Annotated in this window: 59 protein-coding genes, 1 tRNA gene and 1 pseudogene (1 of these 61 running past the window's edge); 42 read left to right on the top strand and 19 right to left on the bottom strand. The window is 64.2% G+C overall.

What is annotated here, in order from left to right:
• Both KAK09_RS08935 and KAK09_RS08930 read left to right on the top strand, forming a co-directional pair.
• Positions 1-220, top strand: the final stretch of a protein-coding gene (locus KAK09_RS08935; RefSeq protein WP_210878593.1) for an OmpA family protein. The gene continues 1,694 nt to the left of window position 1, outside the view; only the last 220 of its 1,914 coding nucleotides appear in the window; its start codon lies off the left edge, out of view; it ends in the stop codon at positions 218-220.
• Positions 207-542: a hypothetical protein gene (locus KAK09_RS08930; RefSeq protein WP_210878592.1), complete on the top strand. Its 336-nt coding sequence runs from the start codon at positions 207-209 to the stop codon at positions 540-542. The genes KAK09_RS08935 and KAK09_RS08930 overlap by 14 nt, the downstream gene beginning before the upstream one ends.
• A gap of 7 nt (positions 543-549) precedes the next feature.
• On the opposite strand, the gene cuyB is transcribed toward KAK09_RS08930, so the two are convergent.
• The 3 genes from cuyB to KAK09_RS08915 all read right to left on the bottom strand — a co-directional run bounded on the left by cuyB (position 550) and on the right by KAK09_RS08915 (position 3,178).
• Complete coding sequence (cuyB, locus tag KAK09_RS08925; protein WP_210878591.1) at positions 550-1,230, bottom strand: cysteate racemase; 681 nt, start codon at positions 1,228-1,230, stop codon at positions 550-552.
• Positions 1,231-1,239: 9 nt separating this feature from the next.
• A complete protein-coding gene (gene hisD, locus KAK09_RS08920) occupies positions 1,240-2,535 on the bottom strand; it encodes a histidinol dehydrogenase (protein ID WP_210878590.1) in 1,296 nt (431 codons plus the stop codon).
• Between the two features lie 199 nt (positions 2,536-2,734).
• Positions 2,735-3,178, bottom strand: a complete 444-nt coding sequence (locus tag KAK09_RS08915; RefSeq protein WP_210878589.1) for a low molecular weight protein-tyrosine-phosphatase — start codon at positions 3,176-3,178, stop codon at positions 2,735-2,737.
• Between the two features lie 39 nt (positions 3,179-3,217).
• On the opposite strand from KAK09_RS08915, the gene KAK09_RS08910 reads away from it, so the two are divergent.
• A complete protein-coding gene (locus KAK09_RS08910; protein WP_210878588.1) occupies positions 3,218-3,919 on the top strand; it encodes an NAD-dependent deacylase in 702 nt (233 codons plus the stop codon).
• Between the two features lie 90 nt (positions 3,920-4,009).
• Here KAK09_RS08910 and pnp read toward each other — a convergent pair whose 3' ends face one another.
• Together pnp and KAK09_RS08900 are read right to left on the bottom strand one after the other, a co-directional pair.
• Entirely contained in the window at positions 4,010-6,142 is a 2,133-nt protein-coding gene (gene pnp, locus KAK09_RS08905) for a polyribonucleotide nucleotidyltransferase (RefSeq protein ID WP_210878721.1), read from the bottom strand.
• Positions 6,143-6,251: 109 nt separating this feature from the next.
• Positions 6,252-6,815 carry a substrate-binding domain-containing protein gene (locus tag KAK09_RS08900; protein WP_247651140.1) on the bottom strand — a complete coding sequence of 188 codons (564 nt, stop codon included), beginning with the start codon at positions 6,813-6,815 and terminating at the stop codon, positions 6,252-6,254.
• Between KAK09_RS08900 and KAK09_RS08895 the strand changes: the two genes are divergently transcribed.
• Positions 6,802-6,918 carry a sodium-dependent bicarbonate transport family permease gene (locus KAK09_RS08895; protein ID WP_336244441.1) on the top strand — a complete coding sequence of 39 codons (117 nt, stop codon included), beginning with the start codon at positions 6,802-6,804 and terminating at the stop codon, positions 6,916-6,918. The genes KAK09_RS08900 and KAK09_RS08895 overlap by 14 nt on opposite strands.
• 65 nt (positions 6,919-6,983) lie before the next feature.
• On the opposite strand, the gene rpsO is transcribed toward KAK09_RS08895, so the two are convergent.
• From rpsO to KAK09_RS08880, 3 genes are all read right to left on the bottom strand, one after another.
• Positions 6,984-7,253, bottom strand: coding sequence for a 30S ribosomal protein S15 (rpsO, locus tag KAK09_RS08890; protein WP_210878586.1), 270 nt, complete (start codon positions 7,251-7,253; stop codon positions 6,984-6,986).
• Between the two features lie 138 nt (positions 7,254-7,391).
• Positions 7,392-8,444, bottom strand: a complete 1,053-nt coding sequence (locus KAK09_RS19010; protein WP_210878585.1) for a calcium-binding protein — start codon at positions 8,442-8,444, stop codon at positions 7,392-7,394.
• Between the two features lie 120 nt (positions 8,445-8,564).
• A tRNA-Thr gene (locus KAK09_RS08880) sits at positions 8,565-8,639 on the bottom strand.
• Positions 8,640-8,726: 87 nt separating this feature from the next.
• On the opposite strand from KAK09_RS08880, the gene KAK09_RS08875 reads away from it, so the two are divergent.
• From KAK09_RS08875 to KAK09_RS08830, 10 genes are all read left to right on the top strand, one after another.
• Complete coding sequence (locus KAK09_RS08875; protein ID WP_210878584.1) at positions 8,727-8,891, top strand: hypothetical protein; 165 nt, start codon at positions 8,727-8,729, stop codon at positions 8,889-8,891.
• A 6-nt stretch (positions 8,892-8,897) separates the two neighbouring features.
• Entirely contained in the window at positions 8,898-10,166 is a 1,269-nt protein-coding gene (gene murA, locus KAK09_RS08870; RefSeq protein ID WP_210878583.1) for a UDP-N-acetylglucosamine 1-carboxyvinyltransferase, read from the top strand.
• The gene (locus KAK09_RS08865; protein ID WP_210878582.1) at positions 10,163-10,633 is read left to right on the top strand and encodes a DUF2948 family protein; all 471 of its coding nucleotides are present in this window, start codon (positions 10,163-10,165) and stop codon (positions 10,631-10,633) included. Before murA ends, KAK09_RS08865 begins: the two co-directional genes overlap by 4 nt.
• Positions 10,634-10,694: 61 nt before the next feature.
• The gene (gene hisD / locus KAK09_RS08860) at positions 10,695-11,996 is read left to right on the top strand and encodes a histidinol dehydrogenase (RefSeq protein WP_210878581.1); all 1,302 of its coding nucleotides are present in this window, start codon (positions 10,695-10,697) and stop codon (positions 11,994-11,996) included.
• A 163-nt stretch (positions 11,997-12,159) separates the two neighbouring features.
• Entirely contained in the window at positions 12,160-13,206 is a 1,047-nt protein-coding gene (locus KAK09_RS08855) for a rod shape-determining protein (protein WP_210878580.1), read from the top strand.
• 32 nt (positions 13,207-13,238) lie between these two features.
• Positions 13,239-14,144 (top strand): rod shape-determining protein MreC, encoded by a 906-nt coding sequence (gene mreC, locus KAK09_RS08850; protein ID WP_210878579.1) that lies wholly within the window; start codon positions 13,239-13,241, stop codon positions 14,142-14,144.
• On the top strand, positions 14,137-14,676 hold the full coding sequence (locus KAK09_RS08845; RefSeq protein WP_210878578.1) for a rod shape-determining protein MreD: 540 nt from the start codon (positions 14,137-14,139) through the stop codon (positions 14,674-14,676). Before mreC ends, KAK09_RS08845 begins: the two co-directional genes overlap by 8 nt.
• Complete coding sequence (gene mrdA, locus KAK09_RS08840; RefSeq protein WP_210878577.1) at positions 14,673-16,616, top strand: penicillin-binding protein 2; 1,944 nt, start codon at positions 14,673-14,675, stop codon at positions 16,614-16,616. The genes KAK09_RS08845 and mrdA overlap by 4 nt, the downstream gene beginning before the upstream one ends.
• A complete protein-coding gene (gene rodA / locus KAK09_RS08835) occupies positions 16,613-17,752 on the top strand; it encodes a rod shape-determining protein RodA (protein ID WP_210878576.1) in 1,140 nt (379 codons plus the stop codon). Before mrdA ends, rodA begins: the two co-directional genes overlap by 4 nt.
• Positions 17,753-17,755: 3 nt before the next feature.
• Positions 17,756-18,688 carry a 2-hydroxyacid dehydrogenase gene (locus tag KAK09_RS08830; RefSeq protein WP_210878575.1) on the top strand — a complete coding sequence of 311 codons (933 nt, stop codon included), beginning with the start codon at positions 17,756-17,758 and terminating at the stop codon, positions 18,686-18,688.
• Between the two features lie 84 nt (positions 18,689-18,772).
• Here KAK09_RS08830 and KAK09_RS08825 read toward each other — a convergent pair whose 3' ends face one another.
• Genes KAK09_RS08825 through pncA form a run of 3 tightly spaced genes read right to left on the bottom strand, consistent with a single transcriptional unit; the run spans position 18,773 to position 20,733 of the window.
• Positions 18,773-19,555: an SseB family protein gene (locus KAK09_RS08825; protein WP_210878574.1), complete on the bottom strand. Its 783-nt coding sequence runs from the start codon at positions 19,553-19,555 to the stop codon at positions 18,773-18,775.
• Entirely contained in the window at positions 19,533-20,144 is a 612-nt protein-coding gene (locus KAK09_RS08820; RefSeq protein ID WP_210878573.1) for a uracil-DNA glycosylase family protein, read from the bottom strand. The genes KAK09_RS08825 and KAK09_RS08820 overlap by 23 nt, the downstream gene beginning before the upstream one ends.
• Positions 20,137-20,733 (bottom strand): bifunctional nicotinamidase/pyrazinamidase, encoded by a 597-nt coding sequence (gene pncA, locus KAK09_RS08815; protein WP_210878572.1) that lies wholly within the window; start codon positions 20,731-20,733, stop codon positions 20,137-20,139. Before pncA ends, KAK09_RS08820 begins: the two co-directional genes overlap by 8 nt.
• Positions 20,734-20,814: 81 nt before the next feature.
• On the opposite strand from pncA, the gene trhO reads away from it, so the two are divergent.
• Entirely contained in the window at positions 20,815-21,729 is a 915-nt protein-coding gene (gene trhO, locus KAK09_RS08810; protein ID WP_210878571.1) for an oxygen-dependent tRNA uridine(34) hydroxylase TrhO, read from the top strand.
• 6 nt (positions 21,730-21,735) lie between these two features.
• Here trhO and KAK09_RS08805 read toward each other — a convergent pair whose 3' ends face one another.
• The 3 genes from KAK09_RS08805 to trxB form a co-directional block, all read right to left on the bottom strand.
• On the bottom strand, positions 21,736-21,984 hold the full coding sequence (locus KAK09_RS08805) for a DUF167 domain-containing protein (protein WP_210878570.1): 249 nt from the start codon (positions 21,982-21,984) through the stop codon (positions 21,736-21,738).
• Between the two features lie 139 nt (positions 21,985-22,123).
• A complete protein-coding gene (locus tag KAK09_RS08800) occupies positions 22,124-23,188 on the bottom strand; it encodes a flagellar motor switch protein FliG (RefSeq protein WP_210878569.1) in 1,065 nt (354 codons plus the stop codon).
• A 145-nt stretch (positions 23,189-23,333) separates the two neighbouring features.
• Positions 23,334-24,278, bottom strand: a complete 945-nt coding sequence (gene trxB / locus KAK09_RS08795; protein ID WP_210878568.1) for a thioredoxin-disulfide reductase — start codon at positions 24,276-24,278, stop codon at positions 23,334-23,336.
• Positions 24,279-24,451: 173 nt separating this feature from the next.
• On the opposite strand from trxB, the gene KAK09_RS08790 reads away from it, so the two are divergent.
• Entirely contained in the window at positions 24,452-24,952 is a 501-nt protein-coding gene (locus KAK09_RS08790; RefSeq protein ID WP_210878567.1) for an Lrp/AsnC family transcriptional regulator, read from the top strand.
• A 9-nt stretch (positions 24,953-24,961) separates the two neighbouring features.
• Here the strand turns inward: KAK09_RS08790 and KAK09_RS08785 are convergent, their stop codons facing one another.
• Positions 24,962-25,699, bottom strand: a complete 738-nt coding sequence (locus KAK09_RS08785) for a Hint domain-containing protein (RefSeq protein WP_210878566.1) — start codon at positions 25,697-25,699, stop codon at positions 24,962-24,964.
• Here KAK09_RS08785 and KAK09_RS08780 point away from each other — a divergent pair.
• Positions 25,698-25,991 carry a hypothetical protein gene (locus KAK09_RS08780; RefSeq protein ID WP_210878565.1) on the top strand — a complete coding sequence of 98 codons (294 nt, stop codon included), beginning with the start codon at positions 25,698-25,700 and terminating at the stop codon, positions 25,989-25,991. The genes KAK09_RS08785 and KAK09_RS08780 overlap by 2 nt on opposite strands.
• Here KAK09_RS08780 and rpsD read toward each other — a convergent pair.
• The gene (gene rpsD / locus KAK09_RS08775) at positions 25,976-26,596 is read right to left on the bottom strand and encodes a 30S ribosomal protein S4 (RefSeq protein ID WP_210878564.1); all 621 of its coding nucleotides are present in this window, start codon (positions 26,594-26,596) and stop codon (positions 25,976-25,978) included. The two genes, KAK09_RS08780 and rpsD, sit on opposite strands and share 16 nt — an antisense overlap.
• Positions 26,597-27,173: 577 nt before the next feature.
• Positions 27,174-27,842, bottom strand: coding sequence for an ArsR/SmtB family transcription factor (locus KAK09_RS08770; RefSeq protein WP_210878563.1), 669 nt, complete (start codon positions 27,840-27,842; stop codon positions 27,174-27,176).
• 84 nt (positions 27,843-27,926) lie between these two features.
• Between KAK09_RS08770 and KAK09_RS08765 the strand changes: the two genes are divergently transcribed.
• The 4 genes from KAK09_RS08765 (at position 27,927) to KAK09_RS08750 (ending at position 30,369) form a co-directional block, all read left to right on the top strand.
• A complete protein-coding gene (locus tag KAK09_RS08765) occupies positions 27,927-28,778 on the top strand; it encodes a sterol desaturase family protein (RefSeq protein ID WP_210878562.1) in 852 nt (283 codons plus the stop codon).
• Positions 28,775-29,128, top strand: coding sequence for a DsrE/DsrF/TusD sulfur relay family protein (locus tag KAK09_RS08760; RefSeq protein WP_210878561.1), 354 nt, complete (start codon positions 28,775-28,777; stop codon positions 29,126-29,128). The genes KAK09_RS08765 and KAK09_RS08760 overlap by 4 nt, the downstream gene beginning before the upstream one ends.
• 102 nt (positions 29,129-29,230) lie before the next feature.
• Entirely contained in the window at positions 29,231-29,584 is a 354-nt protein-coding gene (locus KAK09_RS08755) for a MerC family mercury resistance protein (RefSeq protein ID WP_210878560.1), read from the top strand.
• On the top strand, positions 29,581-30,369 hold the full coding sequence (locus KAK09_RS08750; protein WP_210878559.1) for a nucleoside phosphorylase: 789 nt from the start codon (positions 29,581-29,583) through the stop codon (positions 30,367-30,369). Before KAK09_RS08755 ends, KAK09_RS08750 begins: the two co-directional genes overlap by 4 nt.
• A gap of 442 nt (positions 30,370-30,811) precedes the next feature.
• On the opposite strand, the gene KAK09_RS08745 is transcribed toward KAK09_RS08750, so the two are convergent.
• On the bottom strand, positions 30,812-31,528 hold the full coding sequence (locus tag KAK09_RS08745) for a response regulator transcription factor (protein ID WP_210878558.1): 717 nt from the start codon (positions 31,526-31,528) through the stop codon (positions 30,812-30,814).
• A 77-nt stretch (positions 31,529-31,605) separates the two neighbouring features.
• Here KAK09_RS08745 and KAK09_RS08740 point away from each other — a divergent pair, with 77 nt between their 5' ends.
• The 6 genes from KAK09_RS08740 (at position 31,606) to KAK09_RS08715 (ending at position 40,080) form a co-directional block, all read left to right on the top strand.
• Positions 31,606-33,804, top strand: coding sequence for a hybrid sensor histidine kinase/response regulator (locus KAK09_RS08740; protein ID WP_210878557.1), 2,199 nt, complete (start codon positions 31,606-31,608; stop codon positions 33,802-33,804).
• Positions 33,805-33,975: 171 nt separating this feature from the next.
• Positions 33,976-35,136, top strand: coding sequence for a cytochrome-c peroxidase (locus tag KAK09_RS08735; protein ID WP_210878556.1), 1,161 nt, complete (start codon positions 33,976-33,978; stop codon positions 35,134-35,136).
• Positions 35,137-35,149: 13 nt separating this feature from the next.
• The gene (locus KAK09_RS08730; RefSeq protein WP_210878555.1) at positions 35,150-36,271 is read left to right on the top strand and encodes a cytochrome-c peroxidase; all 1,122 of its coding nucleotides are present in this window, start codon (positions 35,150-35,152) and stop codon (positions 36,269-36,271) included.
• Entirely contained in the window at positions 36,268-36,813 is a 546-nt protein-coding gene (locus KAK09_RS08725) for a Rieske 2Fe-2S domain-containing protein (protein ID WP_210878554.1), read from the top strand. Before KAK09_RS08730 ends, KAK09_RS08725 begins: the two co-directional genes overlap by 4 nt.
• A gap of 16 nt (positions 36,814-36,829) precedes the next feature.
• Complete coding sequence (locus KAK09_RS08720) at positions 36,830-39,496, top strand: arsenate reductase (azurin) large subunit (RefSeq protein ID WP_210878553.1); 2,667 nt, start codon at positions 36,830-36,832, stop codon at positions 39,494-39,496.
• A 59-nt stretch (positions 39,497-39,555) separates the two neighbouring features.
• Positions 39,556-40,080: a DUF2478 domain-containing protein gene (locus tag KAK09_RS08715; protein WP_210878552.1), complete on the top strand. Its 525-nt coding sequence runs from the start codon at positions 39,556-39,558 to the stop codon at positions 40,078-40,080.
• Positions 40,081-40,201: 121 nt separating this feature from the next.
• Here the strand turns inward: KAK09_RS08715 and KAK09_RS08710 are convergent, their stop codons facing one another.
• Positions 40,202-42,022, bottom strand: coding sequence for an ABC transporter ATP-binding protein (locus tag KAK09_RS08710; protein WP_210878551.1), 1,821 nt, complete (start codon positions 42,020-42,022; stop codon positions 40,202-40,204).
• 243 nt (positions 42,023-42,265) lie between these two features.
• Here KAK09_RS08710 and KAK09_RS08705 point away from each other — a divergent pair, with 243 nt between their 5' ends.
• From KAK09_RS08705 to KAK09_RS08635, 15 genes and pseudogenes are all read left to right on the top strand, one after another.
• Complete coding sequence (locus KAK09_RS08705) at positions 42,266-43,966, top strand: peptide ABC transporter substrate-binding protein (RefSeq protein ID WP_210878550.1); 1,701 nt, start codon at positions 42,266-42,268, stop codon at positions 43,964-43,966.
• Between the two features lie 89 nt (positions 43,967-44,055).
• A complete protein-coding gene (locus tag KAK09_RS08700) occupies positions 44,056-45,063 on the top strand; it encodes an ABC transporter permease (RefSeq protein WP_210878549.1) in 1,008 nt (335 codons plus the stop codon).
• A complete protein-coding gene (locus KAK09_RS08695) occupies positions 45,056-45,988 on the top strand; it encodes an ABC transporter permease (protein WP_210878548.1) in 933 nt (310 codons plus the stop codon). Before KAK09_RS08700 ends, KAK09_RS08695 begins: the two co-directional genes overlap by 8 nt.
• 97 nt (positions 45,989-46,085) lie before the next feature.
• Complete coding sequence (locus KAK09_RS08690; protein ID WP_210878547.1) at positions 46,086-46,883, top strand: S49 family peptidase; 798 nt, start codon at positions 46,086-46,088, stop codon at positions 46,881-46,883.
• Between the two features lies 1 nt (position 46,884).
• Positions 46,885-47,055, top strand: a complete 171-nt coding sequence (locus KAK09_RS08685; RefSeq protein WP_210878546.1) for a hypothetical protein — start codon at positions 46,885-46,887, stop codon at positions 47,053-47,055.
• Entirely contained in the window at positions 47,052-48,011 is a 960-nt protein-coding gene (locus tag KAK09_RS08680) for a calcium/sodium antiporter (protein ID WP_210878545.1), read from the top strand. Before KAK09_RS08685 ends, KAK09_RS08680 begins: the two co-directional genes overlap by 4 nt.
• Positions 48,012-48,024: 13 nt before the next feature.
• On the top strand, positions 48,025-48,804 hold the full coding sequence (locus tag KAK09_RS08675; protein WP_210878544.1) for an SDR family oxidoreductase: 780 nt from the start codon (positions 48,025-48,027) through the stop codon (positions 48,802-48,804).
• A 295-nt stretch (positions 48,805-49,099) separates the two neighbouring features.
• Entirely contained in the window at positions 49,100-50,965 is a 1,866-nt protein-coding gene (uvrC, locus tag KAK09_RS08670; protein WP_210878543.1) for an excinuclease ABC subunit UvrC, read from the top strand.
• 77 nt (positions 50,966-51,042) lie between these two features.
• A complete protein-coding gene (locus KAK09_RS08665) occupies positions 51,043-51,699 on the top strand; it encodes a TetR/AcrR family transcriptional regulator (protein ID WP_210878542.1) in 657 nt (218 codons plus the stop codon).
• 6 nt (positions 51,700-51,705) lie between these two features.
• Complete coding sequence (locus KAK09_RS18700) at positions 51,706-51,996, top strand: hypothetical protein (RefSeq protein WP_247651139.1); 291 nt, start codon at positions 51,706-51,708, stop codon at positions 51,994-51,996.
• Between the two features lie 49 nt (positions 51,997-52,045).
• The gene (gene pgsA, locus KAK09_RS08655; protein WP_210878541.1) at positions 52,046-52,711 is read left to right on the top strand and encodes a CDP-diacylglycerol--glycerol-3-phosphate 3-phosphatidyltransferase; all 666 of its coding nucleotides are present in this window, start codon (positions 52,046-52,048) and stop codon (positions 52,709-52,711) included.
• Entirely contained in the window at positions 52,711-52,956 is a 246-nt protein-coding gene (gene moaD / locus KAK09_RS08650) for a molybdopterin converting factor subunit 1 (protein WP_210878540.1), read from the top strand. The genes pgsA and moaD overlap by 1 nt, the downstream gene beginning before the upstream one ends.
• 3 nt (positions 52,957-52,959) lie before the next feature.
• The gene (locus tag KAK09_RS08645; protein ID WP_210878539.1) at positions 52,960-53,400 is read left to right on the top strand and encodes a molybdenum cofactor biosynthesis protein MoaE; all 441 of its coding nucleotides are present in this window, start codon (positions 52,960-52,962) and stop codon (positions 53,398-53,400) included.
• A 62-nt stretch (positions 53,401-53,462) separates the two neighbouring features.
• Positions 53,463-55,145, top strand: a complete 1,683-nt coding sequence (locus KAK09_RS08640) for a thiamine pyrophosphate-dependent enzyme (protein WP_210878538.1) — start codon at positions 53,463-53,465, stop codon at positions 55,143-55,145.
• A 58-nt stretch (positions 55,146-55,203) separates the two neighbouring features.
• A pseudogene (locus KAK09_RS08635) lies at positions 55,204-55,418 on the top strand (hypothetical protein); the annotation flags it as partial.

Raw genomic sequence — 55,418 nt, 5'->3', positions numbered from 1 at the left:
GACCTCGGCGCTGGAGGCGAAGGGCTATGGCGAGAGCCGCCCGATCGCCGACAACGCCACCGAAGAGGGGCGCGAGATCAACCGGCGGATCGAATTCCGGGTGATTCGTCCCGAGCCTGTGGCCGAGGTGCAGACAGGGCTTGAAAGCCTTGAGCATAAGGGGGAAGAAGGTGGTAGCGTCGCGGCCAGCCAGGATCCTCCATCGGATGAACAGAACTGAATTCATTATCGCCACAGCCATCGTGCTTTTCGTGGCGTTCTGCATGGGGTGGTTCGCCAACTGGTTGGTGCACCGCTTTGTGCGGGTAAAGTCCTCGGATGTCGGAGAACTCGAGCGATTGGCGCAGGAATTGCACGAGGCCGAGGAGACCCGCGATCAGGCGATCACCTATCTGCAACAGCGCGAGGCCGAGCTGACCAATCAGCTTAGCCAGACCGAGGCAGAGCTTTCCGCCACCATGGAGGGTCTGCGCGAGGCGCGCTATGAGGCAGAGCATCTGCGGATGCATCTTGAGCGGGTTGCGGAGCGCACGGCCGAATAGGCGGAACTCAGGCGCGGGCAAAAGCCACAATCGCGCGCGTCAGGCAATCGAGACTGTCGGTTCGGGCCGCGCTTTGTGGCAGCGCATCGGTCATCAGTGACAGTTCGGTGCAGGCCACGAGCAGGTGATCGGCGCCTTGAGACAGCAGGGTCTCGGCCTCGCTCCGAAGGCGGGGCTTCAGGATGATCGGGCCTTCGCTCGCCTTGACTGCGCGGATGATCGCCAGCAGGCTCGTGTCATCGTCGAGAAACACCGGCGTGAGGCCGTGCGCGGCAAAAGGCGCGTCGAATACCCCCGCAAGCCGCGTGGCGGGCGAGGCGAGCATTCCGACGCGCCGCGCGCCGACCATCGACAGATGCTCGGCGGTTAACTCCAGCATGTCGAGAAAGGGCAGGTCGGTCGCGTTTTGGATCGCGGGCGCATAGTGATGTGCGGTGTTGCAGGGCATGGCGAGCGCCTTTGCCCCGGCTGCGCGCAGATCGCGCGCCATGCGCGCCAGCACCGGGCCGGGATCTGTGCCGCCGCCCTCGATCAACGCCTTGATGCGGCTTGGAACCTGTGGGTTCTGATGGACAAGGAGCGGCACATGATCGGCGTCGTCGCGCGCGGGAACGGCGGCAAGCACCTTCTGCATCAGCAGGATGGTGGCCTCTGGTCCCATCCCTCCGAGAATCCCGACGGTTTTCATGGTCTTGCCTTACCCTGCCGAGCTGAGGACGCGTGTTCCCGCGCCCATGCGGATATCTGCGCTGCGCGCGTGACCTTCCATTCCCTCGGCGCGGCTGAGCCGCGCCGTCACACCGGCCAGTTGGTCGAGCGCCTGCGGCGCGACCTTCTGCCAGGTGACAGTTTTCAGAAACTTGTGCACCGACAGCCCCCCTGTGTAGCGCGCGGCCCCGGAGGTGGGCAAGACATGGTTCGGCCCCGCCGCCTTGTCGCCGAAGGCCACGGTCGTCGCCTCGCCAAGGAAAAGCGAGCCATAGGCGGTGAGGCGCGCAAGCCACCAGTCGAGATCACGGACCTGCACATGAAGATGCTCGGGCGCGCGGGTGTCGGCATGGGCGGCCATCTCCTCGGCATTGTCGCAAAGCACCACCTCGGCCAGATCGCGCCAGGCCGCGCTCGCGGCGCTGCGGTTGGGTTCGGGCAGGGCGGCGATGACGGCGGGCGCGCGGGCGATCACCGCTTCGGCCAGCGGGCGATGGGTGGTGGCAAGCCAGACTGGAGAATTGCCTCCATGCTCGGCCTGCCCGACCAGATCGGCGGCGACCACATCAGGGTCAGCGGTCTCGTCGGCGAGGATCAGGCTGTCGGTGGGGCCGGCCACCATGTCGATGCCCACGGGGCCGAAAAGCTGGCGCTTGGCCTCGGCCACATAGGCGTTGCCCGGACCGACAAGGATATCTGCCCCTGGAGCGCCGAAAAGGCCAAAGGCCATGGCGGCAATCGCCTGCACCCCGCCGAGACAGAGGATACGCGAGGCCCCCGCGCGGTCCATCGTGTAGAGCAGCGCGTCGGGGATGCCCGCCCCGCCCGAGGGAGGAGAACAGGCGGTGATGTCATGCACCCCCGCCGCGCGCGCCGTGGCGATGGACATGAGCGCCGAGGCGATGTGGGAATAGCGCCCACCCGGCACGTAACAGCCCGCCGCTTGCACGGGGATCTGCTTTTGCCCCGCCATGAGACCGGGGCGCAGTTCGATCTCCATGTCCTGCGCGGTGGCGCGCTGCGCTTCGGCAAAGCGGCGGATATTGTCGTGCGCCCAGGCAATATCGTCCTTGAGTGCTTGCGGGACGCGCGCCGAGGCGGCCTCGATCTCGGCCCGGCTGACAGCAATCGGCCCCTGCCAGCGGTCGAGATCGCGGGCATATTCCAGTGCCACCTGCGCGCCCCCGGCCCGCAGTCGCGCCAGCATGATGCGCACGGTGTCTGTAATATCCGCCGTGGTTTCGGGTGGGGTGTCGGTGGCGGTCTTGAGATACGTGACGGGCATGGCGCGGGCTCCTCTGCCTTATGGATGGGAGGGCGATGGTCGCGCGGCAAGGGGGTTACGGCACCCGTGACAGGGTTTTTGCAAGCTGCGAAGCGGGGTTTCGGAAAATCCGAAATCAGCGTCGTGCCGGAGAGGAGGACAAGAAAATTCGCGAATTTTCTTGAAAGGAATTTCTGCGAAATTCCTTCGCACCCCACGATTAGCGGCGCAGATCGGCCAGAAGCCCGCGTGCGCAGGCCTCGATCAGGTCGAGCGCACCCTCGAAATCGCGCGTGTAATAGGGATCGGGCACATGGTTTGCCCCCCGATCTGGCGCGTAGTCGGTAAAAACCCGCAAAGGCGTGGTGTTTCCCTCGGGGCGCAGCGCCTCGGTATCGGCCATGGTCGCGCCGTCCATTGCAAGGATCAGGTCGAAGTGCTCGAAATCCCCGGGCCATATGCGGCGCGCGCGCAGGTCAGAGAGGTCGAGACCCCGCGCCCGTGCCGCGGCCTGCATCGGGCCATAGGGGGGCTCTCCCACGTGCCAGCCCGAGGTGCCTGCGCTGTCGGTCCTGGCCCAGGGGGCGAGCATGCGAAACACGCCTTCGGCGGCGGGTGAGCGGCAGATATTGCCAAGGCAGACAAAGAGAATGCGGGTGGTCATGGCTCCTCCGGTGGGGCACAGATAGGGCAGGAGGGCGCGATGGAAAAGATCGTCATTCTCACCGGTGCGGGCATTTCCGCCGAGAGCGGGCTGGGCACGTTCCGCGATGCGGGTGGCCTCTGGGCCGAGCACCGCATCGAGGATGTGGCGACGCCCGACGGCTTTGCCCGCAACCCCGCGCTGGTGCATTGCTTCTACAACGCGCGCCGTGTGCAGGCGGCGCAGGCGCGACCCAATGCGGCGCATATGGCGCTGGCGCGGTTGCAGGCCGAGGCGCGCGCCGAGGTGGTGATCGTCACGCAGAACGTGGACGGCTTGCACGAGGCAGCCGGGAGCCGCGATGCGATCCACATGCACGGGGAGTTGTCCCGCGCTCTTTGCGCCGCGTGCGGGCATCGCTGGCAGGCGGCGCTTTCCATGTCCGAACGCGATACCTGTCCGCGTTGCAGCGCGCACGCCTGTCGCCCCGATGTGGTCTGGTTCGGCGAGCTTCCCTACCGGATGGAGGAGATCCTAGACCATCTGGCGGGGGCGTCGATCTTTGCAGCCATCGGGACCTCGGGGCAGGTCTGGCCCGCCGCCGGTTTCGCGCAGGAGGCGGCCTGCGCGGGCGCGCGGTGCGTCGAGATCAACCTTGAGCCTTCCGCTGTCTCTGACGATTTCCACAAAGTGTTGCGGGGCCGCGCTTCTGATGTGGTGCCTGGCTGGGTTGCGGGGGTTTTGTCGGGCAACGGAAGCTGATAGCGGCACTTCCGGCCTGACTGTATCCATGGGGCAAGCAAAAAGCCCCGGCACATGGCCGGGGCTTTGCAGGGTGCGGGGAACGGCGGATCAGTCTGCGGCTTCCTCGGCCTTGACCTCATCGCCGGTCTCCTGATCGACCATCTTCATCGACAGGCGCACCTTGCCGCGATCGTCAAAGCCCAGAAGCTTGACCCAGACCTCTTGTCCCTCTTTCAGAACGTCGGAGGGATGGTTCAGGCGACGGTTCTCGATCTGGCTGACATGCACCAGCCCGTCGCGCTTGCCGAAGAAGTTCACGAAGGCGCCGAAATCGACGATCTTGACGACCTTGCCCTTGTAGACGCCGCCCTCTTCGGGCTCAGCCACGATTGACCAGATCATGTCATAGGCCTTCTTGATCGACTCGCCGTTGGGCGAGGCGATCTTGATGATGCCTTCGTCGTTGATATCGACCTTGGCGCCCGAAACCTCGACAATCTCGCGGATCACCTTGCCGCCAGAGCCGATCACTTCACGAATCTTGTCGGTCGGGATCTGCATGGTCTCGATGCGCGGGGCGTGGACCGAGAAATCATTGGCCCCCGAGAGCGCCTTGTCCATCTCGCCCAGGATGTGCATCCGGCCTTCGCGGGCCTGCGCCAGCGCCTGCTTCATGATCTCGGGGGTGATTCCCGCGACCTTGATATCCATTTGCAGCGAGGTGATGCCGTCGGCCGTGCCCGCCACCTTGAAGTCCATGTCGCCGAGGTGATCCTCGTCGCCAAGAATATCCGACAGGATGGCAAACTCGCCGTCTTCCTCGAGCACAAGGCCCATGGCCACACCGGCCACGGATGTCTTGAGCGGAACGCCTGCATCCATCATCGACAGCGATCCGCCACAGACCGTGGCCATGGAGGAAGAACCATTCGATTCGGTGATCTCCGATACCAGACGGATCGTGTAGGGGAAATCGGTCGCCGGCGGCAACACCGCCTGAAGCGCGCGCCATGCGAGCTTGCCGTGGCCGATTTCACGTCGTCCCGGAGGGCCGACGCGCCCGGCTTCGCCGACCGAATAGGGCGGGAAGTTGTAATGCAGCAGGAAGTTCGATTTGAAATTCCCGTGCAGCGCATCGACGAACTGTTCGTCATCGCCGGTGCCGAGCGTGGTCACGACCAGGCTTTGCGTCTCGCCACGGGTGAAGAGCGCCGATCCGTGCGTGCGCGGCAGAAGGCCGGTTTCGCATACGATGGGCCGGATCTCATCCAGACGGCGACCGTCGATCCGGTTGCCGTTCTTGACCACATCGCCGCGCAGCACCACCGATTCGAGCTTTTTCAGTGCCGAACCGAGATTGGCATCGGCAAGCTGTTCTTCGGTCAGTTGCGCCTTGATCGCCTCTTTCGCGGCGGAAATGGCGTGGGTGCGCTCCTGCTTGTCGCGGATGGCAAAAGCGGCGCGCATCTGTTCTTCACCGGTAGCCTTCACGGCGGCATAAAGCTCCGAATAATCCGGTGGGGTGAAATCGAACGGCTCTTTCGCGCATTCTTCGGCGAATTCGATGATCAGGTCGCAGACCGGTTTGATCTGCTCATGTGCGAAGGTCACCGCACCCAGCATCTCGTCCTCCGACAGCTCGTAGGCTTCGGATTCGACCATCATCACCGCGTCGCGGGTGGCCGCAACCACCAGATCAAGCCGTTGCTCGGGGTTGTTGCGCAGATCGTGCATGTCGTCGATTTCGGGGTTGAGGATGTATTCGCCATCCACATAGCCCACACGGCAGCCGCCAATCGGCCCTCGGAAGGGCGCGCCCGAGATGGTCAACGCGGCGGAAGTGGCGATCATCGCCACCATATCCGGGTCATTGACCAGATCGTGCGACAGAACCGTGCACATCACCAGCGTCTCGTTCTTGAAGCCGGGCACGAAAAGCGGGCGGATCGGACGGTCGATCAGGCGCGCGGTCAGCGTTTCCTTTTCCGAGGGTCGCGCCTCGCGCTTGAAAAAGCCGCCGGGCACCTTGCCAGCAGCATAGTATTTTTCCTGATAATGGACCGTCAGCGGAAAGAAATCCATTCCCGGCTTCGGTTCCTTGGCAAAGGTCACGTTGGCCATGACCGAGGTCTCGCCAAGCGTGGCGATCACGGAGCCGTCGGCCTGACGGGCGATCTTGCCGGTTTCCAGCGTGAGCGTTTCTTCGCCCCACTGCATCGTCTTTTTCGTTTCGTTGAACATCATGTATCCTCTTGGAGGCGCTCCCGGGCGTATCCCGGGTCCCCCGTTGCCATGGCGGCCCCATTGCCGCCGACCCCTTTCAACCATACCATGCGCCGGGGTCATTGCGTCACGTCTCAGATGTGGGGGCCAAATACATGTTTTTTGCCGGTTTGGAAAGGGCGGACGATGCGGGGCCCGCCGCCGCCGCAAGCAGCGACTCCAGCGCCGGATGGGGAAAGGCGCGCGGCATGGCGATGGCATAGAACCGTTCTGAAAGGCCGAGCGCGAAGGGCGCGCGTTTGAGCCGCCCAGAGGCCAGTTCGTCAGCCACGACCACATCGGGCGCAAGCGCCACGCCCGCCCCTTCGCGCGCCAGAAGGCGGATCATCGCCATGTCCTCGACCTTGGCCACGACGCGCGGCGTAATCCCGCGCGCGTCGGTGATGGCCAGGAATTCGGCCCGGATGGCCGAGCCAGAGGGCAGGATGATCTCCTCGACAGTCAGGAGTGTATCGAGGCTGTCATGGGCCACGCGGTCGGGTCGCCCGTGCAGCGATACCGGCTGTTCGGCGATGCGATGCGCGCGGAACGCGCCGCCTTCGGCATCCTGCGGCGGATCGGTGGTCAGCACCACATCGACCACTTGCGCCGCCAATGCGTCGAGCAGCGTCCTGGCCGTGCCCGAAGCCAATCCCTCGGTCTATGTCGGCACATCGACCGGGCTGGGCACGCCAGTGGCAATCCTTTCGATCCCGCTGTACATGGCGCTGGCCGATGCGCTGATCGGGGTCTGAGGCCGCAAACGGCAAAAGGGGCCCGATGGGGGGCCCCTTTTTCTCCTCAGAACGATGAAGTGCGCTCAGCGGCGGATGCCAAGGCGCTTGATGAGGTCGGTATAGCGCGCCTCTTCCTTGCGCTTGAGGTAATCGAGCAGCTTGCGGCGCTGCGCGACCATCATCAGAAGGCCACGGCGACCGTGGTTGTCCTTCTTGTGGGTTTTGAAATGCTCGGTGAGCGTGGTGATCCGCGAGGTGAGGATCGCAACCTGAACCTCGGGAGAACCGGTGTCGCCCTCCTTGGTCGCGAATTCCTTGATGACGCGGGCCTTTTCTTCGGCAGTGATCGACATCGGGGTCTCCTTTTATCAGAATGTGACGGGCGCAAGCCGGGATGTCGTCCAGCAAGGTCCGGGTCGCAACAGGCACGGTGGCCCGAAGGATACGCGCGTATAGGGGAATTCCGTCTGGATTGAAAGCGGGAATCTGGGTCAGAGCCGCGCGAGCGCCAACAGTTCCGATTGCGAAACCAGCGCGACATGATCCAGCGTCAAGCCCTCGGCGTTGGCGATTCGCGCGATCTCGACCCCGTTGAGAAGAAGCCGCATGTCGCTGGCGGCTTCCGCGTCCGGGGCAAGGGCGATGTCCGGTTCTGGCCCGGTCTTGTCATAGACCACCATCAGTAAGTCGTGTTCGGCCGAGAAATCGAGGATCTCCACCTGATGCGCCGCATCCAGCCAGTCGCCGAGAACCACGCGGTCCGCGCCGCTACCGGTGGTGACGATATCGCTCCGCCCAGCAAGGATCACGTCATCGCCGGCACCGCCATTGAGAAAATCCCGCCCGTCGTCGAGATCGTCGAGACGTGCCGTCGCGGGATTGTCCACAATCCCGATCAACGTGTCATTGCCGTGCCCGCCAAAGAGCGTATCCGACCCCATCCCGCCGTGCAGCCAGTCATCGTCGAGCGCGCCATGAAGCGCATCATCGCCATCACCGCCAAAGAGCATGTCGTTTCCGGCGCTGCCGACAAGACTGTCATTGCCCTCGCCGCCAAACAACGTGTCATTGCCGTTATGCCCGAAAAGCCGGTCATCGCCCGGTCCACCGTCGAGCACGTCCCGCCCGTCACCGCCGTGCAGCGTGTCCGGGCCCGCACCACCCCGGATCAGATCGTCACCCGCGCCACTCCGCACCTCGTCAGGCCCGCCGCCCGCGTCGATCAGGTCATCGCCGTCGCGGCCGAGGATCATCTCGGGGGCATCCGTTCCGGAGATCGCATCCATCCCGGTGCCGCCCTCGACGATCTGCCATCCGGCTTCGACCAGGGCGGGCTCAACCCCAATGCCCGCGCCCGGTTCTGCCGCTGCCGCAACCTGCGCCGGAGCCAGCAAGGCGTTCAGCAGATCCGGGCCTTCGGATTGTTCGTGAGGGGTGGCGGGTGGTTCTGCTTCGGTCTCGTCGCTGTCGGTCTCGTTGTCGAAACCGACAAGAGCCGACGCCGAGACGGCGACCAGACCCAGAAGACTCGCAAACAGAAGCATCGTGATATCCCGACAGTCACAACCCACGGTTGCCACAGACGCCAGCAACCGGTCAACGGCAAGCCGCAAAACAGGTTAATGCGCATAGCGCCGTTCCGGTGCGTCGAGTTTGAAGGGCGCTGGTGCTGCTGGGGAGGATTGAACTCCCGACCTCACCCTTACCAAGGGTGCGCTCTACCACTGAGCTACAGCAGCAGCGTGTGGCGGGGTCATTAGACGCTTCTCGCTCGTGGTGCAAGGGGTAACTGGACGCATTTTGGTGCCTCCTGTAAGAGAGACCGCATGACCAAGAAACCCACTCCCGAACCCCGCGAGAAACCAGCCGAAAGCCGCGAGGACCGGCTCAGATCCGCACTCAAGGCCAATCTGGCAAGGCGCAAGGCGCAGGCGCGCGCGCGCGGCGCGGACAAGGGCGATACCGGGGCAAAAACAGAAAGCAAGGACTAGAGCAGCATGGATTCCATCATCGTCACGGGCAACGGGCCCCTTTCCGGGCAGATCCCGATTGCCGGGGCCAAAAATGCCTGTCTCACGCTCATGCCGGCAACGCTTCTGAGCGAGGAACCGCTCACGCTTACCAACGCGCCGCGTCTGTCGGACATCCGCACCATGAGCGTTCTGCTGCAATCGCTCGGGGCGGAAGTGGCGCAGATGCAGGGCGGGCAGGTTCTGGCGCTCTCATCGCACGCGATCACCAACCACAAGGCCGAGTACGACATCGTGCGCAAGATGCGCGCCTCGATCCTTGTGCTTGGGCCGATGCTCGCGCGCGAGGGTCACGCGGTCGTGTCGCTGCCCGGCGGCTGCGCCATCGGCGCGCGGCCCGTCGATCTGCACCTCAAGGCGCTCGAAGCGATGGGGGCGGACCTGGAGTTGAGGGATGGCTATGTGCATGCCAAGGCCCCCGGTGGGCTGCGTGGCGGCACGGTGGAGTTTCCCTTCGTGTCGGTGGGGGCCACGGAAAACGCGCTGATGGCGGCGACGCTGGCCAAGGGCACGACGATCCTGAAGAACGCCGCGCGCGAGCCGGAGATCGTCGATCTGGCCCAATGCCTGCGCAAGATGGGCGCACAGATCGAGGGGGAAGGCACGGGCACGATCACGGTGCAGGGCGTGGACCGGCTCGGCGGCGCGACCCATGCGGTTGTCCCTGACCGGATCGAGCTTGGCACCTACATGCTGGCCCCCGCGATCTGCGGCGGCGAGGTGGAATGCCTCGGCGGGCGGATCGACCTTGTTGCCGCTTTCTGCGAGAGGCTCGACGCGGCGGGCATTTCCGTCGAAGAGACGGCGTCCGGTCTCAAGGTCGCCCGCAGGAATGGCCGCGTGCGCGCTGTCGACGTGGTGACAGAGCCGTTCCCCGGCTTCCCGACCGACCTTCAGGCGCAGATGATGGCGCTCCTGACCACAGCCGAAGGCACATCGGTGCTCGAGGAACGCATCTTCGAGAACCGGTTCATGCACGCGCCGGAACTGATGCGCATGGGGGCGCGCATCGACGTGCATGGCGGCACCGCCACCGTGACCGGGGTCGATCACCTCAAGGGCGCGCCGGTGATGGCGACCGATCTGCGCGCCTCCGTCTCGCTCATCCTTGCGGGGCTGGCGGCAGAGGGCGAGACCATCGTCAACCGCGTCTATCACCTTGACCGCGGCTACGAACGGGTCGAGGAAAAGCTGGGCGCCGTCGGCGCGAAAATCGAAAGGATCAGCGGCCAATGACACGCGATGCCACCTTCGAGGACGGGCGCGAGACGCCGCTCAATCTGGGCGCGCTCGACCCGGACGATCTGCAAGTGATATCAACCCTCGCGCAGGACGCGGTGTTTCCCATTACCGAGATGACCTGGGCGGCGAAGGCCCGACGCTTTGTGCTGTTGCTCAACCGCTTTCGCTGGGAGGATGCCGCGCGCGCGCGGCATGCGCCGGAGCGCGTGCAATCGCTGCTCGTGGTGGACAACGTGCTGCGCATCTCAAGCCACGGCATTGACCGCGACGATCGCGACACCATCCTGTCTCTGCTCTCGCTTTCCTTCGAACCGGGGGAGGACAGCGCGGGCCATCTGATCCTGACGCTGGCGGGCGATGGCGCGATCCGGCTCGCTGTCGAGGCGCTCGAGGTCACGCTTCGTGACGTCACCCGCCCCTATCGCGCCCCCTCGGGCAAGATCCCGCAGCACGACACCTGAGGAGCGGCGGGGCTTGAGCCTCGCCCCCGCCCCGGCTATCCCGCTGCCAAAGGAGCCGCCCATGCCGATCACCCTTGACGCGTCCCAGCCCGATTTCGAGACCCGCTTTGCCGCGCTTCTGTCCGCCAAGCGCGAAGACAGCCCTGACGTGGACGACACCGTGGCCGCGATCATCGCCGATGTGCGCGCGCGCGGCGACGCGGCGGTGATCGAACTTACGGAACGCTTTGACCGGCTCACCCTCACGCCCGAGACGCTGCGCTTTTCGGAAGAAGAGATTGACGCCCTCATCGCGCGGGTGCCGCAGTCCGAGCGCGATGCGCTCGATCTGGCCGCCGCGCGCATCCGTGCCTATCACGCGCGCCAGATCCCCGAGGATGCAAGCTGGACCGAGGAGAGCGGCGCGATGCTGGGCTGGCGCTGGTCGCCGGTGTCGGCGGCGGGGCTCTATGTGCCGGGCGGTCTTGCCTCTTACCCTTCATCCGTGCTGATGAACGCCATTCCCGCCAAGGTGGCCGGGGTCGAGCGGCTGGCTGTCGTGGTGCCCACCCCCGATGGCAAGGCAAACCCGCTGGTTCTCTTGGCGGCGGAAATCGCAGGCGTGGACGAAATCTATCGCATCGGTGGCGCGCAGGCGATTGCGGCGCTGGCCTATGGCACCGAAACGATTGCCCCGGTGGACAAGATCACCGGGCCGGGCAACGCCTTTGTTGCGGCGGCGAAACGGCGGGTCTTTGGCAAGGTGGGCATCGACATGATCGCGGGGCCATCCGAGATCCTTGTCATCGCCGACAAGGGCCAGAACCCCGACTGGATCGCGCTCGACATGCTCAGCCAGGCGGAACATGACGAGAGCGCGCAGGCCATTCTCATCACTGATGATGCGGGGTTGGCGCGCGACGTGGCCACCGCCATCGCGGCGCGGCTGGAAACGCTGGAGCGGCGCGCCATCGCGGGGGCAAGCTGGCGCGACTATGGCGCCATCATCACCGTGCCCGACCTCGCCACCGCCGCCGCGCTGTCGAACCGCATCGCACCCGAGCACCTTGAGCTTTGCGTGGCCGATCCCGACGCGCTCTCGGCGCGGATCACCCATGCCGGCGCGATCTTTCTGGGGGCATGGACGCCCGAGGCCATAGGGGATTATGTGGGCGGGCCGAACCATGTTCTGCCTACCGCGCGCTCGGCGCGATTCTCCTCGGGCCTCTCGGTCATGGATTTCCTCAAACGCACCACGCTGGCCAGGATGACCCCCGAGGCGCTGACCGCCATCGGCCCCGCCGCCGAGACGCTCGCCCGCGCCGAGAGTCTGGAAGCGCATGGCCTGTCGGTGCGGGCGCGGCTGGATCATTTGAACCGGTGAGCCCCTCGCCTTGCCGGTGAACTCTTACACCCCCGGCGGTTTGACGCCTGTCGTTCTGAAACATTTCCTTTCGCCCGCGCGGCGCCGCCCCTATAACCACAGACGCCCCGGACCGCGAGTCGCGGGGCTCATCGCGATAATGGACGACAGGGCACAGGCGCATATGTCTATATTTGATAGGATTCCGAGCCTCTTTTCCTCGGACATGGCGATTGATCTCGGCACCGCCAACACGCTTGTCTACGTCAAGGGGCGCGGCATCATCCTGAGCGAGCCCTCGGTGGTGGCGTATCACGTCAAGGACGGGGTCAAGAAGGTGCTCGCCGTGGGCGAGGACGCCAAGCTCATGCTGGGCCGCACGCCCGGCAGCATCGAGGCGATCCGCCCCATGCGAGAGGGGGTTATCGCCGATTTCGATACCGCCGAAGCGATGATCAAGCATTTCATCCGCAAGGTGCACAAGCGTTCGACCTTCTCCAAGCCAAAGATCATCGTCTGCGTGCCCCATGGCGCGACCCCGGTGGAGAAACGCGCCATCCGTCAATCGGTGCTTTCGGCGGGCGCGCGGCGCGCGGGCCTCATCGCGGAACCTATCGCCGCGGCCATCGGTGCGGGCATGCCGATCACCGATCCCACCGGCAACATGGTCGTCGATATCGGCGGCGGCACGACCGAGGTGGCCGTGCTGTCGCTTGGCGATATCGTCTATGCCCGATCGGTCCGGGTGGGCGGCGACCGGATGGACGAGGCGATCATCAATTACCTGCGTCGGCAGCAGAACCTGCTTGTGGGCGACGCCACCGCCGAACGCATCAAGACCACCATCGGCACCGCACGGATGCCCGATGACGGGCGTGGCACCTCGATCCGCGTGCGCGGACGCGACCTGCTGAACGGCGTGCCCAAGGAAATCGAGGTAAGCCAGGCACAGATCGCCGAGGCGCTGGCCGAACCGGTGCAGCAGATCACCGAGGCGGTAATGACCGCGCTCGAGGCGACGCCGCCGGACCTTGCCGCCGATATTGTCGATCGCGGCGTGATGCTGACCGGGGGGGGCGCGCTTCTGGGCGATCTTGACCTTGCGTTGCGCGAGCAGACGGGCCTTGCCGTTTCGATCGCCGAGGACAGCCTCAACTGCGTGGCGCTCGGCACCGGCAAGGCGCTCGAATTCGAATCGCGGCTGCGGCATGCGATTGACTATGACAGTTGAGGCGCCCACCTTTTCCGTAAAAGGGAGAGATATTGGCCAGCGAGCGCGGACAGAGCGAGGATTATAGCGGCCCGCTGAAGCGATTGCTTCTCGGGGTTCTCTTGCTTTGCCTGCTTGGCCTGTTCCTTGTCTGGCGAATCGATAGCCCACGCGTGGAACGGTTTCGCGCACAGGTGGTGGATCGCGTCGTTCCGCCCATGGATTGGGCCATGGCGCCCGTGACCGGCGCGGTTAAGGTGCTGCGCGATTTTCAGTCTTACCAGAGGATGTATCAGCAGAATCAGGATCTGCGCCGCGAGTTGCAGCAGATGAAGGCGTGGAAAGAGGCGGCGCTTCAGCTTGAGCAAGAGAACGCGCGCCTGCTTGACCTCAACAACGTGCAGCTTGATCCACGCCTGACCTATGTCACCGGCGTGGTGATGGCCGATAGCGGTTCGCCCTTCCGGCAATCGGTGCTGATCAACGTGGGTGCCCGCGATGGCATCATGGAAGGCTGGGCGGCGATGGACGGGCTGGGGCTGGTCGGGCGCATCTCGGGGCTGGGGCAGAACACCGCCCGTGTGATCCTGCTCACCGACACGTCGAGCCGCATTCCGGTGGCGGTGCAGCCCTCGGGTCAGCGCGCGCTTCTCATTGGTGACAACTCGATCGCGCCGCTTCTCGATTTCGTCGAGGCACCCGATCAGGTGCGCCCCGGCGACCGGGTGCTGACCTCGGGTGATGGCGGGGTGTTCCCGGCCGGTCTGGTGGTGGGGCAGGTGTTTGTCGATCCGGGCGGGCGGATGCGTCTGCGCATCGCCGCCGACTACGAACGGCTCGAATTCCTGCGGGTGCTGCGCAGCTTTGTCCACGAGCAGATTGACGATCCGGGCCACCTTATCGTTCCCCCGGTCGATGAGTCCGCGGCAGAGGAGACGGCGGAGGCGGGCAATGGCTGAGGAAAGCGCCTTCCACCTCTGGCTCATGCGCGCGCTCTTTTCGGGGCTGGCTGGCCTTCTGGTGTTTCTGCACCTCCTGCCACTTGATACCGTGCCGCCGGGATGGGCGGGACCGGATCTCTTTGTCGCGCTCACCTTCGCCTGGGCGGTGCGGCGGCCCGACTTTGTGCCGCCGCTGCTGGTGGCGGGGCTGGCGCTGATGATGGATCTGCTTTTTCACCGCCCTCCGGGGCTGTGGGCGGCGCTGACGCTCGTCGGCACCGAGGCGCTGCGTCGGCGGGCGCCGGCGCTGCGAGACATGACCTTTGCCGCCGACTGGGCCGCGGTGGCGGGAACGCTGGTGGCGATCACGCTTGGCTATCGGCTGGTTCTGTCGGTGTTTCTCGTGCCACAGCCGCCGATTGGCCTCAGTCTGATGCAACTTCTCTCGACCCTTCTGGCCTATCCGCTTGTGGCGCTGGTCTCGCATCTCTTTCTTGGCGTGCGCAAGGCCGCGCCCGGCGATCTGGCCGGCACAAGGCGGCTGCCATGAGACGCCCAACCCGCGACACCGCCGAAAGCCACCGCCGCATCACCCGGCGCGGTCTGGTCGTGGGCGGCCTGCAAGTGGCGACGCTTGGCGCGCTGCTGTTCCGGATGCGGCACCTTCAGGTCGAGCAGGCCGATGAGTTCCGTCTTCTGGCCGATGAGAACCGCATCAATCTTCAGCTTCTCGCGCCCGCGCGCGGACGGATATTTGACCGGGAAGGCCGTGTCATCGCCGAGAACGTGCCCGCGTATCGCATTACCGTCACCCGCGAACAGGCGGGTGATGTCGATGAGGTGCTGGCCCGGCTTGCGCGACTGGTGAAGCTCGATCCGGGCGAGCTTGAAAAGGCCCGCCGCGATTTGCGCGAGTTGCGTGGTGATACGCCGGTGACGGTGGCCGATCGCGTAGACTGGGAGGCGATCAGCCGCGTTGCCGTAAACGCCCCTGCCCTGCCCGGCGTCACGCCCGAGGTAGGGCTGTCGCGCCGCTATCCTCTGGGAGAGGTCTATGCCCATGCCATCGGCTATGTTGGTGCCGTGAGTGCGCGCGACATCGAACGCATCGACGCGCCCGAGGCGCTGTTGCGCCTGCCGCGCTTTCAGATCGGCAAGCTGGGCCTTGAGGCGCACAAGGAAGAGGTGCTGCGCGGCAATGCGGGCACGCGCCGGGTCGAGGTCAACGCCTCGGGCCGCATCATGCGCGAACTGGACCGTCAGGAGGGCCGTCCCGGTGCCGATCTTCAGGTCACGCTTGACAACGAACTTCAGGCCTATGCGCAGGCTCGCCTCGCGGGCGAGGGCGCAGCCGCGGTGATGATAGACTGTGACAGCGGGGATATTCTCGTCTGCGCGTCCAGCCCCAGCTACGATCCCAACCTTTTCGTACATGGCATATCGTCAGCCGATTACCGCGCGCTTCTGGAAAACCCCTATCGTCCGTTGCCCAACAAGGCGGTTCAGGGGGTCTATCCGCCCGGCTCGACCTTCAAGATGATCACGGCGCTGGCTGCGCTCGATGCGGGCCTCATGGATTTCAATGAAACTGTCTATTGCCCCGGCTTCAAGGAAATCAGCGGGCGACGCTTTCACTGCTGGAAGCGGGGTGGTCACGGCAATGTCAACCTGCACGCCTCGTTGCGCGACAGTTGCGACATATTTTACTACGAACTTGCCCTGCGCGCCGGGATCGAACGCATCTCGGCCATGGCGGAACGGTTCGGACTTGGGGTGCAGTTCGATCTGCCGATGACCAGCGTGGCCAAGGGCCTGACCCCAACGCGCGAATGGAAACTGGCCAATCGCGATCAGCCCTGGGTCGTGGGCGACAGCGTCAACGCTTCGATCGGGCAGGGATTCGTGCTGGCCTCGCCGCTGCAACTGGCGGTGATGACGGCGCGGCTTGCGACCTCGCGCGCAGTGATGCCGCGGCTGGTGAAATCCATCGACGGCGTCGAACAGCCCTCGGGCCATGGCGAACCGCTTGGCCTAAACGAGAACCACATGCGCGAGATCCGCCGGGGCATGTTCGCCGTCAGCAACAACAATCGCGGCACCGCCTTTCGCAGCCGGATCGCCGAGGACACGCTGCGCCTTGCCGGCAAGACCGGCACCAGCCAGGTGCGCAACATCTCGGTCGGTGAGCGCGCGACCGGCGTGATCAGCAACCAGAACCTGCCTCGTGAACAGCGCGACCACGCGCTTTTCGTCAGTTTTGCGCCTCATGATGCGCCGCGTTATGCCATAGCAGTGGTGGTCGAACATGGCGGCGGGGGCTCTACGGCGGCGGCGCCGATTGCGCGTGACATCACGCTTCAGGCGTTCTACCGTGGCGATCCGCCTCTCGAAGCCTATCCCGAGGCCGACCGCCCGCGCATCCGTGCCCAACAGGAAGAACTGCGCCGCCTGATCGCGCGTCCCGCCCCGGACCGGAGCGATCGGGCATGAGCTATCTTGAGTATACCGTCAAATCCGTTCCCTCCGGGCCGCGCAAGATCCTCTATCTCAACTGGCCGCTCGCGCTCCTGCTGACGACGGTTGCCGCAGTCGGGTTCCTGATGCTCTACTCGGTTGCTGGCGGCAACCTCTCGATCTGGGCCGAGCCGCAGATGAAACGCTTTGCCCTCGGTTTCGGGGTGATGCTGGTGGTCGCCCTGGTCCCGATCTGGTTCTGGCGCAACATGTCGCTTCTGGCCTATCTGGTCTCGCTTGCGCTGCTGTTGGCCGTGGCCCTTGTCGGCATCGAGGGCAAAGGCGCGCAACGCTGGATAGATATCGGTTTCATGCGCCTGCAGCCCTCGGAGCTGGTCAAGATCACGCTCGTGATGGTGCTGGCGGCCTATTACGATTGGTTGCCCATGTCGCGCGTCTCGCGGCCTGTCTGGGTGCTTGTTCCGCTGGCCCTGATTCTCGCCCCTGTTGCGATGGTGCTGCGCCAACCCGATCTGGGCACCTCGATCCTGCTGGTGATCGGCGGGGGGGCCATGATGTTTCTCGCGGGCGTCCACTGGGCTTATTTCGTCACGGTGATCGCACTGGGGGTGGGGGCGGTCGCGGCGGTCTTTGCCAGCCGTGGCACCGATTGGCAATTGCTCGAGAATTACCAGTATCGCCGCATTGACACATTTCTGGATCCCGACATGGATCCGCTTGGCGCGGGCTATCACATCACCCAGTCCAAGATAGCGCTGGGCTCGGGTGGTTGGACGGGGCGCGGCTTCATGCAGGGCACGCAATCGCGGCTGAACTTTCTGCCCGAGAAGCACACCGATTTCATCTTCGTGACGTTGGCCGAGGAATTCGGCTTTATCGGTGCGGTGTCGCTTCTGGGGCTTTACGCGCTCATCATCCTGTTCTGCGTCGCCACCGCACTTGCCAACCGTGACCGGTTTTCCTCTCTGTTGACGCTTGGCATCGCGGTCACGTTCTTTTTGTTCTTCGCCGTCAACATGGCGATGGTGATGGGGCTGATGCCGGTCGTCGGCGTTCCGTTGCCGCTGGTAAGCTATGGCGGCTCTGCCATGCTGGTGCTGATGCTGGGCTTTGGCCTTGTCCAGAGCGCGCATGTCCACAAACCGAGGTAATCCATGACTCCAAATGTCCTTTTCGCCGCAGGTGCGAAACAATGGGCCACCTACGAAGCCCCCCTGCGCCGCGCGCTAGACCGTTCGGGCGTCGCGGCCCATCTTGCCACCGAGCTGCCCCCCGAAGAGGTGGATTACATCGTCTATGCGCCGGGCAGTGCGGTGCAGGATTTCACCCCCTTTACCCGCGCCCGCGCCGTGCTCAACCTCTGGGCCGGGGTGGAAAAGATCGTCGGCAACCCGACGCTGCATCTGCCGCTTGCGCGCATGGTCGATCACGGGCTGACGCAAGGCATGATGGAATGGGTGACGGGCCATGTGCTACGGCATCATCTCGGGATGGATGCCCATATCCTGCATCAGGACGGGGTCTGGCGGCCCGACGTCCCGCCATTGGCCGGTGATCGCCGGGTGAGCGTGCTGGGCCTCGGCGCGCTGGGCAGCGCTTGCGCGCAGATGCTTGCCACCCTCGGCTTTCCCGTCACCGGCTGGAGTCGGCGGCCCAAGCACATATCCGGTCTGCGCTGCCTTTCGGGCGAGGGGGGGCTGCGTCAGACTTTGGCAGAAGCCGATATCCTCGTGCTGCTCCTGCCGCTCACGCCCGAGACCGAGAACCTGCTCGATGCCGCGCGCCTCGCGCTTCTGCCGCGTGGCGCGGTGATCGTGAACCCCGGTCGCGGCCCGCTCATCGACGATGACGCGCTCCTCGCTGCGCTTGATGCGGGCCATCTCGGCCACGCCACGCTCGACGTGTTCCGCAGTGAGCCGTTGCCGCGAGAGCACCCGTTCTGGGCGCATCCCGGCGTGACGGTGACACCCCATATCGCTTCCGAGACGCGCCCCGACACGGCGGCGCAGGTCATCGCCGAGAATATCCGGCGCGGCGAGGCGGGTGAGCCTTTCCTGCATCTGGTGGATCCGAAGGCGGGGTATTGAGCGCCCGTCATCCTCGGGCTTGACCCGAGGATCTGCCGGCCATCAGAGATCCTCGCCCGCGTGGGGATGACGCAGAGCGTGGCTCTATCGCAACCGCGGTGGCCGCTGCGGATCGGATCCCGGTGCCTTCGGGGCAGGTGCTGCCGCTTTTGGTAGATCGAACCGCAATCCGCAGCCCGCCATCCGCGCCACCACCGGATCGCCCGCACCAAAGAAGCCCACGTCGAGTGCCGCCGCCTCCAGCCCCGAGAAGGCCAGCACCTCCGAGACCGCCCGCGCCAGCGCACTCTCGGCCCCCGGTGTGGTGCCGACAAAACCCAGCAGGTGCCCCTGACCGCCGCCCTCGTAACGCGCGACGACCAGCCATGCGCCCTCTGCCAGCCCCTCAAGGCTTGCCAGCCGCGCATCGAGCGCGCGCAGCACCGCCTCGGGCAGTCCCTTGGGCACCAGGAACTCCACCGGGCGCACGGCGATTTCCTCGGGCGTCTCAGGCAGCATTCCGGCCAGCCAGTCCATCGCCTCCGCAGGCAGAAGAATCGCCGACGGTGCCACCCCGAGATTGAGGCCAAGCCCGATGCCGCGCCCGGCCAGCATCAGGGCAAGCGCCCGCCCTGACAGCGCCGCATAGGGCGAAGCCCCTTCGGCAAACTCGGCCAGCCGTTCCTCGCGGTCAAAGACCAGCACGCACGGCGCCCCCTCCGGCTCGAAGATTGCCGGGTCGAGCACATCCCCTTCCGCTTCGCGCCCCAGCAGCAGGCACAACTCGCTGGCCGCCAGCACCTCGTAGAAGCGCCGCCGCGCGCTCTCGTCCTCGGGCGCGGCCAGCATCGCCGCATGCGCCACATCAATCGGGGTCATGTTCGCCATAGAGCACCTGCCTCACCTCGGCCCTGAGCGCCGGGAGCACCTCGGCCTCGAACCACGGGTTTTTCCTGAGCCATCCGCTATTGCGCCAGGACGGGTGCGGCAAGGCGAAAATGCGCGGTGCGTGATCGCGCCAGCGTCGCACCGTGTCGGTCACGCTTGCCTGTGCCCCGAGGTGATAGCGATGCGCGTGGCCCCCGACCAGCACCATAAGCCGCACCGCGCGCAGATGCGCCATGACGCGCCCGTGCCACGTTTGGCCACAAATGGGCGGCGGCGGCAGGTCGGACCCCCTGGCGTCATAGCCGGGAAAACAAAAGGCCATCGGCGCGATCGCCACCCGGTCTTTGTCGTAGAATTCCGATGCGCCCAGTCCCAGCCAGAAACGCAGCCGCTCACCCGAGGGATCGTCGAACGGCCGCCCGGAGCCATGAACCCGTAATCCCGGCGCCTGCCCCGCGATGAGCAGCCGTGCGCCGGGCCGGAACCAGACCACCGGGCGCGGGCTGTGGGCCGTGGCGGTGGTGGCGAATCGGTCGGTGCAGAGGCGGCATGCGCGGATGTCGGCAGCGAGGTCACCCCTGTCAGGCAAGCGAAACCCCGGCCGTGCGCATCTTGTCCCTGGCTGCGGCCAACGAGCCGTCAAGGTCGATCGCCCGGCACAGGTCGCCGCGCACGGTTACCCGGTATCCCAGCCTTGCTGCATCAAGCGCCGAATAATACACGCAGAAATCGAGCGCGAGGCCGACGAGCGTGAGTGTGCTCACGCCGCGCTCCTGCAAATAGCCGTGCAGTCCGGTCCGGGTTGTCCGGTCATTCTCGAAAAACGCGGAATAGCTGTCAATTCCTGGATTAACACCTTTTCTTATAACGATATTTCCCAGGGTTTCGTTCAGCCCCGGATGAAACGCCGCCCCCGCGCTGCCCTGCACACAATGATCCGGCCAGAGCATTTGCGCACCATAATCCATCTCCACCGTCTCGAACGGAGCCTTGCCGGAGTGCGATGAGGCAAAGGAGGAATGGCCCTTGGGGTGCCAGTCCTGCGTCAGGATGATTTCCTTGAAATCATGCATCAAGGCGTTGACGCCTGGCACGATCGCGTCGCCGTCGGGCACCGCTAGCGCGCCGCCGGGGCAGAAATCGGTCTGAATGTCGATCACGAGAAGTGCTTGGGTCATGACGTCATTGGGTAAGCCCCGCGCGCCGGTGCGTCAATCCTGGCTCTTGCCGTGCGGGTGCTGCTTGCGTAAATCCGCCCCATGTATCGCATCGCCGCTCTCTACCATTTCACTCGTTTTGATGAGCCAACCGCCCTGCGCGCGCCGCTTCTTGCGCTTTGCACGAAGGCGGGTGTCTGTGGCACTCTGCTTCTGGCGCACGAGGGGATAAACGGAACGATTGCAGGATCCTGTGATGGGATTGCCCGCGTGATCGACCATATCCGCGCGCTGCCGGGATGCGCCTCTCTTGAGTGGAAAGAGAGCACCAGCGAGACCGCGCCTTTCGGGCGCATGAAGGTCCGCCTCAAGCGCGAGATCGTCACCATGGGCATGCCGGACGTGGACCCGCGCGCAGAGGTCGGCCATTATGTCAGCCCAGCCGACTGGAACGCGCTGATCGAAAGCCCCGATGTGGCCGTGATCGACACGCGCAACGCCTACGAGGTTGCCATTGGCACGTTTCGTGGCGCGGTCGATCCCGGCACGGCAAGCTTTCGCGACTTTCCCGCATGGTGGGAGGCCAACAGGGAGCGTTTTCACAACAAGCGCGTGGCGATGTTCTGCACCGGCGGCATCCGCTGCGAGAAATCGACAAATTTCCTTCTGAGTCAAGGGGTTCAAGATGTCTACCACCTCAAGGGTGGGATCCTGAAATACCTTGAGGAGGTCCCCGAGGGCGCAAGCCTCTGGCAAGGAGAGTGTTTTGTCTTTGACGGGCGCGTGTCCGTCGGGCACGGGCTGCGACGAGGGCCGCACCTGCTCTGTCATGCCTGTCGTCGCCCGATCCTGCCCGAAGATCGCGACCACCCGGAATATGAGATCGGTGTGTCCTGCCACCATTGCGCGCAAGAGACCAGCGCCGAGGACAAGGCCCGTTTCCGGGAACGTCAGCGGCAGGTGGCGCGCGCCGCCGAGCGCGGTGATCGCCACATCCGCTGGATGGCTGAGGGGTGAAGCAGTTCAGCTGATCTCGAACAGCTTGTCGCGCGATGTCTGCCCGCGCACCAGCACCACCCGCGATTTCGCCACCCCGAGTGCCTTGGCCAGAAGCACTTGCACTGCGGCATTGGCCTTTCCACCCTCGGGCGCGACGGTGACATAGGCACGCAAGTCTTCGCCCTCGATCACCAGCCGCGCGCGCGACGCCCTGGGCGTCACCCGCAGGGCGATCCGTGTTCCGGGAATGGCAAGATGGGTGAGATCGGCCATATCCAAAGCCTGTCATCCTCCGATGGAATTCATGAATGGCCGCGACCATGCCCGGTCATCCGCTGACGACGCGCGCCATCATAAGCAGGATGACAATGGCCTGACCAGTGCCCTGGACAAGAGGCGAGGAGAGGAGAGGTCAGCCATCCGGGCTTTCCTCCTCCTCGGGACGGATCAGGGCGATCTCGCCCGCCGCTTCGAGCCTGCGCACGGCATTGACCACCTCGGTCTGCGCGGCCTCGGCATCGCGGGGGCGCACGCGGTCGCGTTCGGCGATTTCCTCGCGCAGCGTCTCGGCCATGCGCCTGGACATGTTCGACAGCAGGAATTCTGCCGCCTGCGCAAGTTCGTCCCCTTGTGCGCCGGCCAGCGCCGTTACCAGAATGGGCTGATCGACCTCGCGCAGTATTCGCGGTATGTCGGTGGGTTTTACCCGTTCGGGAAGGTGCACGAAGGTAAAGATGGCCTTGCGCACAAGGGCCGCGAAATCATGGTCGGTCTCTTCAAGACCCTCAAGAACCTTGTCGCGGATCGCGGCCGCGGAATAGTTGAGGATGGCGCCGACACGGTCTACCGCCCCCTCGGCAAAGGCGGTTTCGGGCATGTCCTGCAATTGCGCGGCCAATGCCAGGCCGATGCGATCCACGGCATCGGGGCTGACCGCGCCGGTTTGCGAGATCGCATAGGTGATCCGGCGCGCCACCGGCCCCGAAAGCAGCCCCAGCAGGTCGCCGGCGCGCGCCACGTCGAGCTTCGACAGGATAACGGCTGCCACTTCTGCGCTTTCGCTTTCGATGATCGGCACGAGATCGGCGGGTGCGGTGCGCTGGACGAATTCCCATGGGTCGCCATACTGACGCACTCCGGCCTCCTTGCGCAGGCGGGCGGCGGTCTGTGGGCTGATGCGGCCATCAAGCGCCGAAAGCGCCCCGGCCACCCCACGCGGAAAGGTAAGCCCCATCCCCTCAAGTTCGCGCGCGAATTCGGCGACGACATCGGCAAGCGTGCCGCGATCCACATAGCGCATGGAACCCATCTGTTTGGTCAGCCGTGCCTGCAACCCCTCGGGTAGTTCGGTCAACGGCACCTCAGCCCCTTCGTTCATCAGAAACCGCACGATGATCGCGGCCTTTTGCGCTCGGCTCAGATGCGCTGCCGCCCCCTGATGCGCAGAGGCATCGATCCGTGCCGGTGGTGCGCCCATGTCCAGCCTGTCCCTGATCCGTCATCCTGACCGGAGACTAGGACCGCACCAATGAAGAAAGCCTTAAGCCCGACCAGGTTTCTTCTGGCCAGATATATCCCGGGGGGGTGGGGCAGTGGCCCCAATCGACGGCCGGTATGTCGCTTTACCCGTCCTGTTCGGCCAGCCAGCGTTCGGCATCGAGCGCGGCCATGCAGCCCATTCCGGCGCTTGTCACCGCCTGCCGATAGACATGGTCGGTCAGGTCCCCTGCTGCGAACAGTCCCGGCACCGAGGTGCGGGTGCTGCCGGGCACAACCTTGACGTAATCGCCGTGATGCATCTCGACCTTGCCTTTCACCAGCTCGCTTACGGGTGCATGGCCGATGGCGATGAACACGCCCTTGCAGGGGATTTCGGTGATGGCATCGGTCTCGACATGGCGCACACGCACGCCCTCGACGCCCTTGGGGTTGTCGGTGCCAAAGACATCTTCCAGCGTGTGAAACCAGAGCGTTTCGATCTTTGGGTTCCTGAACAGGCGGTCCTGCAGGATCTTTTCGGCGCGTAGTTCATCGCGGCGGTGGATGAGCGTGACCTTGGAGGCGAAATTGGTCAGGAACAACGCCTCTTCCACCGCGGTGTTGCCGCCGCCGATGACGACGATCTCCTGCCCGCGATAGAAGAACCCGTCGCAGGTGGCGCAAGCAGAGACACCAAAGCCCTTGAACGCCTCTTCCGAGGGCAGGCCCAGCCATTTCGCCCGTGCGCCGGTAGCGAGAATCACGGCATCAGCGGTATAGGTTTTGCCGCTGTCCCCTTTCGCCACAAAGGGGCGGGTCTCAGCGTCAAGCTCGGTGATGATGTCGCCCACGATCTCGCAGCCCATGGCGCGGGCATGAGCCTCCATCCGAACCATGAGGTCGGGGCCTTGCACCTCGGTATCGCCGGGCCAGTTCTCGACCTCGGTGGTGGTGGTGAGCTGCCCGCCCGGCTCGATCCCCTGCACGAGGATGGGCGAGAGCATGGCGCGCGACGCATAGACCCCGGCGGTATAACCGGCAGGGCCGGAGCCGATGATGAGGCAGCGGGTATGACGGGTTTCGGACATTGGGGGCCTTTCTTTAGCGGCGGTTCGAGCCGTGATATAACGGCGGCACGGGCGGCATGTAACCCCCCGGTGTCGGCGGGGCTGACAGAAACGATCTTGCGCATATGCGAAATATTATTGCGCACATGGACACTGCTGCTATAACATCCGCGAAATCAGCAAGGGGTATAACGATGGCGGGTGCCCGTCTCGATCCGATCGACCGCAAGATCCTGGCCGAATTGCAGGCCGACGGCCGGATGACCAATGTGGAACTGGCCAAGCGAGTAGGCATATCCGCGCCGCCCTGTCTTCGCCGTGTGCGCGCGCTGGAGGAGCAAGGGTTCATCCGTGGCTATCACGCCGATATCGATCCGCGCGAACTGGGTTTCGAGGTGCAGGTTTTCGCCATGGTCGGGCTTCAAAGTCAGGCCGAGGCGGATCTGAGCGCCTTCGAGGCGCGCTGCCGGGCCTGGCCATTGGTGCGCGAGTGCCACATGCTGAACGGCGAGGTGGATTTTATCCTCAAATGCGTGGCCCCTGATCTTTCGACTTTTCAGCGCTTCCTGACCGAGGAACTGACGGCGGCCGACAATGTGGGCAGCGTCAAGACCTCGCTTGTCATTCGCGGCGCCAAGGACGAGCCGGGCGTGCCCTTCGACATCCTCGAGGCGCGGCTCGATCAGCCCGCCTGAGCGGCGGGTTCAGACCAGATCGAGCAGTTCCGGCGTGTCGAACGGCAGGCGCATCTGGGCGAGAGAGCCGAACGCGCGCGGGTCCTCGATATGGGGAAAGGCGCTCATGACCAGCCGCAGGAGGACCGGGTCCAGGGCGCGCTCGAAGCCGGGGCCGGGGTGGAATGTCTCGGTTTCAAGTCCGTTCACCGTGATCACCGAATGGTGCTGGAGCGCGAGGTGATAGAGCGTCACCGGCTGGCGCAGCGTCAGGCGAAAGGTGGTCATCCCGTCGGCGATAGCATGGGCTGGGGTCAGGATCTGTTCGGCCCCGATTCGTGCGCGCAGACCGCGTGGGCGCGTCATCAGCCGCCCGCCCGGCCCCATGACCAGATCGCCAAAGGGTCGCCCGATCCCGAAGGCATCGGCCATGATCCGCGTCAGGGGCGTGCCCTTGTCGCCCTCGGGGCGCAGGGTCGCCATTCCGATCCAGAGCACCGGCAAGGCGCCGTGCGCATGTGTGCTGATGGTGTCGCCCGGCAAGAGATCCTCGACCGCCACAGGGCCACGCGGTGTCTCGACCAGAGCGCCGCGCGCGAAACCGCCATGCGCCGCATCTAGCAGCGGAAGGGCGGGCAGATGGTGCTCGGCCTCGCTGATCATGCCGCCGATATCCAGCCACATGCAGCGGTAGCGGCGCATCGGCAGATTGTCCTGGCGAATGGCATGGGCGTGCGGGGGGATGACGCCAAGGCGCGGAGTGGTCATGCTCAAACCTCATTTTAAAGCGAACCGGACACGCGACGCCCCCGCAGCCGCGATGAATCCGACAGGTCTCTGTCCAGACTGGATGACGGGCAATCAGGGCAAATTTGGCCCTGTCTCAAAGAGTTTCTGTGGCATTGTCGTCGCCACTGGATCAAACCTGTCCAACCGCGGTGATTGTCCGAATGCGGGCGCCAACGCCATTCTCCCTCGGGACAATGCAGAAAGCCGCCCCAAGGGGCGGCTTTCGAAGAGCTTTGGCGAACTGGAATCGAAGGATCAGTTCTGCGCGTAATATTCGATGACGAGGTTCGGCTCCATCATCACCGGATAGGGCACGTCTGACAGGCCAGGCTGGCGCACGAAGGTCGCGACCATCTTGGAGTGATCGACTTCGACGTAATCGGGCACGTCGCGCTCGGCCAGTTGCACGGCTTCGAGCAGCACGGTCATCTGTTTCGACTTCTCGCGCACCTCGATCACGTCACCCTCTTTCACGCGGTAGGAGGGGATGTTGACGCGCTTACCGTTCACAAGCACATGGCCATGGTTCACGAACTGGCGGGCAGCGAACATGGTGGGCACGAACTTGGCGCGGTAGACCACGGCATCGAGACGGCGCTCCAGCAGACCGATCAGGTTCTCGCCGGTATCGCCCTTGCGGCGCTCGGCCTCGGCATAGATGCGGCGGAACTGCTTCTCGGTCAGGTCGCCATAGTAGCCCTTGAGTTTCTGCTTGGCACGAAGCTGAAGGCCGAAATCGGAAATCTTGGCCTTGCGGCGCTGACCGTGCTGGCCGGGGCCGTATTCGCGCTTGTTCACAGGGGATTTCGGGCGCCCCCAGATGTTTTCGCCCATGCGGCGGTCAATCTTGTACTTGGCAGACGTGCGTTTGGTCACGGCTGGTCTCCTTCTGATGTGTCGAAGGGCGTTGTCCTTTGCCTCGGGCTTTGCGCCGTTGACCGACAGGCATCCCCTTGCGGGGGCCGCCAACACCAATGAAGTCGCGCTTATATACGCCCGTCCGGGCGTGTCAACCGCCTGCTGCTACAGGTCACCGGCAGCCTGTTGTCCCGTCAGCTTATCCAGTGACCTCCCGCTCTTTTCGATCCGGGCGCAAGTTGGAAACGCGCGCTGCTGAAGGGCCTGCACAGGCTGGCAGAACCGCGCGCCATTATATGCGCTCAGTCAACCGTGCCGGCCCTCCGGCAATCTCCCTATTTATGTGTGAGGCATGGCCAGGCATGCGTGATGGTCGCGAAGGCCGTCTGCAGGATGCAGATCATCATGCGGGACGAAGTTGACTTGAAAACGGGCATGGCTCTGCTGGCTGCGGCATGTCGTGCCAAAGGACATTATGCCCAGAGACCGGCATGCGCGCAATTGCCCCACCTTGTCACACAGGCGGAATGCAACCAGTATGAATCAGCCGCTCAGCATGCTTCCAATGCCGGTCCTGCCTTCCGGCTTTCTAATGTTACAGTGATGGTGGGATCCGGACCGCTCGCCCGTCCTCGCGCCACTCCGGCAGACCACCTTGCATGCGCCGCGCCTTGAAACCGTGCTGCCGGAGCCGGGCCACGGCCTGATGGGCGTAGATGCAATAGGGGCCACGGCAATAGGCGATGATCTCGGTCTCGGGATCGAGCCTGGGCAGGAGCCTCTCGAGATCAGCCAATGTGATATTGCGCGCACCGGGGATGTGGCCAGCGGCGAACTCGTCCTCGGGGCGGATGTCGAGCAGGATGACAGCGCCCGCCGCCAGCCGCTCTGCAAGGGCGGCGCGGGTGATCGGCTCGGGGGCCGGGGCACCCCCGGACAGGCCGTCGAGAATATCCGTGACCTGCGCCAGATTGGCCTCGGCCACCTCTGACAAAAGCCCCATGAGGCCAACCGCACGCCTGTCCTGCAGCCGGTAGATCACCGCCTTGCCCGCGCGCCGACTGGTGACAAGCCCGGCGCGGCGCAGCTGTTGCAGGTGCTGCGAGGCATTGGCAACCGTCAGCCCGGTCTTGCGCGCCAGACCCTCGACCGCCGCCTCGGTCTGCGCCAACTGTTCCAGCAGCATCAGCCGCGCGGGGGCGGCAAGCGCCTGCGCGACAAAGGCATATTCCCGAAGAAGGGCCTGTTTCGGGCTGGTTGACATGGCGGTGACGCAGCTCTTATCATTCAAGTGGTTGCTTGAATGATAAATGTTCCGCGCCGCCGCGCAAGCCCGAAAGGCCGCCCCATGTCCGACACGATCCTGAGCGCCGAGCCGGTGATCCGCCTCACGGTCTTTCTTGGCCTGCTGTTTGCCATGATGATTTGGGAACTTTCCGCGCCACGGCGGCGACAAGACATCCCGCGCGTGCTCCGCTGGACCAACAATCTCGGGCTTGTGGTGCTGGATACGGTCATCCTGCGGCTGAGCTTTCCGATCCTCGCGGTCGGGTTGGCGGCGATCGGAGAGGCGCGCGGCTGGGGCCTGTTCAACAATCTGCCCGCCCCCGGCTGGCTGGCGATCCTCGTCTCGGTCCTGCTGCTCGATCTGGCGATCTATCTGCAACATGTCTTGTTTCACGCCGTGCCGGGGCTGTGGCGGCTGCACCGGATGCATCACGCGGACCTCGAATTTGACGCCACCACCGGATTGCGCTTTCACCCGGTCGAGATCGTGATGTCGATGGCGATCAAGCTGGCGGTGGTGGCGGCGCTTGGCCCGCCTGCCGTGGCGGTGCTGATCTTCGAGGTTCTGCTGAACGGCACCGCACTTTTCAACCACGGCAATATCGACCTGCCGCGCAGGGTGGATCGCTGGCTGCGCCTGATCGTGGTGACGCCCGACATGCACCGCGTGCATCATTCGCTCGATCCGCGCGAGACCAATTCCAACTACGGCTTCAACCTGCCTTGGTGGGACCGGCTCTTGGGCACCTATGTGGCGCAACCCGCCAAGGGGCATGAGGGCATGGAGATCGGGATCGAACAATTCCGCACGCGCCGCGATCTGTGGCTCGACCGGATGCTGGTGCAGCCTCTGCGCGGCCCGGCCTCGGGTCACGCGCTGGATGCGGACAACACTAGGGACGCGCGTCTATGAAACACCTGATCCTTCTCAACGATCCGCCCTATGGCACCGAGCGCAGCTTCAATGGGCTGCGCATGGCGCATGCGCTGGCCAAGCAGGATGCAGAGGCCGAGATCACCGTGTTCCTGATGGCCGATGCCGTGCTCTGCGCCAAGGCGGGGCAAAAGACGCCCGAGGGGTTCTACAATATCGAACGGATGCTACGCCGGGTCCTGTCGGCGGGTGGGCGTGTGCTGATCTGCGGCACCTGCATGGACGCGCGGGGGCTGGATGAGACGGACATGATGGAAGGGGCCGCGCGTTCGACCATGGACGAACTGGCCGCGGCCACGCTGGCGGCGCACAAGGTGCTGGTGTTCTGAACGCCGATCACAAGCACGCGAGATGCGTGGCGCCGGTGGCTGAATGTCTTGCCGGATCCCTCCCGAATGCCGACAAGCGATCCATAGAACAGGGAGACCGCGATGCCTGACACCCCGAAACGCGCATGGCACGCCCCCTTGGCGGCGGCGCTGTCGCTGATGGCCTGTTACGGCACGCTGGCGGCGATTGCGCTCTTGGGCGCGCTCGGGGTCGGCATCGCGCTGAATGAGGCGGTTTGGGCCGGGGCGATCGTGTTCTTCGCGGCACTCGCGGTGGCGGCACTGGCGTTCAGGCAGCGGCGGCATGGGCGGGTGATGCCGGTTCTGCTTGGTATTGCCGGATTGGCGCTGATCGGCTTTGCGATGTATGTCCGCTATTCCCTTCCCGCCGAACTGGGCGGTTTCACGCTTTTGTGCCTCGGAACTTATGCCGATTGGCGCGGCGGGCGGGCATGACCGGCGCGCCGCCGCCGCCGCTCCTGCGCGACAAGGATCACGGCGCGCCCTCGGCCTTCACGCCCGAGAGCCTCTTGCGTGAGGCGCAGCGGCAAAAGGGCGCGGAATGTGTGACAGTGCCCGAGATATGCCTGCTCGATCCCGATGGCGACATCGTCCGCAGGCTCTGTGCGCAGGGCCGCGCCCGGCGGCACGCGGGATGGGTCTGTTATCACACGGAAATGTGGGTATTCGATCTGGAGGGGTACCAGATCGGCGTGGTCGGCTGTGCTGTGGGGGCGTCCTTTGCGGTGCTGGTGGCGGAGGAAATGTTCGCCTCGGGCTGCCGGTTGCTGATCAGTATCACCTCCTCGGGGCAGATCACGTCACAGGGCGCGCCGCCCTTTTTCATCGTGATCGACCGGGCGTGGCGGGACGAGGGCACCAGCTATCACTATCTGCCACCGTCGGATTGGTGCGCTGCGCCCCACGGGCTTTTGCAGCGGCTGCACGGCGCCTTCGACACCGGTCCCCGCGTGCTGACCGGCGCCACATGGACCACCGATGCCCCGTTCCGAGAGACTGAAACCGCCATTGCCGCAGCCCGCGCTCGCGGCATCCTCGCGGTCGAGATGGAGGCGGCGGCGCTTTACGCCTTCGCGACAGCGCGCGGGCGCGATGTGATCTGCCTCGCCCATGTCACCAACCAGATGGGAACGATCGAGGGCGATTTCGAGAAGGGAGACGCTAACGGAACAGCGGATGCGCTCCTGCTATTGCTGCAGGTCATCACACGGCTTCGGTAACGACGGGGTCGATGGTCTCGTATGAATGGTCGGTCGTGCGCTATCCAGAGCGACGCAAGACCAATGCGGCACATGTGCCGGAGGGTGTCCTTCCCTATCCATCTTACCGGCGCAAGACAGGATCATAGCGATGATCCAAAAAGCGCCGTGTCAAATTGCGCGTCTTACAGTCCGCTTCAGTCTAGCCTTGAACGGCACCCAGGGCCATTATGTTCGGCTTGGCAGTCCGACATCATTTGTAGACTGATCTCCGTGGTTTCCCGCCCAGGAATGGCGCGGCGTCCCTGTATGGATGCCAGCGGAAACGTGCGGAATCGGACGAAGTTCCAGATTCTTTGACTGGGTTCGATGCGGATGCATTCTAGCTCCGGCGCGTCTCCGGGTCCAAAGATCCGGTAGTTTTGACTTGTAGACTGTTCCTTATCGTCGGACGCTCGGTTACTCACTCTGATCGAACCTCTGCAGCAAGACTATATCCCGCGCCGTGCACCGTCCGGATCAGGGACACCCGACCGTTTGGCGATGGGATTTTCTTGCGTAGCCGGGCGATATGGGCGTCGATGGCGCGGTCAGTCACGGTGAGGGCGTGGCCGTAGATCGTCTGCATGATCTTGTCGCGGCTGACCACGTCGCCAGCATTCTCGGCCAGCACTTTAAGCAGATTGAACTCCATCCCTGTGAGCGCTACCTCGTGCGCGTCCGGTCCGGAAAGTTGCCGCTTCGGCAGATCAAGCACAAACCCCATGAAACGCAACACGCGCACCTCGGGCAGTGCCTCGTGCGGGGCCCCCATGGCCTTGGAGCGGCGCAGCACGGAGCGCACCCGTGCCAGAAGCTCGCGCGGCTCAAACGGCTTGGAGACATAATCATCCGCCCCAAGTTCCAGACCGATGATCTTGTCGAAAACGTCTTCGCGCGCAGTGAGCAGGATGATTGGCAGGCGCGAGGAGCGGCGCAATTCGCGCGTCACCTCGAAGCCGTCGATATCGGGTAGGCCAACGTCGAGCAGAACGAGATCGTATTCGGCATGCTCCATCGCCAATCCCATACGGGTAGCGGAGCCGACGCAATGCACCTCGAAGCCCTGCTTGGTCAGGAAGCGGTCCAGAAACCCCGTCATCTGACGGTCGTCATCCACGACAAGTATCCGCTCGGTCATGTCAGGTGCATCCTCGCACAAATTCTTGCCACGGCATGGCAATGGCGTGATTGTAGCGGGTGTCCGAAAGGCCCGATATGACCTCGATCAAACGCACCTACACGCTTGCGATGGCTGCTGCGCTCCTGGTGCTGGTAACAGTCGCGACCGGCCTTTACCTCGGTGCGCAGACCCGCGCGCAATTCACCGATATCGCGGAGAGCTGGACAGATTACGCCGAGGATCCCGAGAAGAAAGGCGTCTGGATCAGTTCGCTGCGCGGCTATCTTGGCTATGGCGGGATCATTCACAATTTCAAGAACTATGTTATCCGCAAGGACGAGAGCTATCGTGCGCGGATGATGGATCAGTTGACGCAGTTCGATGCGGTCATGGCCAGCTACCTTTCCGACCCTTTGCCTGAGAGCGAGCGGCGCGCGTTGGAGTCGATCAAGCAAACCATTGAAGAATATCGTGCGAAGATCGAGATCGCGGATCGCGCCGTGGCGACCAACTGGCCAGCCGAGCGCACTGATCGTCTGGTCAAGGTCGATGATACCGAGGCGATTCTCGCGCTGCGCAATCTGGAAATGCTTTGGATGGACAGCCGCGCGCGCAGCACAGCGCGTATCATCGTCGCGGTTACGCGGGGCGAGACGCTGATCGGCTACGGCTTTCTGGCGATGGTTCTGTTGGTGGCGGCGGCACTGAGCATCGCGGTTCTGATCTCCCTATTCATCCGCGACATGCGCGCTGCTAACGCAAGGTTGACCGCAGAGCTGGAGCGCCGCCGCGCGCTGCAACGCTCCGAACAGCGTCTGGCGCAGGCGGTTGAGCAAAGCCCGGCCACGATCCTCATCACCGATACGCATGGCCGCATCCAATATGCCAACCGGCGGTTCGAGGACTTGTCCGGCTGGTCGCGCGACGAGATCGTCGGGCGCACGCCGAAGTTCCTGCAATCGGGCGAGGTGCCCGAGGAGACCTATGCCGATCTGCGCGGCACGCTGGAGCGGGGGGCGGTCTGGCGCGGGGTGCTGCGCACTCTCGACCGGGCGGGCCGAAGCTACTGGGTCGATAGCACGATCCTGCCGCTGCGCGCCGAGGAGGGGACGATCCACAGCTATCTGGGCATCGGCGAGGATATCACCGAAAAGCGTCAGGCCCGCGAACAGGTGGCGCGCGCGCAAAAGATCGAAGCGGTGGGCCTTCTGGCAGGCGGGATCGCGCATGATTTCAACAATATCCTGACATCCATCCTCGGGTCGGCGCATCTGGCGTCACTCGATGCCGAGCCGGGCAGCGACCTGGCCGAAGAGGTGGAGCAGATCGACATCGCCGCACGCCGGGCACAGGCGCTGGTGCGGCAACTTCTGGGATTTGCGCGCAGGGAGCCGGGGACACCGGAGCCGACCGACCTTTGCACTGCCATTTCCGAGGTCAACCGCCTGATGCGCGCTGCCATCCCGCCAACGATCCGGATCGAGGGGGTGCGCGACTGCGCGCCCGTCACAGTGCTGGCCGACCCAACCCATCTGCATCAGATACTGATGAACCTCACGGCCAATGCCGCCGAGGCTATCGGCGATGCCACGGGGCGTATCCGCATTGCCGCGCGCGCGCTTGCCGACGCACCCGAAGGCCTGCCCGTGCGCGCCGAGGGCTGGGTGGAACTGGTGGTCGAGGATGACGGGCCGGGCATGTCCGAGGACACCGCCACGCGCATTTTCGATGCCTTTTACACGACCAAGCCGCTTGGCAAGGGCACCGGCCTGGGCCTGTCGGTGGTGCAGGGGCTGGTGCAAGACATGGGCGGGCGGATCATGGTCGAGACAAAACCGGGCAAGGGCACGCTGTTTTGCCTTCTGTTGCCTGGCGCCGCTGCCGATATGCGGCAAAAGGCCATCGCGCCCGTGCCTGAACGAGGTCACGAGAGCCTGATGATCGTTGACGATCAGACCGAGGTGGCGGCAACATTGCGCCGGTCGCTCATGCGGATGGGCTATCAGGTCGAGGCCTATACCTCGCCGCGCATCGCGCTGGAGCGGTTCGGGAAGGCGCCATTCCGGCACAGCCTGTTGATCTCGGACGTGGTCATGCCCGACATGAACGGGATCGAGATGGCGCGCGCGATGCGCAATTTGCGCCCCGATCTGCCGGTGATCTTCTGCACCGGGTTCAATCCCACAGCGGTTGCACTTCCGGGGGGGGCGACCGAAGTGTTGGCCAAACCGCTCGATCCGGTAGATCTGGCGCGCCATGTGCGGCGCATGCTGGATGCGCGCCGGGCCGCCTGAGCTTGCCGGATCAGGCCGTCACATTTCGTCACAACTTTTCACATCTCGTCACAAGACCCGCAACAACCGTGCGGGTGCATGGCCCTAACCTCTGACCAAAGCCAAGGGCGCGCTCTGGCCGTTTGAAACGGCCATGGCGCGGTCCGGCACAACACAGGACCGGAGGATCAGATGACACGATCACCAAGACCATCGCGGCGCGCGGCGCTTGCCGCCGGGATTTCCGCCTTGGCATTGTCCCTCGCCGCACCGATGGCCGGCGCGCAGGAGGCCGTGCCGCTTGCCCCCCTGCCTGAGGCGAAAGAGATCAACGCCGCGCGCGCAGACCTGGGCAAGATGCTGTTCTTTGACGCGCGCCTGTCAGGCGACACGGGCCATTCCTGCGCCTCCTGCCACGATCCCGAAAAGGGTTGGGGCACGGGCGAGCCGATGTCGCATGCCTATGGCGATCTTTTGTATTTCCGCAACGCGCCGGGCCTTTTCAACGTGGCCAACCGCAACTTCTTCATGTGGGACGGGCGTCTTGACGGATCGGACCTTGGCACCGTCGTGCGCGACATGCTGACGGAATCGCACACCATGAACATGGACAGCCGCCTTGCCCAAGAACGGCTGAAACAGGTGCCGCAATACATGGAGATGTTCGAGGCTGCCTATGGGGCAGAACCCTATGGCGGGCGCATTTACGGCGCAATCGGCGAGTTCCTCAAGACCATCCGCACCGAGAACGCACCGTTTGACGCCTATTTGCGCGGGCAAGAGGATGCGATTTCGGACGCCGCCAAGCGGGGGCTGGCACTTTTCGAGGGCAAGGCGGGCTGTGCGTCCTGCCATGGGGGCGCGATGCTGTCGGATGGCGGGTTGCACGCGATGGGCGTGCCCGATCACCCGGAACTTCTGGGGGATGCGCCGGGTCAGGCAGCAGGCCATGCGGGTCATGCGGCCCCCGCCCCCGACAACGCCACCGCCGTGCGCCAGATCACTTTGCTGAGGCATTACGCGAGCATGGGCACCCCCAATTACATGAACCTGCGCGCGGATGTGGGCCAGTATGTCGTGACCAAGGACGAGGGCGATATCGGCAAGTTCACCACGCCCTCGCTCTGGGATGTGGGCCAGACGGCGCCCTACATGCATTCCGGCGTGTTCGAGACATTGGCCGAGGTCGTGGCCTTCTACAACGCGGGCAACGACCGGATCGCGCCGCTTGGGCTCAGCCCCGAGGAGTCGGCGGATATTGTCGCGTTTCTCGAAAGTCTTACCGGCGACGCGCCCGTCATAACCCCACCTGACTTGCCGGATTACGATCTGCGCGACGTCGGCAAGAATTGAGGAGGTTCGAGAAATGACACGTCACATCACACCTATCCTGAGCAGCGCGGCGCTCACGGCGTTGCTGAGCCTGCCTGCACTGGCAGAGAGCATACCGCCGCTTGCCAGCCTGTCCCCGCCACCCATTCCCGATGACAATCCGATGACGCCGGAAAAGGTGGCCTTGGGCGAAAAGCTCTTCTGGGACGGGCGGCTGTCGGGCAATGGCGCGATGCCGTGCTCGGCCTGTCACCTGCCCGATCTGGGCTGGGGCACCGGCGGGGCCATCAGCTTTGGCTATCCCGGCACGCAGCACTGGCGCAACAGCCAGACGATCCTGAACGCCGCTTATTACAACAAGCTCTTTTGGGAGGGCAATTCCACATCGCTGGAGGCACAGGCCCCCGCCGCCGCCGGTGGCGCGGTCGCAGGCAATGGCGACGGCTCGATGATGGAGATGCGCCTGCGCTTCGTTCCCGATTATGTGCGAGAGTTCAAGGCCGTGTTCGGCACCGATTGGCCCAACCTCGCCCATGCCTGGGACGCCATCGCCGCCTATCAGCGCACCATCGTGACGGATGCCACCAAGGTGCCCTTTGACCGCTATCTTGCGGGCGACACGGACGCGATGAGCGACGCGGCCAAGCGTGGCATGGATATCTACAACGGCAAGGCGGGCTGCATCTCGTGCCACAACGGCGCGCTCGCCTCGGATCAGAAATTCTACAATATCGGCGTGCCAGCAGCGGCGGAATTCGAGCAGGAACCGCTCTATCAGATCACGCTGCGGTGGGAGCTATACCAGAAGGGCGTGCCTGAGGATGTCTATCGCGCGGGCGCGGACGATCTGGGCCTCTACCATGTGACCAAGCGGCCAGAGGACAAGGGCAAGTTCCGCACGCCAAGCTTGCGCGAGCTGCGTTGGACCGAACCTTATATGCACAACGGCGCGCTCTGGTCGCTGGCCGATGTGGTTGATTTCTACGATGCGGGCGGCGGCGAGGGGCAAACCGCCGGGCTGCAACCGCTGGGGCTGAACGACGGGGAAAAGGCCGATCTTGTGGCCTTTCTCGAGGCCATGTCGATGGATGAGCCGCTTTTGGCCGAGGCCCCCGAACTGCCTGAAACCGCAACATGGTCGGAGTTCCTGAAATGACACAATCCGTCAAGACAAAGGCAGCGGGCCACGCCTGTAGCTCGATCAACCGCCGCAACTTCCTGATCCTGGGCGGTGCATCCATCACCGTGCTGGCCAGCTATGGCACCGGCGGCGAGGCGCAAGAGCTGGTCTCTTCAGGCTATACCCGCAAGGTGATCGGCAAGGTCTCGGATCTGGAGCCGGGTCGGGCCATCGCCTTCAGCTATCCCAATGACGATATCGAGAACCTGCTGATGATGCTGACCGAAGAGGCGGGCGGCGGCGTGGGAGAGGCGCGCAATATCGTCGCCTTCAACACCATCTGCCCGCATATGGGCGGCTATATGGGCGAGAGCGAGTTTCGTTCGGAACATTCGGTGCTTGGCCCCTGTCCGCTGCACCTTTCGACCTTCGATCTGACCAAACACGGGATGATCGTGTCGGGTCATGCGGTCGAGAGCCTGCCGCAGATCGTTCTGGAAATTGACGGCGACGATATCGTCGCGACTGGCGTGATGGGGCTGTTCTACGGCTACAGCCACAACCCTACTGGCGCTTGAGAAAGGATCAAACGACATGGCACAAACCGTCGTTCAAAACCGCGAATTCGTCCCGCTTCCGCCCCCCGATGCGGATATCCTGACCACCGCATGCAGCTATTGCATCGTAGCCTGTTCCTACAAGGTCTATCGCTGGCCCGTGGGCCGAGAGGGCGGCACGCAAGCCGATCAGAACGCCTTTGGTGTGGATTTTCCCACCTATGGCGCCCCCTGGATCGCGCGCAGTCAGCACAATATCGGGATGCACGATGGGCGCCCGCATCATTTCGTGGTCATCGCCGATGCCGAGGCCGAGGCGGTCAATCCGGGTGGCAACTATTCGGTGCGCGGCGGCACGCTGGCGCAGAAGATCTACAACCCCGATACGCCCACCAAGGACCGTCTGAAAAATCCGATGGTGCGCATCGGCGGCATTCTGACCCCGGTAAGCTGGGATCTTGTGACCGATGTGATGGCCGAGGTCTCGCAATACGTGCTCTCGAAATATGGCGAACACGCCTGGGGGATGAAGACGTTTTCCTATGAGTATTTCGAGAATACCTATGCCATCCGCAAACTGGTGGATCGCGCCATCGGCACGCCTGTCCATGCCTGGCACGACAAGCCGATGCGCGGCCCCGATGCGACCGGCCTCGACGATGCCGGGCTCAACTCCTTCGCCGCCACCTACGAGGATTGGGGCAAATGCGATGTGGCCTTCCTGTCGGGGGTCGATCCCTACGAGACCAAGACGGTGCTCTTCACCTCGTGGATGATGGGCGGTGACAACCCTGGCAAGGCGATGATCTTTGTCACGCCCCACCGCACGATGGGCGTGGAATACGGGATCAAAAATGGTGGCCTCTGGTTGCCACTCATCCCCGGCACCGACACCGCACTGCATCTGGCGCTGGCCAAGATCATCATCGACAACGGCTGGCAGGATCAGACCTTCATCGACACCTGGGTCAACAACAAGTGGGAGCTGGAATCGGGCTATGGACGAGGCACCCGCAACACCGGCTGGCAATGGCGCACCACTTGGGGGCGTTGGCAATCGGACTGGGAGGATTTCCAGAAATTCATCGCCAACGAACCTGCCGCGCAACTGGAAGAGGCCGCACGCATCACCGGCCTGCCGGCCGAGGATATCCTGCGCTGCGCCGAGATGATCGCCAAGCCGCGCGAGGATGGCAGCCGCCCCAAGACGTCCTTCATGCTGGAAAAGGGCAACTACTGGTCCAACAACTACATGAACACCGCGTCGCTCGCGTCACTGGGCCTCATCTGCGGCGCGGGCAACCGCCCCGGTCAGGTGATCAGCCGTGGCGGCGGACACCAGCGCGGCGGCATGGGCGCGGGTCCCGGTAAGGGGTTTCTCAGCCCCGAAAAGCACCCCGGACGGCGCAAGAAGCCGCTCAATGTCGATCGTTGGGTGATGGATGGCAAGGTGCGCTTCATGTGGACCATGGGCATCACCTGGTTCCCGGCGATGCTGGCCAGTCAGGAACTGGCAAGCCGGGTGGCGGATCTGACCATGCGCAACCCGCACCAGCCGCGCTCGGTCGATCGCGCGCATCTGGTTGAGGTGTTCAAGGCGCGCGTGGACAGCGGCGGCATGGTGCTGGTGGACAGCAACATCTACCCCGTGGAGCCGCTCAATACGCAATATGCCGATATCGTTTTGCCCGCAGCGGGTTGGGGAGAGGTGGATTTCGCCCGCTGCAATGCCGAACGTCGCCTGCGCCTTTACGCCAAGTTCAACGACGCGCCGGGCGAGGCCAAACCCGATTGGTGGGCCATCGGCCAATTCGCGCAGAAGATGGGGCTGGAAGGGTTCGACTGGACCGAGAGCAACGATGTCTTCGAGGAGGCCGCGCGGTTCTCCCGCAACGGCGTGCTGAGCTACAATGTGCTCGTAAAGGAGGCCAGGAAAGAGGGCAAGAAGGGCCACGAGAAGCTGCGCGAACTGGGCACTACGGGCATTCAGACCCCGATCCGCATGGTGAATGGCGAGATGATCGGCACCGGACGCCTGCATGATCCGGCCAATGACTGGGGCGAGGTCGAGGGCGACACCAAGGACCAGAAATGGCTCTACGCTTTTGCCAGCCATACCGGTAAGGCCAATATCCTCAAGACCCCGTGGATCAACGACAGCTGGACGGATTTCTACGAGGCGATCAAGCCGCGCGCCGAGAAGGGCGAGATCTGGATCACCAATGGCCGTGTCAACGAGGTCTGGCAGTCGGGCTTCGACGATCTGCGCAAGCCCTATCTGGCGAAACGCTGGCCTTGGCCGCATATCGTGATCCACCCAGAGGACGCCACCCCGCAGGGCATCGAGTCGGGCGATCTGGTCGAGGGGTTCAACGACACGGTCTATGTCCAGACCGGCGCGCCGATTGGCGTCAAGGAAAGTGATCTCAGCTTTGCCAAACTGATGGAGAACGGCCATATCAAGACCACAACGGGACAGTTCGTGGCCGTGGCCATCGTCTCGGACGAAATCCGCCCCGGCGTGGCCAAGGCGGCCTTCAACTATCCCGGTTCGATGGCCAACTCGGTCTGCCATGCGGTGCCCGATCCGGTGACCGGAAACTATCGCTTCAAGCTGGGTCGCGGCGTGCTGCGCAAGGTGGGCGAGAGCGCCTACAAACACAACTTCCTCGAAATGTCGCTCAAACCGCGTCCCATCGTCTGAGCGATCTCCTGCCGCCGGGGCGTTTCCGGCGGCAGGGACCTTCCACAAGGATCACGACCATGTACATCGCTTTCATTCATGTCAGATCGCACGGGGGTGCCGACGACACCCTGCGCAGCGTCGCCGCCACATTGCGTGTGCGGGGCCACCGCCTTGCCGGGGTTCTGCCGGAGCCCTGCACATCGCCCGATCGTCACGCCTGTGACATGGATCTGATCGACCTCGCCTCGGGCGCTCGGCTCAATATCAGCCAGAAACTGGGGCGTCACTCGACCGGATGCCGTCTGGATGGCGCGGCCATCGAGGCGGTGGCCATGGTTGTCGCGGACGGGCTGGCCACCACCGCCCTTGTCCCCGACCTGATGATCCTCAACCGCTTCGGCAAGCAGGAGGCGAAGGGTCACGGCTTTCAGCCCGTGATCGTCAGCGCGCTGGAGCGCGGCGTGCCAGTGCTCGTGGGGGTCAATGACCTCAACCGCTCTGCATTCGAGACATTCGCGGCAGGACTGGCCGTGGAACTGTCGGATTGCCCTAGCGCCGTACTCGATTGGATCAGGCCGCACCTACGCCGGCACGCCGCCTGAAGAGACCTCTGGCTTCCAGAAATTCACTTCACTTGAACCCGGACGGCTTGCCAGAAAATTAAACCAATCTGGATCGATCACGGGGCAGTAAATTTCCCTCATCACCAAACTCCAAATTCACTCAATAGCCGCTTTCTGAGGTCAGCACGAAATGCCCCGGACCCACCTCTTGATAGACTGACGGTCCCGGCTCGTATCCGACCTGGTGGATGGGCGAGGGGATCGGCTTGAAATTGAGGTCCTTCTCGGCCTTGCGCTGGCGCGGATCGGCGATCGGCACGGCCTTCATCAGCGCCTGCGTATAGGGGTGCTGCGGGTTCTCGAAGACGGCGGCGCGCGGCCCGCGCTCGACGATGCGGCCCAGATACATGACGCCGACATCGTGGCTCACCCGTTCGACCACGGCCATATCGTGACTGATAAAGACGTAGCTCAGGCCAAGATCGGCCTGCAATTCCATCATCAGATTGACCACCTGCGCCTGCACGCTCACGTCCAGCGCGCTCACCGCCTCATCCGAGACGATCAGTTTGGGGTTGAGCGCCAGCGCGCGCGCAATCGCCACCCGCTGCCGCTGCCCGCCCGACAATTCATGCGGAAACCGCCGCAGGAAAGAGCGCGGCAGTTCCACCCGGTCAAACAGCATCGCCACGCGGTCCTCGATCTCGGACCCCGACGCCAGCCCGTAATTGCGCAAGGGTTCCGCCACCTGCGCGGCCAGCTTCATCTGCGGATTGAGGCTGGCAAACGGATCCTGAAACACCATCTGCATATTGACGCGGGCACGGCGCAGCTCGCCGGGGCTGAGCGCCATGATGTCCACGCCATCCAGCACCACCGCGCCCGCCATCGGCTCTACCAGCCGCAGGATCGACCGCCCGGCGGTGGATTTGCCGCAACCGCTCTCGCCCACAAGGCTGAGGGTGCGTCCCTTTTGCAACTCGAACGAGACATCCTCGACCGCGTGGACATTGGCCAGCGTCCGGCGAAAGAACCCGCCCTTGACCGGGAACCGCGTGGTCAGCCCCTTGACGGTCAAAAGCGTCTCGTCGCTGCCCACGATGGGGCGGATTTCGTGGGCGTCTGACCCGACAAGGCGCATTGGTTCGGGATATTGCTTGCCACGCATCTCGCCCAGTTTTGGCACCGCCGCCAGAAGCGCCTTGGTGTAGTCATGCACGGGCGCCTCGAAAATCTGCTCGACCGGGCCTTCCTCGACCTTGTTGCCGCGAAACATCACCACCACCCGGTCGGCCATCTGCGCCACCACCGCCATGTCATGCGTGATGAAAATCACCGCCGTGCCGGTCTCGCGCTTGAGCCGATCAATCAGCGCAAGGATTTCGGCCTGAATGGTCACGTCAAGCGCGGTTGTCGGCTCGTCGGCGATCAGAAGGCGCGGCGCGCAGGCCAGCGCCATGGCGATCACCACCCGTTGCCGCATCCCACCGGAAAGCTCGTGCGGGTATTGATCCAGCCGCCGCTCCGGCTCGGGGATGCGCACCTCTTTCAAGAGGTCCAGCGCGCGCGCCCGCGCCTGCGCCTTGGTCATGCCGCGATGCACGCGCAACCCTTCCGAGAGTTGCCGCCCCACGGTAAAGACCGGGTTGAGCGCGGTCATCGGCTCCTGAAAGATCATGCCGATCTCATTGCCCCGGATCGTGCGCATCAGGCTCTGGTCGGTTTTCACAAGGTCGATCTCGCCGCCCTTGGCGCGGTCAAACAGCATCCGCCCGCCCGTGATCTCGCCGCCGCCGTAATCAATCAGCCGCATCAGCGACAGCGACGAGACGGATTTGCCCGATCCGCTCTCGCCGACGATACAGACGGTTTCGCCGGGGTTGACCTCAAAGGAAACATCCTCGACGCCCACCACCGGGCCGTCGCGGGTCTGGAACTCGACGCGCAGATTCTCGATCCGGGCCAGCGGTCTGTCGAGCATGGAATTCTCCCTGTCACATCGCTGAAACGCTAGGCAGAAGCTGCCCGCCTGTCAAACACCGCGCGAAAAGGAAACGCGGTTTTCTTTCGCCGTGCGAGGACGGGCTTGCTTTTTGCCGCGATCCGGTCTGAGATGCTTGAACCGTCGGGGGATGCGGTGGGGGCGCGTGTTGTCCCTCATTCCCCGTTACACCCTACAAGAGGCGGCGCGAAGCCCGTCCAACAGCGGAGGAAAATCAACGAAATGACCCTGAAACCCTTGCTTTTTGGTGCGACCGCCCTTGCCGGTTTCGCCACCGTGGCGCAGGCCGAGCGCGGCGCGGACGGCCATGTGAACCTGATCTACTGGCAGGCGCCGTCGATCATGAACCCCTATCTTTCGGGCGGCACCAAAGAGGTGGAGGCCGCCAGCCTCGTGATCGAACCCCTGGGCCGCTACAACGAAAAAGGCGAGATGGTGCCCTATCTGGCGACCGAAATTCCCACCGTCGAGAATGGCGGCGTGGCGGCTGACCTGATGTCGATCACCTGGAACATAAGACCGGGAATCACCTGGTCGGATGGCACGCCCTTCACCGCCAATGACGTGAAATTCACCGCCGAATACTGTATGCACCCCGAGGTCGGTTGCGCGCAGCTTGCCAAATACGAGGGCGTGTCCTCGGTCGAGGTGATCGACGATCTGACCGCCAGGGTCAATTTCTCGCAGCCCACCCCCAATCCCTACGGGCCCTTCATGGGCGGTCAGGCCCCGGTCATTCAGGCTGCGCAATTCGCCGAATGTCTGGGCGCGCGCGCGCAGGAATGCACCGATGCGAATTTCTCGCCCATCGGCACCGGCCCGTTCAAGGTGGATGAATTCCGGCCCAATGACGTGATCTCGCTCTCGGCCAACCCGAATTACCGTGATCCGGCGAAACCGCGCTTTGCCACCATGACCTTCAAGGGCGGCGGCGATGCCGCGGCGGCGGGGCGCGCGGTGCTGGAAACCGGCGAATTCGACTATGCCTGGAACCTGCAACTTGCCCCCGACGTGATCGCCAACATGGAGAAGGCGGGCAAGGGCGTGGCCATGTCGGCCTTTGGCACGCTGGTGGAACGGATCGAGATGAACCTCACCGATCCGTCGCCGTCGCTGCCCGAGGGCGAGCGTTCGACCGCCAAGCACCCGCACCCGATCCTGTCCGACATCCGCGTGCGCAAGGCGCTGTCGATGGCCATCGACCGCGATCTTCTGGTCGAAGTGGGCTATGGCAAGGCGGGCCTGCCCACCTGCAACCTCGTGCCCGCGCCAGAGGCATTCGCCTCTGACAACACCGATTGTCTGGTGCAGGATGTCGCAGGCGCCAAGGCGCTTCTGGATGAGGCGGGCTGGACCGTCGGCGCGGGCGGCATCCGCGAGAAGGACGGCAAGAAACTGTCGCTGCTCTATCAGACCTCGACCAATGCCGTGCGCCAGGACTTTCAGGCGCTGGTCAAGCAGTGGTGGCAGGACATCGGGGTAGAGACCGAGTTGCGCAACATCTCGGCCTCTGTGTTCTTCGGCAGCGATCCGGGCAGCCCGGATACCTTCCCCAGATTCTACGCCGATGTGGAAATGTATGCCAACAACTTCGACGGCACCGATCCGCAAAGCTATCTGGCGGGCTATACCTGCGAAAAGGCCCCGCGCCCCGAAACCCAGTGGCAGGGCGAGAACGTCAACCGCTTCTGTGATCCGGCCTATGACGAACTGGTCAGGGAACTGGGCCGCACCGCAGCCCTCGAAGAGCGCGCGGAGATCGCCAAGAAACTCAACGACATGCTGACCAAGGACAGCTACACCATCGTGCCGCTGGTGCACCGGGGCCGGGTTTCGGCGCGCTCCAACACGCTGGGCGGGGTCGCGTTGAACACATGGGACACAGAGTTGTGGAATGTCGCGGACTGGTATCGGATCAAGTGATCTGATCCCCGGCCGCCCCGGACCAACCACCGGGGCGGCCTCTTTGCCTGTCAGACAACGATAAGAACGACCCGCAAGAGGCGCCGCAGATGCTGACCTATACGATCCGACGGCTTGTCCTCGCGATACCGACGCTGCTGTTCATCAGCTTTGTGATCTTCATGCTGCTGGAACTGGCCCCCGGCGATCCGATGGCGCAGGTGCCCCTGACCGTGCCGCCCGAGGTCAAGGAAAAGATGCGCCTCGCGCTCGGGCTGGGGGAACCCACCCATATCCGCTTCCTGAAATGGATGTGGCAATTCTTTGTGGTCGAGCCGATGATGCTGACCGACTGGCTGTTCGGCACCACGCTGGCCGAGGGGCAACAGCGCGTGCTCAGCTGGCAATTCCGCTCTCCGGTGATGGATGTGATCGTGCAGCGGATGCCGCAAACCCTCTGGGTGGTGGCGATGTCCTATGTGGTGGGCATCCTGATTGCCCTGCCCATCGGGATCTATTCCGCCTATCGGCAATATTCGGTGTTCGACCAGACCGGCACATTCGTCACCATGGTGGGCTATTCGGTGCCGCCATTTTTTTCTGGTGTGCTGGTGATCGTGATCTTTTCGGTGCAACTGGGCTGGCTGCCCTCGATCTATGACACCACGCTCAAGGTGGTGGATTGGGTCACGTTCAAGAAACAACTGATGCAGATGGTCATGCCGGTGATGGTGCTGGCGCTGCAAACCACGGCGCAGATCAGCCGCTTCATGCGCGCCTCGATGCTCGACAATCTGGGTCAGGACTATGTGCGCACCGCCCGCGCCAAGGGTCTGTCGGAATGGACCGTGGTCATGGTCCATGTGCTGCGCAATTCGATGATCCCGGTGATCACGGTCATTGCCCTTGGCGTGCCGTCGATCTTTGGCGGGGCGATCATCACCGAGCAGATATTCAAGGTGAACGGGCTGGGCCAGCTTCTCATCACCGCGATCGAGGCCAATGACCTGCCGATGGTGCAGACCGTGACCTTTATCATCGCGGTTCTGATCGTGTTCTTCAACATCGTGGCGGACGTGCTCTATGGCGTGCTCGACCCGAGGATTCGCTATGACTGAGACCCCGCCCCCCATAGCCGCCCTCACCGATACCGGCCCCACCGCGCCGCCGCGCAGCCAATGGCGCGATGTCTGGGACCAGTTCCGCAGCCATCGCGGCGCGCTCATCGGCAGCATCGTGCTGTTCGTGATCATCGCGGGGGTGTTTCTTGGCCCGCTGGTCTGGCCCTATGACGCCACCTTCATCGACATTCGCGCGCGCAATCAGGGGCCAAGCTGGGCGCATCCGTTCGGCACCGATCAACTGGGCCGCGACATGCTGGCGCGGATGATGGCGGGCGGTCAGACCTCGATTGCCGTGGGTCTGACGGCGATGGTGCTGGCGGTGGTGCTGGGGGCGCTGGTGGGGGTGCTGGCGGGGTTCTTTCGTCGCCTCGACGGGGCGCTGATGCGGCTCACCGACCTGTTTTTGTCGCTGCCGCTCTTGCCGCTCTTGCTGGTGATGGTGCTCTTGTTCCGCGAGAGCCTCAATGGCGTGTTCGGCCCGGAACGGGGCATCTTCATCCTCATCGTGGTGGCCATCGGTGTCACAAGCTGGATGCCCACGGCACGGATCGTGCGCGGCGATGTTCTGGCACTGAAAGAGCGCGAATTCATCCTTGCCGCCCGCTCCATCGGCACCACCAATTTCGGCCTCATCACCCGGCATATCCTGCCCAATGTGATGTCGCCGATCATGGTCTCGGCCACGCTTGGCATCGCCAACGCGATCATCACCGAAAGCGCGCTGTCCTTCCTCGGCTTGGGCTTTCCGCCGGATTTCCCGACATGGGGGCGGCTTCTGAATGATGCGGTCCAGTATCTTCAGGACTACCCCGAGCGCGTATTCTGGCCCGGCCTTGGCATCTCGCTCACGGTGCTGTCGATCAACTACATGGGCGACGGGCTGCGAGACGCGCTGGACCCGCGCATCCGGGGGCGGTGAGGGGGCGCGGTCTGTTTCGTGACGAAATTTCCCCGTTTTCGACCTTGCGCGCCAGGCCGCCTTGTTTGTCGCGCGGGCGCACTCTACATCGGGCCGCATGAGACATCTTGTCCCCTTCCTCAAAAAGTCTCCGCGCGTGGCCGTCATCCGGCTTGCGGGGGTTATCGGTTCAGGGCCACGTGCGGCACTGAGCGACGAGACGCTGGCGCCGGTCATCGAGCGTGCCTTTCGCCGCGGCAAGCCGCAGGCCGTTGCGCTGGTGATCAATTCGCCGGGGGGCTCGCCGGTGCAAAGCGCGCTCATCGCCGCGCGTATCCGCCGGCTGGCAGAGGAAAGGAAAATCCCCGTGCATGCCTTTGTCGAGGATGTGGCGGCCTCGGGGGGCTACTGGCTCGCGGTGGCCGCCGACGATATCCGCGTCGATGCCTCTTCGATCGTCGGCTCCATCGGTGTGATCTCGGCGGGCTTTGGCGCGGATATGTTCCTCAAGAGGCAGGGACTGGAGCGGCGGGTCTACACGGCTGGTCAGTCCAAGAGCACGCTGGATCCCTTCCTGCCTGAAAAGCCCGAAGACGTGGCGCGCCTCAAGGCGCTGCTTGAGGATATCCATACCGCTTTCATCGCTCATGTGAAAAACCGGCGCGGCGACCGGCTGTCGGACGACCCGGCGCTTTTTACTGGCGAGTTCTGGCTTGGCGGGCGCGCGATCGCGCTTGGCCTAGCCGACGGGTTCGGCCACCTGGAGCCACGCATGAAGGAGCTATACGGCGACAAGGTGCGCTTTGTCCGCTACGGGCGACGGCTCGGGCTTTTGTCGCGGTTCGGAGTGCGGATCGTCGAAGATGCGCTCGGCACGCTTGAGGCGCGGGCGCATTACGCCCGGTTCGGACTCTGACATGGTTGTGAAGATCGTTTTTGTCTTCCTTGTGGCCATGGCGGTGCTGGCGATGTTCGGAAAGCTCCGTTTTCCGGGACAGAAGCGGCTGGCAGAGGCGAAATGCAAACGCTGCGGTCGCTACCGGATCGGCAAAGGACCCTGCGACTGTGGCAAAGGCCGACAGCCATGATGCCATGGCTGATGGTGACGCTTGGCCTTGTGATCCTGTTGCTGGCGGGCGACGCGCTGGTGAAGGGGGCTGTGAACCTGAGCCTGCGCATCGGGATACCCGCGCTGATCGTCAGCCTCACGGTGGTGGCCTTTGGCACCTCGGCCCCCGAATTGCTGATCTCGGTCAATGCGGTTCTGGTGGGCAAGCCGGCGCTTGGCCTGGGCAACGTGGTAGGCTCGAACACCGCAAATATCCTGTTGGTTCTGGGGATTCCCGCGTTGATCGCGGTGATGCACACAAGCCGATGCAACTGCACGCGCTCTTATCTTCAGATGCTGGGGGCAAGCATTCTGTTCATCGCGCTGGCCTTTCGCGGGGTGTTCGACTGGATTGCGGGGCTGGTGCTTCTCGGTGGTCTCGCTCTGATGCTCGGTGATGCCTTTCACCGCTCGTTGATCCATCGCCGCGAGGTCGCCGCCGCCCGCCTTCTCGATGACGAGGAAGAGGTAGAGGGCGCTGACCCCGACATGCCCTGGTGGCAGATCGTTGTCTTTCTCGTTCTGGGCCTCATCGGCCTGCCACTTGGCGCGGATATTCTGGTGGACCATGCCTCGATCCTCGCTGTTCGCTACGGGGTTAGCGAGGCGGTGATTGGGTTGACGCTGGTGGCGGTCGGGACCTCCCTGCCGGAATTGGCCACGACAGTGATGGCGGCGCTGCGCCAACAGGCGGATGTGGCGCTCGGCAACGTGATCGGCTCGAACATGTTCAACCTTCTGGCCATTATCGGGGTGACGGCGCTCGTCGGGCCTGTGCCGGTGAATGCCGAGTTTCTTGAATTCGATCTCTGGGTGATGCTGGCCGCCTCGCTTGCCCTCATTCCATTCGTGTTTTTGGGGCGTGATATCGGGCGGCTCTGGGGGATTGTCTTGACCGCCTCTTATGCGGGCTATGTCTGGACCGTGCTGACATGAACGGGGGCAGGGCGTGACACGGGCATTGGTGACCGGGGCGGGTAAACGGCTGGGGCGCGCGATGGCGCTGGAACTCGCGCGGCAGGGGCATGACGTGGCGGTGCATTACGCCACCGCCGAGGCCGAAGCCGAAGACGTCGCCGCCCGGATACGCGCCATGGGGCGGCAGGCGGTGACGCTGCGCGCCGATCTTCTGGACGAGGCGCAGGTTGTGCCGCTCATCGCGCGCGCGGCTCAGGCGCTTGGCGGGCCGATCCTGACGCTGATCAACAACGCCTCGATTTTCGAGTATGACAACCTTGCTGCCGCCACGCGGACAAGCTGGGACCGGCACATGGAAAGCAACCTCCGCGCGCCCTTCGTACTCATGCAGGAAATCGCCCGCGCGATGCCCGAACCCGAGACCGACGCAGGCGGCGAGTCGCGCGCGCGTGGCCTTGTCGTCAACATGATCGACCAGCGCGTGCGCAAGCTGACGCCGGAGTTCATGACCTATACCATCGCCAAGATGGGCCTCTGGGCGCTGACCCGCACCGGTGCGCAGGCGCTCGCCCCGCGCATCCGCGTCAACGCCATCGGCCCCGGCCCCGCCCTGCAAGGCCACCGCCAGAGCGCGACCCATTTCGCCAATCAGCGCCAGGCCACGATTCTCGGGCGCGGGACGGATGCGGAGGAGATTTGCGCTGCCCTCACCTACCTTTTGAACGCGCCCGGCGTGACCGGGCAGTTGATCTGCGTCGATGGTGGCCAGCACCTTGGCTGGCAGACGCCCGATGTGCTTGGGGTGGAGTGAAAACATGATCTCCCCGGAGAAGTTTTGCACCTTTCACCGTTCCGTTACGGAAGCGTTACAAAAACGCTAATGTTTTCAAGAGGCTGCTGCTCATGAATATTTTTTCCCTGTAATTTCAAATGGTTGCAAAACTGCCTAAAAAAAGGGCAGATCGACGAAGCCCGCCGGACTCAACGGAAAATTCCGGCTCCCTGAAATTTGTCTCCAGAGTTATCCACAGAAATCGTGGACAGCTTGCCCCTTGCCCCACGGCCTGGTTCGTTGCAGCAAAAGACAGGAATCAGGCTGTTCGCAGATGACAGAGACCGACCAGACCCCCGCCCGCTCCGGGCATGAGGTGATCCGCGATTACCTGCGCACGCTCGACGGCTCGCCGGGCGTCTACCGGATGCTCGATGCGCAATCGCGCGTGCTTTATGTCGGCAAGGCGCGGAACCTGCGTGCACGCGTCTCCAATTATGCCCGACCCACCGGCCACACGCCGCGCATCGCCCGGATGATCTCGGAAACCGCGTCAATGATGTTCCTCACGACCGCGACCGAGACCGAGGCGCTGCTGTTGGAGCAGAACCTCATCAAGCAGCTCAAGCCGCGCTACAACGTGCTGTTGCGCGACGACAAGAGCTTTCCCAACATCCTTGTCACCGCGCATGAATTCCCGATGATCAAGAAGCATCGCGGCGCCAAGCGCGAGAAGGGCGCCTATTACGGTCCCTTTGCCAGTGCCGGTGCCGTCAACCGCACGCTGGCGCAGTTGCTGCGCGTCTTTCAGTTGCGCAACTGCACCGATGCCATGTTCGAAAGCCGCACGCGCCCCTGCCTGCAATACCAGATCAAGCGATGCACCGCGCCCTGTGTGGGCAAGATCAGCCGTGCCGATTATGCGACACAGGTCAGCGATGCAGAGCGTTACCTCTCGGGCCGCTCGACCGAGATTCAGGAAAAACTTGCCGCCGAAATGTCAGCCGCCGCCGAGGCGATGGAATACGAGCGCGCCGCCGCATTGCGCGACCGGATCAAGGCGATGACACAGGTGCAGACCGCCCAAGGCATCAACCCCCGCACCGTGGACGAGGCCGATGTGATCGCGCTGCATCTGGAACAGGGCCAGGCCTGCGTGCAGGTGTTCTTTATCCGGGGCGGGCAGAACTGGGGCAATCAGGATTTCTATCCCCGTGTCGGGGTGGATGTCGAAGAGGCCGAGGCGCTGGAGGCCTTTATCGGTCAGTTCTACGACAGCAAGGAACCGCCGCGCAGCCTGCTCTTGTCGCATCCGATCGAGAATGCCGATCTGATGCAGCAGGCGCTGAGCGACAAACTGGGCCGCAAGGTGACGCTGAGCGTGCCATTGCGCGGGGAAAAGGCGGAATTGATCGACGCCGCGATGCGCAATGCCCGCGAGAGTCTGGCGCGCAAGATGGCCGAAACCGCGACCACGGCCAAATTGCTGCGTGGATTGGCAGAGGCGTTTGACCTGCCCGGCCCGCCGCAGCGGATCGAGGTTTATGACAACAGCCATATTCAGGGCACCGATGCCGTGGGCGCGATGATCGTGGCCGGCCCCGAAGGCATGATGAAGAACCACTATCGCAAGTTCAACATCCGGGGCGATGACATCACCCCCGGCGATGATTTCGGCATGATGAAAGAGGTGCTGACCCGCCGTTTCAAGCGTCTCTTGAAGGAAGACCCCGACCGCAGTCAGGGCCAATGGCCCGGTCTCTTGCTGATCGACGGCGGAGCGGGGCAGGTGAGCGCGGTGGCCAGCATCATGCGCGCGATGGGGGTCGAGGATATTCCGATGGTCGGTGTCGCCAAGGGCGTGGACCGTGACGCGGGCAAGGAAGAATTTCACCGCGTGGGCAAGCATCCCATGGCGCTGCGCCATAATGATCCGGTGCTCTATTTCGTGCAGCGTCTGCGCGACGAGGCGCATCGCTTTGCCATCGGCACGCATCGCGCCAAACGCGCCAAGGCGGTGGGGGCCACGCCGCTGGATGAGGTGCCGGGCATCGGGGCCGCGCGCAAGCGGGCGCTCTTGGCGCATTTCGGCAGCGCCAAGGCGGTGAGCCGCGCCAATCTGGCCGACCTGCGCGCGGTCGAAGGCGTATCGGACGCGATGGCGCAGAAACTCTATGATTTCTTTCATGAACGCAGCTAGGCAGGGCGGCGCTAGACCGGATTGACACGCCGGGGGTAAAATATGAATATGACGTCAGTTTCATATCAAGGCCGCCCATGCCCCCGCATGCCGATCACACCAGCTATCCCGCGTTCCTTGCCGCACAGGTCGAGGGCGAGGCCAAGGGTATCCGCACGGCGCAGACGCTCCGCATCGCGGCCTGCGCCCTGTTGGAACGTGCCGCCCTTCAGGATTTGACCATCGCCACGATCTGCAAGGAGGCAGGCGTCGCCAATGGCACCTTTTACCTCTACTTTCCCGATCAGGCGCATCTGCTCGATGATCTGCTGCAAGGGTTTGCCGCCTTTCTGCAATCCGGGATGATCCGCGCCAGCCAGACCAGCCCCGAGCGCGGCCTGCGCCCCGCGACCGAGGCCTATGCCCGTCTTTTCGAGGCCAATCGCGGGTTGATGAAATGTCTCATCCACCATCTCGATGCCTTTCCGGCGGCACGCGCGGCGTTTCACCGGCTCAATCGGGAATGGATCGAAACCGTGGTTGCCGCCACCCGCCGCAGGCTGGCGCGGGCGGGGCGCGATACGCTCAGCGATGCCGAACTCACCCGCCGCGCCTATGCGCTGGGCGGCATGACGGATCACTATTTTTCCAGCCTCTATCTCTCGGGTGAGCCGGGGCTGGTCGATGTCTCTGCCGACCGCGCGGTGGCGATTGCCACGCTCACAACCATCTGGGAACGAGGATTGCAGCCATGAGCCTGCTTGCCCAAGCCGAATTTACCAGCCCCGACCGGCTGCGCGCGCATCAGGCCGCCGCCTGGGCGGTGCAGAGCGCCACTGTCGCAGCACGGTCGGAATTTCCGCGATCTCTGGCAGGGGCGCACCCCGCCCGCCGATCTGCGCGATCTGCCCCCCTTGGCGGTGCGCGCGATGAAGCGGGTTCTGAACGCCACCGCGATGACCGACCTGCGCCGCGCCATGGATCTTGAGACCGAGGCCACGATTGCCGGGTTCATGGACCCGGAAACCACGCGGCGTCTGCGTGATTTCTAGCTTTCAAGGGCGCTTTCCCTCGCGCCTGTGACAGGATAGAACAAGGGCAATGACGTGGACCTTGCCCAATATCCTGACCACGCTCCGGCTGCTGGCAGCGCCGGCCGTTGCGGTCATGTTTCTCTATTTCACCCGTCCCTATGCAGACTGGTTCGCGCTCATCCTCTTTGTCAGCGCCGCGATTACCGACTGGTTCGACGGCTATCTTGCCCGCAACTGGAAACAGGTGACCAAGATCGGCACCATGCTTGACCCCATTGCCGACAAGGCGATGGTGGTGATCGCGCTGATGGTGATCGTGGGCTATTCCTCGATGTCGCCCTGGCTGGTGCTGCCCGCCACGGTGATCCTGTTCCGCGAGGTGTTCGTCTCGGGCCTGCGCGAGTTTCTCGGCGATACGGCGGGCACACTCCGGGTCACGCAACTGGCCAAGTGGAAGACCACGGCGCAGATGGTCGCCATTGCGGTGCTCTTTGCCCAAGGCGTGTTCGAGCATTATTTCGGCATGTCGGTGTTTGGCATGGATGAGGCGCTTGTGGTGGATATCCTCGACGGGCGCGAGCAGGATGTTCTGGGGCTGTGGTGGAAATATGAGGGCATGATCTGGGCGGGCAATATCGGCGTGGTGCTGCTGTGGCTGGCCGCTGCCCTGACCCTTGTCACCGGGGGGGATTATCTGATGAAGGCCCTGCCCCATCTGAAGGACGAACGCTGATGGATGTGCTTTATTTCGCCTGGGTGCGCGAACGCATCGGACACCCTCTGGACCGGGTGGAGACCGAGGCCGCCACCGTGCGCGATCTGGTCGAGGAACTGCGCACGCGCGAGGATCGCTATGCGGCGGCCTTCGCCGATCTCTCGGCGCTGCGGGTGGCGGTGGATCAGGAGTTGACGGATTTCGACGCGCCGCTTGCGGGCGCGCGCGAGGTGGCGTTCTTTCCGCCGATGACCGGGGGCTGAGAGGTGGATATCCGCGTGCAGGAGGCCCCCTTTGATCTGGGCGAGGAGGCCCGCGCATTCACCGCGCGGCAGACCGGCATGGGCGCGGTTGTCACCTTCACCGGCATCGTGCGGGACGTGGCAGACGGGCTCGATGTAATGGAGATCGAGCATTACCCTGGCATGACCGGGCGCGCGCTGACGAAGATCGCCGAGGAGGCGCGCGCGCGCTGGTCACTGGGCGATGTGTTGATCCTGCACCGTTTCGGGCGGCTGCGGGCCGATGAGTTGATCATGATGGTCGCCACCGCGTCGCGCCACCGCGCCGATGCCTTTCAGGCTGCCGAATTCCTGATGGATTACCTCAAATCCCGCGCGCCATTCTGGAAGAAGGAACATGGGCGCGACGGGGCAGGCTGGGTCGCCGCGCGCGACGAGGATGAGGCCGCGCTCGACCGCTGGTAGGGGGCTTGTCATTGCCGCCGGGCGGGGGCAGGCTCGCCGCGATCTGGACAAGGGAGGCGGCGATGAAGGGCAACAGACGCAATGGCGGGCAATTGCTGGTGGAGTGCCTTCTGGCGCTCGGGGCGCGGCACGGGTTTGGCGTGCCGGGCGAAAGCTATCTTGCCGTGCTCGACGCGCTGCACGACACGCGCGGGCGGCTCGATTACGTCCTGTGCCGGCAGGAGGGGGGGGCCGCCTTCATGGCCGCCGCCTATGGCAAGCTGACCGGCAGCCCCGGCATCTGTTGGGTGACGCGCGGCCCCGGCGCCACCAATGCCGCCATCGGTGTGCACACGGCCTTGCAGGACAGCGCACCGATGATCCTTTTCGTGGGTCAGGTCGGCACCGACATGAAGGGGCGCGAGGCGTTTCAGGAGGTGGATTACCGCGCCGCCTTTGGTCCGCTGGCTAAATGGGCGGTGGAGATCGACGATGTGGATCGCATCCCCGAAATCGTCGCGCGGGCGTGGAAAACCGCCCTTGTCGGGCGCCCCGGCCCGGTGGTGGTGGCGCTGCCCGAGAACATGCTGACCACGTTGACCGAGGTGCCCGCGCTCACCGGTCCCGCCCGCTATGCAGAGGCCGCGCCCGACCCTGCGACGCTGACCGATGCGCGCGCGCTGCTGGCAGGCGCGCGCCGCCCGCTCATTCTATACGGCGGCTGCAACTGGTCCGACGCGGGGCGTGCGGCCTTGCGCGGCTTTGCCGAAGACTCGGATATTCCGGTGCTGTCGGTGTTTCGCTATCAGGACCGCTTCGACAACCACTCAGCCGTTTATTGCGGCGAGGCGGGTGTGGGCATGGCGCCCCATGTGCGCGATCTCATCACCCGCGCCGATGTGATTCTCGCCGTCAATGCCCGCTTCGGCGAGACCTCGACCGACGGCTACACCGCGCTTTCGGTGCCTGAACCGGCGCAACGGGTAATCCATGTGCACGGCTCCGATCTGGAACTCGGCAAGGTCTATCAGCCTGCCCTTGGTATCCATGCCGGGCCGAACGCCTTTGCCATAGCTCTTGCCGCAGGCGGACCGGTCACGGGTGGTTGGGCCGCGTGGTGCGCCGAGGGGCGCGCGGCCTGGGAGGCGACATTCGATCTGCCCGATCAGCCCTCGCCCGTCGATATGGGCCGCGTCTGCGCGCATCTGCGCGAGGTGCTGCCCGAGGATGCCATCATCACCAATGGCGCGGGCAATTTCGCGATCTGGTCGGGGCGGTTCCTGAAGTATGGCGGCGCGATGCGCTATCTTGCGCCGCAATCGGGGGCGATGGGATATGGCCTTCCCGCCGCCATCGCTGCCTCGGTCGTGCATCCCGAGCGGCTGGTGGTCTGTTTCGCGGGCGATGGCGATTTCCAGATGACCTGTCAGGAACTGGCCACCGCCGCGCAGGTGGGGGCGCGGCCCGTGGTGCTGATCCTCAACAACGGTATCTACGGCACCATCCGCGCCCATCAGGAGCGCGAATATCCGGGCCGCATCTCGGGCACCGAGATGGTCAGCCCCGATTTCACGGCGCTGGCGCGCGCCTACGGGTTCCATGGCGAACGGGTGGAGCGGACCGCGGATTTCGCGGCGGCCTTTGAGCGCGCGCGCGCCTGTGGCACGGCTGCGGTGCTCGATCTGGCGATCTCGCCCGAGGCGATCAGCCCGCGCACCACATTGAGCGCGATAAGGGCGGCGGCGGTGGCGCGCGCGGGGGGGTAGCCCCATAGGCGCTAACTTAAGGGTTGGCGTTTGGAGCCTTGCGTGATTCAACATCGGGATGAGGCATGAGATTTCTTCCGATGGTGAATGGTCCGGGCTTCTTGCGCGGATCGGATCCGTTGACGCCCTGGATGCGTCGGCGGGAACGTTTGGGGCGCTGACACGGCGGCGTGGGGTTCGCGACGGTGCGAGCCTGTTGCGGCTGGGTCTTGGCTATGGTCCGGGGGGCATGTCCCTGCGTGAGGTCTCCGCCTGGGCACGGATGCAGGGCAT

The organism is Roseovarius autotrophicus (assembly GCF_018069895.1).
GTDB classification, from domain to species: Bacteria; Pseudomonadota; Alphaproteobacteria; order Rhodobacterales; family Rhodobacteraceae; genus Roseovarius; species Roseovarius autotrophicus.
The sequence above is the reverse complement of the archived record's forward strand: the minus strand, read 5'-3'. Positions and strand labels throughout refer to the sequence as shown.

Bases quoted from the DNA above. Each gene is read 5' to 3' on its own strand.
- KAK09_RS08755 (WP_210878560.1), top strand. From the start codon at position 29,231: ATGCCTGACACCCCGAAACGCGCATGGCACGCCCCCTTGGCGGCGGCG.
- KAK09_RS08910 (WP_210878588.1), top strand. From the start codon at position 3,218: ATGGAAAAGATCGTCATTCTCACCGGTGCGGGCATTTCCGCCGAGAGC.
- KAK09_RS08715 (WP_210878552.1), top strand. From the start codon at position 39,556: ATGTACATCGCTTTCATTCATGTCAGATCGCACGGGGGTGCCGACGAC.
- hisD (WP_210878581.1), top strand. From the start codon at position 10,695: ATGCCGATCACCCTTGACGCGTCCCAGCCCGATTTCGAGACCCGCTTT.
- KAK09_RS08760 (WP_210878561.1), top strand. From the start codon at position 28,775: ATGAAACACCTGATCCTTCTCAACGATCCGCCCTATGGCACCGAGCGC.
- KAK09_RS08750 (WP_210878559.1), top strand. From the start codon at position 29,581: ATGACCGGCGCGCCGCCGCCGCCGCTCCTGCGCGACAAGGATCACGGC.
- pncA (WP_210878572.1), bottom strand. From the start codon at position 20,733: ATGACCCAAGCACTTCTCGTGATCGACATTCAGACCGATTTCTGCCCC.
- KAK09_RS08745 (WP_210878558.1), bottom strand. From the start codon at position 31,528: ATGACCGAGCGGATACTTGTCGTGGATGACGACCGTCAGATGACGGGG.
- rpsO (WP_210878586.1), bottom strand. From the start codon at position 7,253: ATGTCGATCACTGCCGAAGAAAAGGCCCGCGTCATCAAGGAATTCGCG.
- KAK09_RS08830 (WP_210878575.1), top strand. From the start codon at position 17,756: ATGACTCCAAATGTCCTTTTCGCCGCAGGTGCGAAACAATGGGCCACC.
- mrdA (WP_210878577.1), top strand. From the start codon at position 14,673: ATGAGACGCCCAACCCGCGACACCGCCGAAAGCCACCGCCGCATCACC.
- KAK09_RS08725 (WP_210878554.1), top strand. From the start codon at position 36,268: ATGACACAATCCGTCAAGACAAAGGCAGCGGGCCACGCCTGTAGCTCG.
- KAK09_RS08700 (WP_210878549.1), top strand. From the start codon at position 44,056: ATGCTGACCTATACGATCCGACGGCTTGTCCTCGCGATACCGACGCTG.
- KAK09_RS08865 (WP_210878582.1), top strand. From the start codon at position 10,163: ATGACACGCGATGCCACCTTCGAGGACGGGCGCGAGACGCCGCTCAAT.
- KAK09_RS08785 (WP_210878566.1), bottom strand. From the start codon at position 25,699: ATGACCACTCCGCGCCTTGGCGTCATCCCCCCGCACGCCCATGCCATT.
- KAK09_RS08825 (WP_210878574.1), bottom strand. From the start codon at position 19,555: ATGGCGAACATGACCCCGATTGATGTGGCGCATGCGGCGATGCTGGCC.
- uvrC (WP_210878543.1), top strand. From the start codon at position 49,100: ATGACAGAGACCGACCAGACCCCCGCCCGCTCCGGGCATGAGGTGATC.
- KAK09_RS08705 (WP_210878550.1), top strand. From the start codon at position 42,266: ATGACCCTGAAACCCTTGCTTTTTGGTGCGACCGCCCTTGCCGGTTTC.
- KAK09_RS08640 (WP_210878538.1), top strand. From the start codon at position 53,463: ATGAAGGGCAACAGACGCAATGGCGGGCAATTGCTGGTGGAGTGCCTT.
- KAK09_RS08800 (WP_210878569.1), bottom strand. From the start codon at position 23,188: ATGGGCGCACCACCGGCACGGATCGATGCCTCTGCGCATCAGGGGGCG.
- trxB (WP_210878568.1), bottom strand. From the start codon at position 24,278: ATGTCCGAAACCCGTCATACCCGCTGCCTCATCATCGGCTCCGGCCCT.
- murA (WP_210878583.1), top strand. From the start codon at position 8,898: ATGGATTCCATCATCGTCACGGGCAACGGGCCCCTTTCCGGGCAGATC.
- KAK09_RS08875 (WP_210878584.1), top strand. From the start codon at position 8,727: ATGACCAAGAAACCCACTCCCGAACCCCGCGAGAAACCAGCCGAAAGC.
- KAK09_RS08680 (WP_210878545.1), top strand. From the start codon at position 47,052: ATGATGCCATGGCTGATGGTGACGCTTGGCCTTGTGATCCTGTTGCTG.
- pgsA (WP_210878541.1), top strand. From the start codon at position 52,046: ATGACGTGGACCTTGCCCAATATCCTGACCACGCTCCGGCTGCTGGCA.
- KAK09_RS08780 (WP_210878565.1), top strand. From the start codon at position 25,698: ATGCTCAAACCTCATTTTAAAGCGAACCGGACACGCGACGCCCCCGCA.
- KAK09_RS08690 (WP_210878547.1), top strand. From the start codon at position 46,086: ATGAGACATCTTGTCCCCTTCCTCAAAAAGTCTCCGCGCGTGGCCGTC.
- KAK09_RS08805 (WP_210878570.1), bottom strand. From the start codon at position 21,984: ATGGCCGATCTCACCCATCTTGCCATTCCCGGAACACGGATCGCCCTG.
- rodA (WP_210878576.1), top strand. From the start codon at position 16,613: ATGAGCTATCTTGAGTATACCGTCAAATCCGTTCCCTCCGGGCCGCGC.
- KAK09_RS08790 (WP_210878567.1), top strand. From the start codon at position 24,452: ATGGCGGGTGCCCGTCTCGATCCGATCGACCGCAAGATCCTGGCCGAA.
- KAK09_RS08710 (WP_210878551.1), bottom strand. From the start codon at position 42,022: ATGCTCGACAGACCGCTGGCCCGGATCGAGAATCTGCGCGTCGAGTTC.
- KAK09_RS08730 (WP_210878555.1), top strand. From the start codon at position 35,150: ATGACACGTCACATCACACCTATCCTGAGCAGCGCGGCGCTCACGGCG.
- KAK09_RS08930 (WP_210878592.1), top strand. From the start codon at position 207: ATGAACAGAACTGAATTCATTATCGCCACAGCCATCGTGCTTTTCGTG.
- KAK09_RS08915 (WP_210878589.1), bottom strand. From the start codon at position 3,178: ATGACCACCCGCATTCTCTTTGTCTGCCTTGGCAATATCTGCCGCTCA.
- KAK09_RS08665 (WP_210878542.1), top strand. From the start codon at position 51,043: ATGCCCCCGCATGCCGATCACACCAGCTATCCCGCGTTCCTTGCCGCA.
- KAK09_RS08765 (WP_210878562.1), top strand. From the start codon at position 27,927: ATGTCCGACACGATCCTGAGCGCCGAGCCGGTGATCCGCCTCACGGTC.
- KAK09_RS08735 (WP_210878556.1), top strand. From the start codon at position 33,976: ATGACACGATCACCAAGACCATCGCGGCGCGCGGCGCTTGCCGCCGGG.
- KAK09_RS08720 (WP_210878553.1), top strand. From the start codon at position 36,830: ATGGCACAAACCGTCGTTCAAAACCGCGAATTCGTCCCGCTTCCGCCC.
- trhO (WP_210878571.1), top strand. From the start codon at position 20,815: ATGTATCGCATCGCCGCTCTCTACCATTTCACTCGTTTTGATGAGCCA.
- hisD (WP_210878590.1), bottom strand. From the start codon at position 2,535: ATGCCCGTCACGTATCTCAAGACCGCCACCGACACCCCACCCGAAACC.
- KAK09_RS19010 (WP_210878585.1), bottom strand. From the start codon at position 8,444: ATGCTTCTGTTTGCGAGTCTTCTGGGTCTGGTCGCCGTCTCGGCGTCG.
- KAK09_RS08685 (WP_210878546.1), top strand. From the start codon at position 46,885: ATGGTTGTGAAGATCGTTTTTGTCTTCCTTGTGGCCATGGCGGTGCTG.
- pnp (WP_210878721.1), bottom strand. From the start codon at position 6,142: ATGTTCAACGAAACGAAAAAGACGATGCAGTGGGGCGAAGAAACGCTC.
- KAK09_RS08845 (WP_210878578.1), top strand. From the start codon at position 14,137: ATGGCTGAGGAAAGCGCCTTCCACCTCTGGCTCATGCGCGCGCTCTTT.
- KAK09_RS08695 (WP_210878548.1), top strand. From the start codon at position 45,056: ATGACTGAGACCCCGCCCCCCATAGCCGCCCTCACCGATACCGGCCCC.
- KAK09_RS08855 (WP_210878580.1), top strand. From the start codon at position 12,160: ATGTCTATATTTGATAGGATTCCGAGCCTCTTTTCCTCGGACATGGCG.
- KAK09_RS08740 (WP_210878557.1), top strand. From the start codon at position 31,606: ATGACCTCGATCAAACGCACCTACACGCTTGCGATGGCTGCTGCGCTC.
- cuyB (WP_210878591.1), bottom strand. From the start codon at position 1,230: ATGAAAACCGTCGGGATTCTCGGAGGGATGGGACCAGAGGCCACCATC.
- KAK09_RS08770 (WP_210878563.1), bottom strand. From the start codon at position 27,842: ATGTCAACCAGCCCGAAACAGGCCCTTCTTCGGGAATATGCCTTTGTC.
- moaD (WP_210878540.1), top strand. From the start codon at position 52,711: ATGGATGTGCTTTATTTCGCCTGGGTGCGCGAACGCATCGGACACCCT.